Here is a 55,548-nt window from a genome sequence, read left to right on the forward strand (position 1 = left end):
TGACTCTGAAAGCCGGGGCTCTGCTCCGGCTTTCTACGTTGAAGGACAGGTCGCAGCGGAATCGTAGTCTACGGTGCCGTCCGGTTTGAAGACCTCGGGGTTCTTCGTATAGAACGGCCCAACGACCAGCGGCTTACCGGGCATGACAGACTGGTCAAGGCTCGAAATCACCTCGGTCTTCAGGCTTTGCAACGTCTCTCCGTTGGCATCGACAAGGCGAACGCTCACGGCGTAAGGCTTGTCCTTCTTGACGCAATGAAGTGCCGGGCTCTGCAGCGTGATCTTGTCCCAGAACGGGTAGATCTTTTCACTGGTCACTAGCACGTCTCCGCCCGCAGGGTTCTCGAATTCCGCGATGGCGACGGTGCCTTCCGGGATCGGCGCCTTCTTGTTGAGGGTCACGACATAGGTCGCAACCGCGATCCGGTAGTTGAAAACGAAGACGCGGCCATTGACCTCGACCAGCTTGTCGGTCTCTCGCTGGCACCCTGTCAGCATTGCGGCTGCAACGAAAACGGCCATCGATAGCGCTTTCATGGCGCCTCCTCCTCTTTCCTCCGGCGATAGTGGCGGCTCGCCTTGGCGCGATTGCCGCACACCGCCATGTCGCACCAGGCGCGACTTCTGTTCTTGCTGCGGTCGATGAAGAGCCAGCCGCAATTGCGGCAGATCTTCATCCGCTCGGGATCCTGCATCGCGATCAGCCGCAACACCGAATGTGCGGTCGCAGCGTCGAGCCCATTTGCGTCACTGGCGCCGCGCAGCGTGCGTGCAAGCGCCTCCAGAAGGGTGGCGAGCAGCTGATCGTCGTTGTCGCCTGAGACGCGAGCCCGGAAATACCTATCCGTCGCCTCGCGCAACTCCAGGAAGTTCCTTTTGTTATGTGGTGTCGGACCAACCATGTCACCGAAGATCGCCCGCTCCGCGCAGAACTCCGCTGCAGCCTGCGGAAAGGTTTCCAGTTGGGCGGGTGCTTCGAAACGGTCGATCCGTCGCGTCTCGTCATGCCGGAGGACGACGCTGTTGGCGACATCCAGTGCCAATGCGCCTCCGGAAAAGCGGTGTGGGGTCCAGGAAAAGCTCATGATGAAAATATAACTGGTAAAATACATTTTGCTAGTTATGATTTCTGCAATCGGGAGTTCTTTATGGCCTATCTGCTGCAGCAATTGGCGAACGCGGTCCCTGTGGCTGCACTCTACGCTGCGCTTGCGTTCGGCTACGCCATCGCCTTTGGGGTCACCAAGCGCGCCGATATCACCTATGGGGCGATCTTCGCCTTCTCGGGTCAGATTTTGCTGCTCTTCACCGACCTCGGCTACAACAGGCTCTGGCTGATCCTGCCGGCCGCGCTGGCAATGGGGACGCTGTTCTCGTTAATCTATTCAATGCTGGCGGCGGCCTGGATCGGCCGCTCCATCATGCTGCCACTGGTGCGCCAGTCCTCGAACACAGTGATCGTGGCGGCGCTCGGCATCACTATTGTCCTCATGGAAACGGCCAGGCTTGCATCCGACACGAAAAGCCTGTGGCTTTCGCCCTTCCTGAACAGCGTCGTTGTGTTCTGGAGTGACGGGGCGTTCAAGGTCGCGCTTACGGAGATCCAACTCATCAATACCGGATTGATGTGCGCCATGATCGCGCTTGGCGTTATCATCATGAGGGGTACGTCCTGGGGGCGGCTGTGGCGGGCCGTCACCGACGATCCTCTGGCGGCAGAACTATGCGGCACCAGCGCCGATCGCGTCTTCCTCGTTGCCTACGCGGCGGCAGGCTTGATTGCCACAGCATGTGGCATCCTCGCCACTTTCTACTACGGCACGATGGATTTCGGTGCCGGTCTGATGTTCGGCCTCAAGGTCTTGATGGTTGCTGCCGTCGGCGGATATTCGGACCCGTTGAAGTCAGCCGCAGGCGCAGCCGGTCTCGGTGTCGCGGAGACGATGTGGAGCGCCTACGGCCCCTATCTCTGGCGCGATCTTGTGGTGTTCTCGCTGCTTGTGCTTCTTCTCGTCCTCAGCAGGAGGGAGCGAGCCATACCCTGATTATTTCCACTTGTCGCGTGCGGCGTCATCCGCGTCCCTGGCCGCAACCCATTCGCCCGTAGCGCCATCCTTGCCGTGCTCCTTCTTCCAGAAGGGAGCGGCTGTCTTCAGGTAGTCCATCACGAAATTCGCACCGTCGAATGCAGCCTGTCTATGGGGCGCAGCGGCGACGACCAGCACGATATTCTCCCGCGCACCGATCTTGCCGTAGCGGTGGATTGCCGTCAGGCCGAGGAGCCCGAAGCGTTCGATCGCAAGGCTGGCGATCCGGCTCATCTCCGCCTCGGCCATGCCAGGATAATGTTCGAGTTCGAGCGCTGCGAGCCTGCCGCCTTCGTCACGGCACAAGCCTGAGAATGTCACGATCGCGCCTATGCCGCTGGCACGCGTGCTGAGCCGATCGACTTCCGCCTGAAGGTCGTAATCCTCGCGCTGGACGCGAATATCGGGCTCGACCTTGCTGCTCACGTCAGCCTCCGGTCATCGGCGGGAAAATGCCGATCTCCCTGGCATTCCCGATCGGCTCGTCGTGCTCGACATGCTCCTGGTCGATCGCGACGCGAATGACGTCGGGAAACTGAAGCGCGGTCTCATATTCTTCGCCCATCGTCTTCAAATGATTCAGAAGATCGGCAACGGTGACGACGGAAGAGGGCAGGGCTATCTCTTCTGCAGCCTTGCCGATCCGTTCGCGCACCCAGGCGAAATAGACGAGCTTTGTCATTCTTCATCATCCACGATGTGCTTCAGGCCCGCCCGGAAATAGTCGTAGCCGGTGTAGATCGTCAGAATCGCTGCGATCCAGAGAAGGCCGATGCCGGTCTTCGTCGTATAGGGGAATATTTCGTCACCAGCAGGGCCGGCCAGCAGGAATGCGATCGCGACCAGTTGCACCGTCGTCTTCCACTTGGCAATCCGGGTCACGGGCACGCTGACCTTGAGGGCCGCCAGATATTCGCGCAGTCCGGAGACAAGGATCTCGCGGCAGAGAATGGTGATCGCCGCCCAAATGGACCAGCCGGCGATCGTCTGGTCGGCAGCCACCAGCAGGAGAATGGACGCGACCAGCAGCTTGTCGGCGATCGGGTCGAGCATCCGGCCGATATTCGATGTCTGATTCCAAATGCGGGCGAGATAGCCGTCGAGAAAGTCGGTGATCGATGCGATGACGAAGATCCACAGCGCCACCCATCGCGCCGTATTGCTGATCGCAAGCTTTCCTTCGAGAAAGAAGCACAGCACGATCAACGGCACTGCCAGAATGCGGCCGTAAGTCAGCAGGTTCGGTATATTATATGCGCGCGATGCCATGAAACATGTCTCTGAAGTGATGTGCCCGTAGATGACGGCTTTGACCGCAAAGCGTCAACATTCTTTCTGTTTTTTCGCTGCCTTTGCGTGGAATTTGCGACCGTCTCCACCTATTTCGCGGCGTCGTCGTGAAAATGGTTGTAAACCTGCTTGGCGACGGTCTCAGAAATGCCCTCGACGGCCATCAGGTCGGAAAGAGCGGCGCGGGAGACCGCCTTGGCGGTTCCGAAATGCTGCAGCAGGGCGCGCTTGCGCGACGGCCCGATCCCGCCGATCTCGTCGAGCGGATTCTTAACCATCTCCTTCTTGCGCCGGGCACGATGCGAGCCGATGGCGAAGCGGTGCGCCTCGTCGCGCATGCGCTGAATGAAATAGAGGACGGGGTCGCGCGGCGGCAGGGTGAAGCTCTCGCGTCCCGGCGGGAAGAAGCGCTCGCGCCCGGCGTCTCGGTCGACTCCCTTGGCGACGCCGATGGCGATCACGCTGTCGGTAATCCCCAGCTCCTCAAGGATGGCGCGCACGGCCGTCATCTGTCCCTGTCCGCCGTCGATCAGGATGACGTCGGGCCAGGCGGGGAAGGACATGTCGGCTGCATCTGCCGGCGGTGCCTGCTGGCTACGGTCCGGAATTCCCTCTTCCTTGATTAGCCGGGAAAAGCGACGGGTCATCACTTCGCGCATCATACCGAAGTCGTCGCCGGGCGTGATGTCGGTCGATTTGATGTTGAACTTTCGGTACTGGTTCTTCACGAAGCCTTCCGGCCCCGCCACCACCATGCCACCGACCGCATTGGTGCCCATGATGTGGGAGTTGTCGTAGATTTCGACGCGCTGCGGCGTATAGGGAAGCCGGAACGTCTCCTTGAAGCCCTCGAGCAGGCGTGACTGCGAAGCCGTCTCCGCGAGCTTCCGACCGTGCGCCTCGCGTGCGTTGGCGATCACATGCTCGACCAGATCACGCTTCTCTCCGCGCTGTGGCACGAGGATGGACACCTTATGTCCGGTTTTTTCGCCGAGCGCGGCGGCAAGCAGTTCGATTTCCTCGACTGTCTCCGACAGCAGGACCTGCTTCGGCACTGGCTTGTCATCATAGAATTGCGCCAGGAAGGCGTTCAGCACCTCGGCTGCCGATAGTTGCGGATCAGCCTTTGGGAAGTAGGCGCGGTTGCCCCAGTTCTGTCCGGTGCGGAAGAAGAACACCTGGATACAGGAGACGCCGCCTTCATGATGGATGGCGAAGACATCCGCCTCTTCCACGCCGGCCGGATTGATGCCCTGGTGGCTGGAAACATGCGAGAGCGAGGCCAGACGGTCGCGGTAGACGGCGGCGCGTTCGAAGTCGAGATCCTCCGCCGCGAGGTTCATCGCCTTGGCCATATGTTCCTTGACCTTCTGGCTCTTGCCGGAAAGGAAGTCCTTGGCCTCCTGAACGAGCTCGCTGTAGCCCTCGTCGCTGATCTCACGTGTGCATGGCCCGGAACAACGCTTGATCTGATAGAGAAGACAGGGGCGGGTGCGCGTCTCGAAAACGCTGTCGGTACAGGTGCGAATGAGGAAGGCGCGCTGCAGCGAGTTGATCGTCCGACCGACGGCGCCGGCTGACGCAAAGGGGCCGAAATAGTCGCCCTTGCGGGCGCGGGCGCCGCGGTGTTTGAAGATCGCCGGGGCGCGGTGGTCGCCCGTGATCAAGATGTAGGGAAACGACTTGTCGTCGCGCAGCAGCACATTGAAGCGTGGCCGCAAGCGCTTGATCAGATTCGCTTCCAAGAGCAGCGCTTCGGTTTCGGTGCGCGTCGTTACGAACTCCATGTTCGCCGTCAGGCGCACCATTTGCGCGATACGGTTGGAGTGCACGCGGCCGAGCGCATAATTGCTAACGCGCTTCTTCAGACTGCGGGCCTTGCCGACATAGAGGACGTCGCCGGCCTCGTTGAACATGCGGTAGACACCCGGACTGTTCGGCAGCCGTTTGACAAATTCGGCAATCAGTTCGGCACCGACGAGGCCGGTTTCGTTGATCCCGCCTTCATTCCAATCGATCGCAGCCGAAATCGGCGCAGCGGAGGCCTCGCTCTCCACTTCGATATCGTCATCGCTTTCGTCCGTTTCGTCGTAAAGAACGCCGCCGTCCGGCAGCTTTCTTGAATTCATTCCATAATCTCCGCCACATCGGGCGTCTGCCAGGCAAGGTGCTGGCCGCCGTCGAGGGCAATCATTTGACCGGTGATCGAGGGCGTTTCGTAGAGGAAGCGAATCGTTTTGCCGAATTCCTCGAGCTTCGGCCCTCGCTTGAGGATAAGCGCTGAAACCTGCGCTTGGAAGTCTTCTTGCGACTGCCGTTCGCTTGGCATCGAGGGGCCGGGCCCGATGGCGTTGACGCGGATGCGCGGCGCGAGCGCCTGCGCCGTGGTCTGCGTCGCGGTCCACAAGGCTGACTTCGACAGTGTATAGGAATAGAAGCTCGGTCGCAGCGCCCAGACGCGCTGGTCGATAATGTTAATGATCAGACCATCCGCCCGTTCGGGCAGTTGCGCCGCAAAGTTCGCCGAGAGAATCGAGGGCGCGCGGACATGGACGGCGAAGTGCTCGTCCCAGGCCTTGGCGTCGATATGGCGGACGGAATCTTCGTGGAAAACAGAGGCATTGTTGACAAGCAGATCGATCGGTCCAAGCGTCTCTGAGACCTTCCTTATCAGATCGCTTGTCTCGTCAATTTTCTCGAGGTCAGCTTGCACGGCAAACGCCCGGGAGCCGCTTTGCCGCAATTCCGCCGCGAAATTCTCAGCCGCCTCAATCGAACGGCTGGCGTGGATCGCAACCGAAAATCCATTCGCGGCCAGATCCTCGACTATCGCCCTGCCTATTCTTTTGGCCGCCCCGGTCACGAGTGCCGTCCGAAGTCTTTTCTCGTTCAAAATCATGCCTTCTCGCCGCGAAACTCTGTTCGCTGCTTATATAGGCGCGGGAGAAGGTGAGATAAATAGCCGTTTTGATTGCGACGGCGCCGGAATTACTGTATGTATTATTTAAGAATATATTTCCGTAAAATAAGTATTCATGATTTAACCATTCATTATGGTTAACAAATATTCTGTTGCGACAAAGCAACATCGAATTTCAGCCATCCAGGTGCCACAATCAAATCACAATTTGGCTCTTTCAAATCCTCAATTGGGCATCAATTTCTCTCCCTAACCGCAAGGGACATTTGTAATAGCCCGCGAATGCTTCGCTGTAGGACAGTTGACGAAGGACGCGGGTCTGAAAGGAGACGAGTATGCGTACGTTTATTGCTAGCCTGTTGGTTTCGACCGTTGCCCTTGGTGGGTTTTCCGCCGCTTATGCAGCCGATGCCGTTGATCAGATCCCGGAAGCTCCGGTTGCACAGAATGAACCGGCTCCAGCGGCCAACTGGCAGGGCTTCTATCTCGGCGGTGCCGGCACCTACAACATGGGCGGCTTTGGCGACAAGTACAACGCGCGCGCTCTCGGCGGTCAGATCTACACCGGCTACAATTGGCAGGCTGGCCAGATCGTATACGGTGCCGAAGCCGACATCGGCTACTCCGGCGCTGACGGTGCTGCTGGCGGTGGCTCCGGCAAGAACGAAGTCAACGGCTCTATCCGCGGCCGTATCGGTTACGATCTGAACCCGTTCCTGCTGTACGGCACGGCCGGTCTTGCTGCTACGAAGAACAAGTTCAGCAACGCAGCCGGCTCTGACACCGACACGTCGCTCGGTTACACGGTTGGTGCGGGTGCAGAAACCTTCGTGACCAACAACATCACGGCCCGTGTCGAGTACCGTTACACCAACTACGCTGACAGCGACTTCAACGTCGGCGGCGCGAACATTTCGCGCGGCTACGACGAGCACAGCGTCAAGGTCGGTATCGGCGTCAAGTTCTAAGCCGAACATCAACTGCGGAAAAGCCGGGCTCTAGCCCGGCTTTTTTGTCTATGCGAGGAACCCTTAGACCTGCTTGGGGAAATCGGTCGAGACGGCAAGTTCACGCCATGCGGCGAGTTCCTTCGCGACATGCTCGTTCTTCGCTTCGATCACCGCGACGGTGTCGCTGCCGAACGGCATGCGCAGCGGCGGGTTTTCGGCGTGCGCCAAGGTGACCATCGCCTTAGCAAGTCGGGCAGGGTCGCCGGGCTGCTGATGATTATGGCCGGCAGCGAATTCGCGCATCGCGCCGACAGGCGTTTGCTGATAGTCGGCGATCGAACTCGGGCTGACGGCAAGTGAGCTCTCATCCAGAAAGTCGGTGCGGAAAAAGCCGGGCTCGACGACCGTCACCTTGATGCCAAGCGGAGCCACTTCGGCAGCGAGAGCCTCGGACAGGCCCTCGACGGCGAACTTCGTCGAGCAATAGATACCCCAACCGGCATGCGACTCGTAGCCGCCGATGGACGAGATGTTAAGCACATTCCCGGAGCGCTGGCGGCGCATGTGCGGCAGGACCGCGCGGGTAACCTTCAAGAGACCAAAGACGTTCGTGGCGTAGAGCTTCTCGATCTCTTCGGTGGTTGCTTCTTCCACGGCGCCCAGAAGCCCGAAGCCGGCATTGTTGAGCAGCACGTCGATCCTCCCGAAGCGCTTCACGGCTGCTTCCGCTGCCTTGTGCGCAGAGGCTTCGTCGGTCACGTCAAGCGACACGGCGAGCAGATGGGGATGATTGCCGAACTTCTCCTCAAGACCCTTCGGATTGCGCGCCGTCGCGACGACGGCGTCGCCGGCATTGAGAGCTTCCTGAGCGATAAGGGCGCCGAAACCACGCGATGCCCCTGTGATGAACCAAACACGCATGACGATCTCCTTTGTCCGTTGCGCTGCGATTTGCTTACGGAGTGAAGGTAGCGTATTGGCAGAGATGAGAGAATTTACGTTGTGTTTCATAACTTGCTGAGAAAAATTCATCAATGAAGCGTGTGCGCTCTACCGACCTGGCGATCTTCCTCGCGATCGCAAATCACCGAAGCTTCCGGAAAGCCTCGGTCGAACTGGGTGTTACGGCCTCCGCGCTGAGCCACGCATTAAGGGCAATCGAAGAGAGGCTGGCGGTTCGTTTGATCAACCGGACGACCCGCGGCGTGGCCTTGACTGAGGCCGGCGAGCGACTGTTCGATCGCATCCGGCCTGCATTCCTCGATATTGACGCAGCACTCGACGATCTCAACAATTTCCGCGGCCAACCGCATGGCAAGCTACGCATCAATGCGGCGCGGGCTTCCACCAAGCTTGTGCTCTTGCCGATCGTCTCGCGCTTCCTGAAGGCCTACCCCTCCGTCGAGGTCGAGATCGTCATCGATGACGCGCTGGTCGATATGGTGTCATCTGGCTTCGACGCCGGCGTGCGTTTCGGCGAAAGTATTGCCGCGGACATGATCGCCGTGCCGATCGGTCCGCGTCATCGCTTCGCAGTGGTTGCGGCGCCGAATTATTTCGAGGGCAGGGGTAGGCCGGTGACGCCGCACGATCTGCGCGACCACGAATGCGTGCGTTACCGTTTTGCCGGCGGCGCGTTCTATCGATGGGAGTTCGAACGCGGCGGGATCGAACTGGAGATCGAGGTCGCCGGTCCCCTGACGCTGGGGGATCAGGACATCATGCTGGATGCCGTGCTGCACGGCTGCGGCCTCGGATATCTTTTCGAGGAGCAGGTGCAGAAGGCGGTGGCCGATGGCAGGCTGATACGCGTGCTCGAAGACTGGTGTCCCTTCTATCCGGGCTTCTTCCTCTATTATCCGAGCCGTCGGCAGCTGCCGACGGCGCTGCGCGCCTTCATCGATTTCGCCAAGACCGACCAAGGCTAGCCTCAACTCTGAGGCTTCAGGTCGTCATAGGCGGCAAACTTCTTTTCGAACCGGCGAAGCCAGCCGATGAGTTCGGAATGATCGGCCTCCCACTGGCCCTTGAAGCGCAGATCGAGGTAGCCGAGCGTTGCCGCCAGTGCGAAATGGCCGCCATGCAGCCGCTTACCGATCTTCGGTAGGTGAACGGCGAGGTGATTCAAGCCACTGACGGCCTTCTTCCATTGCCGGTCGATCCAGGGCTGGTGTACCTTTTCCTCGTCGCGGAAACGCCGCTCGTAGACGATTGCGAGAAGGCAGTCGCAGATTCCGTCGCAAAGCGCCTCGAGGATTTCAGCCTCCGTCCGTTTGCTGTTCTTCGAGGGATAAAGCTTCTTGCCTTTCAGTCGGCCGAAATAGTGCATGATGGCGATGCTGTCGAAGATCGACAGTCCGTCGTCGGTGAGCAGCGTCGGGATTTTGCCAAGCGGGTTGTTGTCGACAAGGATTGCCGGGCCGGCATTGGTGTCCACACGGATTTCGATGACATCGAGTTCCAGGTAGTGCGCGGCCATCCGTACTTTGCTGGAATAGGGAGAGCTTGGAGCGCAAAGAATCTTCATGGTCGTTGTTCCATATGGTTATGTCTCGGCGCGACTATTTCGCGCCGCCAGGAGTCGGTCAATCCTCCTTTGCCGCCCTGCTTTCACCGCGTAGCCAGAATGCGCGATGCGAGGCGTAGCGATCCTGCGCCAGATGGTCCTTGAGCGCGGGCAGCAAAGCATGCAGCTCGTCCTTCAACGTGAAGGGCGGATTGACGATAATCAGGCCGGAGCCTGTCAGCCCCGTGATGCCGCGATCGCTGCGCACGCTGAGTTCGGTGCAAAGCACTTTCGGAATATCGAGGGCCTGCAATGCCTCATGGAATTCCTTGATCGGCGCGCCCTTCTTCAGCGGATACCAAAGGCAGTAGGTGCCGCCGGGGAAACGGCGGTAGGCCTTTGCCAGACCATCCACCAGCCGTTCGTATTCGCCATCCTCCTCGAACGGCGGATCGACCAGGACGATGCCGCGCTTCTCTTTCGGCGGCAGGTGCGCGCCGAGCGACAGCCAGCCGTCAAGCTCGGTGATGCGTGCATGATGATCGCCCTCGAAGAGCCGATGCAGCCGCGCGAAATCCTCCGGATGCAGCTCCATGGCGGAAAGCCTGTCTTGTGGGCGAAACAGCATTCGCGAGAGCTTTGGCGAACCGGGATAAAAGCGGATGCCGCCTTCCGGGTTCAGTTCTCGGACAGCGGAAAGATATGGCTCCAACAGCTCTGCGACCTGCGGAGCGAGGTCCGCCCCCAGGAGCTTGCCGATACCCTCGTTCCACTCGCCGGTCTTTTGTGCCTCCTCGGAGGACAAATCATAGAGTCCGATACCGGCATGGGTATCGAGCACGCGAAACGCCGCATCCTTCTTCTGCAGGTAGCGGATCAGCCGCGCCAGAACGGCGTGCTTGAGCACATCGGCAAAATTGCCCGCGTGGTAGATGTGGCGGTAGTTCATTTTTGCTGATGCCCGTTATGAATTCGCCTGATCGACGTCATTTGTGACTTTTGGCCGGTTTCCGGTTCGAATATAGAAAAGCCATGAACATTGCGACCCCCATTCACGCCAAATCCGCCAAGTCGAACATCAGGCTCGGTCACACTGCCTGTCCGCACGACTGTCCCTCGACCTGCGCGCTGGAGGTGGAGATCAGTGACGATGGCCGCATCGGCCGTGTGCGCGGCGCAAACGATCACAGCTATACCTCGGGCGTTATCTGCGCCAAAGTCGCGCGCTACGCCGAACGACTTTATCATCCGGACCGGCTGATGCATCCCCTGCGCCGAACCGGCGCCAAGGGGGCAGGGCAGTGGCAGCAGATTTCCTGGGACGAGGCGCTGGATGAAATCGCCGAAGCCTTCGTCAAGGCCGAAGCCCGGGACGGCAGTGAGGCGATCTGGCCTTACTACTATGCCGGAACCATGGGTTGGGTTCAGCGCGACTCGATCGATCGCCTGCGCCACGCCAAGCGCTATTCCGGCTTCTTCTCGTCGATCTGCACCAATCCGGCCTGGACCGGCTTCACGATGGCGACAGGGACGCTGCGGGGACCTGACCCGCGCGAGATGGGCCGCACCGATTGCGTCGTGATCTGGGGTACGAACGCGGTGTCCACACAGGTCAACGTGATGACCCACGCCATCAAGTCCCGCAAGGAACGCGGCGCCAAGATCGTCGTCGTCGATATCTACGACAATCCGACGATGAAGCAGGCCAACATGGCGCTGATCGTCAAGCCGGGTACGGACGCGGCACTTGCCTGTGCGGTCATGCATATCGCCTTCCGCGACGGCTACGCCGATCGCGACTACATGGCCAAATACGCCGACGATCCAGGCGGCCTTGAAGCGCATCTGAAAACGAAAACGCCGGAATGGGCTGCGGCCATCACTGGTCTGTCTGTGGACGAGATCGAGGCCTTTGCACGGCTCGTCGGCACGACGAAGAAGACCTATTTCCGCCTCGGCTACGGCTTCACGCGGCAGCGTAACGGCGCCGTCGCCATGCACGCCGCTGCCTCCATCGCCACCGTCCTCGGCTCCTGGCAATATGAAGGCGGCGGGGCCTTCCATTCGAACAGCGATATCTTCCGCATGAACAATGCGGAACTGACGGGCAAGTCGATGAAGGATGCGGATATCCGCATGATCGACCAGTCGCAAATCGGCCGTGCGTTGGCAGGCGATGCCGTAGCGCTGCGCCATCGCGGCCCGGTCACGGCCATGCTGATCCAAAACACCAACCCGGTGAACATCGCGCCGGAGCAGCGGCTGGTGAAGCGCGGTTTTGCCCGCGACGACCTCTTCGTCGCCGTCCACGAGCAGTTCATGACGGAGACGGCCGAAATGGCCGATATCGTCATCCCGGCAACGATGTTCGTCGAGCATGACGATATCTACCGCGCTGGTGGCCAGAACCACATCCTCCTCGGTCCCAAGTTGGTCGAGCCGCCATCGACGGTGCGAACGAACCTGTTCGTGATCGAGGAACTGGCCAAACGGCTCGGCGTCGCCGATCGCCCCGGCTTCGGCTTCACCGCGCGCGAAATGATCGATCGGGTTCTCGAGGCCAGCAACCTGCCGGGCTACGATCATTTCCTCGAACACAAATGGTTCGACCGTCAGCCGGATTTCGAGGATGCGCATTTCCTCAAGGGATTCGCGCATCCGGATGGCAAGTTCCATTTCCGGCCGGACTGGGTCAACGGTCCCGCGCCGAATAAACCGCCGGCCGCCGTCGGGGCTCTTGGCCCGCACGAGCGACTGCCGCCGTTCCCGGATCAGGTGGATGTCATTGAGGTGGCGGATGCCGAGCATCCGTTCCGGCTCGCAACATCGCCGGCGCGCAACTTCCTGAATTCGAGTTTCTCGGAGACGAAGACCTCGCGCCAGAAAGAGGGGCGACCGGAGCTGATGATGAATCCGACGGATGCTGCCGACGGCGGCATTGAGCATGGTGACCTCGTGCGGATCGGCAACAGTCGTGGTGACCTGCGCATCCACGTGCGCATCACCGATGAGGTCAAGCCGGGTGTGCTGATCGCCGAAGGTCTCTGGCCGAACAAGGCGCATGTCGATGGCGAAGGCATCAACGTGCTGACTGGCGCAGATCCGGTCGCGCCATACGGCGGCGCGGCGGTTCACGACAACAAGGTCTGGCTGCGCAGGGATGCCGCATGACGAAGTTTGACAAGGCAAAAGCCGAGATCGTCGATGTAAAGACGCTCTCGAGCGGATGGACGCGTCTCAGCGGCTTCCAGATCGACTACACGGATTCCGACGGCAAGACACACCGACTGCAGCGCGAGGTCTATCATCGCACACCCGCAGCGACGATCCTGCTCTACGATCCAAAGCGCGACACGGTTGTCCTGGTCCGGCAGTTCCGCCTGCCGGTCTACCTTCATGATGAACCGGCCTGGATCATCGAGGCGCCGGCGGGCCTGCTCGATGGCGATGAGCCGGAAGCCGCGATCCGCCGCGAAGCCATGGAAGAAACCGGATTTCGCATTCGAGACATGCGCTTCCTGTTCAAGGCCTACAGCTCGCCGGGCTCGAGCATGGAGCTGCTGCACTTCTTCGCCGCATCGATCGATACGACCGATCGGGTATCGAACGGTGGCGGACTTGCCGAGGAACACGAGGATATCGAAGTTCTGGAAGTGCCGCTCGGCAAGGCGATGACGATGATTGAGCAGGGCGAGATCGTCGACGCAAAGACGATTATCCTGCTGCAGTGGGCGACATTGAACCGCGAGACGTTACTCTAGAGCGAAATCGGCCGCAAATGCTCCACGGCGGCGGCTTGTTTCAGCTTTGCAGCAGTTGTGACCAGCGGCAGGCGTGAAGTTGGTCAACCACATGACCAACTCGTCTTTGCGTTCACACCTATGTCATGAATCAGCGCTATGCGCTCCGGCTTGTCACAATTACCCTCTCGGAGCAGATCCATGTGGCTCAGCAATTTTACTCTTGTCCTTCCAGATGAGATCGTGAGCCACGGCTCGGTGCGCGTCGAGGACGGCGCGATCGCTGAAGTTCGGCAACAGCCGGTCGCCAACGCCGCCATCGATGGCGGCGGGCGCCTGCTGATGCCGGGTTTTGTCGATCTTCACGGCGACATGGTGGAACGCGAGATCGCGCCGCGCCCGAACGCGCCGATGCCAATCGATTTCAGCATTCACGAACTGGATAAGAAGCTGGCGGCGGCTGGCGTCACGACCGCCTTTGCCGCCGTCTCCTTCGCGACAGAGAGCGTCTACGGTCATGTCCGTTCGCTTGAGACGACCTCGGCCGTCATCGAGGGTATCAACCGGCTTAAGGATGACCTGCTGATCGATCACCGCGTCCACGCGCGCTACGAGATCACCAACCTCGGTGCCGCACCCACGCTTGAGAAGCTGCTCGATGCCGGTCATGTCGATATGGTTTCGCTGACGGACCACACGCCTGGGCAGGGCCAGTACAACAACATCGAAAGCTACATCCTGAGCATTGCCGAACGCCGCGCCATTTCCGAGGAGATGGCCGCCGAGATGGTCACCAAGCGCATCGAGATGCGCGACAATCCGGACATCGAGATCAAGCTGAAGCGGGTCGTCGATCTTGCCCTGAAATACAAGCTTTCGCTCGCCTCCCACGACGACGACAGCGCCGAAAAGGTCGCGCAAATGCACGATCTCGGAGTCACGATCAGCGAATTTCCGGTGACGCTTGCCGCGGCAGAAGAGGCGCGTCGCCGGGGTCTGTGGACGCTGATGGGCGCTCCGAATGCCCTACGCGGACAATCCATGTCCGGCAATCTCAGTGCGCTCGACGCCGCGGCAGCCGGCCTGCTGACGGTTGTCGCCGCTGATTACCATCCCGCAGCCTTCGTGCCTGGCATTTTCAAGATCGCCGATCGCACGAGCCTGCCCCATGCCGTCGCCATGGCGACGCGCAATGCGGCCCGCTCGGCCGGTCTTCTGGATCGAGGCGAGATCGCCCTCGGCCAGCAGGCGGATCTCGTGGTCGTCGAGATTGGTGACGTGCACCGCATCCGCGCCACGTTCCGCAAGGGCCGTTTCGTCTACAGCGATGGTACGCTGCATCAGCCGCGGGCGCTTGCCGCCTGAGTTCAGGCGCGCTCGCCGATGATCGAAATGACTTTGCCGTTTTCCGCTGACGTGGCGAGGGCGCCTGTGCTGACGGCTTTGCCGCCTTCCATCTGCACCTTGCCTTCGGCAAACAGCCGCAGCGCCTGCGGGTAGAGCTGGTGCTCGACGGTTAGCACGCGCGCCGCTAGGCTCTCGGCACTGTCGTCGGAGCGGATCGGCACGGCCGCCTGGCCGATGACTGGCCCTTCATCCATGCCTTCGGTAACGAAGTGAACGGTGCATCCCGTCACCCGCATGCCAGCATCGATCGCCCGCTGATGGGTGTGCAGGCCGGGGAAGAGCGGAAGTAGGGACGGGTGGATGTTGATCATCCGGCCTTCGTAGCGCTGGATGAAAGTGCCGCTCAGCAGCCGCATGTATCCGGCAAGGCAGAGGATGTCGGGAGACAGTTGATCGAGCGCCGCAAAGATCGCTTCCTCGTGCGCTTCCTTGCTGTCGTAGTCCTTGCGGACGAAGGCGAATGTCCGAATGCCTTCGGCTGCCGCCTTGGCAAGTCCGCCGGCATCGGCCTTGTCGGAGATGACGCCGACGATTTCTGCCGGATAGTCGGCAGCCTTGGCCGCGGCGACTAGCGCCATCATGTTGGAACCGCCGCCGGAGATGAAGACGACGGCGCGTTTGCGCGGCGTCGTCATATGGCGAGCGTACCCTTGTAGAGCGTACCGGCTGCACCCTCGGCGCGGGCAATCATGCGGCCGAGCGCCACGACCGTCTCGCCTTCAGCTTCGAGCGCGGCGGTGACGGTCGCAACGTTCTCAGCCGAAACGACTGCGATCATGCCGATGCCGCAGTTGAAGGTGCGCAGCATTTCCTTGGCCTCAACGCCGCCCGTCTTGGAAAGCCAGGAGAACACCGTAGGAACCTTGACAGCAGCAAGATCGATCTCGGCTGCCAGATGCTTCGGCAGAACGCGCGGAATATTCTCCGGGAAGCCGCCGCCGGTGATGTGCGCCAGCGCCTTGATGGCTTTGGTTTCGCGGATCGCCTTCAGGAGCGGCTTTACATAGATGCGCGTCGGCGTCAGCAGTGCTTCGCCAAGGCTCTTGTCTTCCGCGAACGGAGCCGGGGCATCCCAGGCGAGGCCCGAAATCCCGACGATCTTGCGCACGAGCGAAAAGCCGTTGGAGTGAACACCCGAGGAAGCAAGGCCAAGAATGACGTCGCCCTCGGCAATGTCGCCCGAGGGGAGCAACTGGCCACGCTCGGCAGCGCCGACGGCAAAGCCGGCAAGGTCGTAGTCGCCGGAGGAATACATGCCCGGCATCTCGGCCGTCTCGCCGCCGATCAGTGCACAGCCTGCATCGCGGCAGCCGGCAGCAATGCCTTCGACGATCGCCGCACCCTGGTCGGGGTCAAGCTTACCCGTGGCAAAGTAATCGAGGAAGAACAGCGGCTCGGCGCCTTGGACGACCAGATCGTTGACGCACATGGCAACGAGATCGATGCCGACCGTGTCATGAAAATCGGCGTCGATCGCGATTTTCAGCTTGGTACCGACGCCGTCATTGGCGGCGACGAGAACCGGATCGGTGAAACCAGCTGCCTTCAGGTCGAACAGGCCGCCGAAGCCGCCGATTTCGCCGTCGGCGCCGGGGCGGCGCGTCGAGCGCACGGCGGGCTTGATCTTCTCCACCAGAAGGTTTCCGGCATCGATATCGACGCCTGCGTCGCTATAGGTCAGGCCGTTTTTTCCAGACTGGCTCATGCTGCTCTCCGATGGCTGTGCAGGGGCGGGAAATGTCACCGCCTCAATATGCGGGTCGCCATTGCATGACACGGGCCTACATGCAAGGGATTGCATGGAAAAAGCCCCAATTTCCCGCTCTTTTGACGTAGGCCCTCCGGATTTTCAGCGGCGGGGTTGACCATTCTCTCAGCCACATCCTATGTGCTCGAAAGGTTGCATCGTGACGATGCGGCAAAACGAGACGGTCGATCAGCGGGGAATGTGATGCCACAGCAGGTTAGCGGGGCAGGTCTGAAGCGCCAGGTCATCTTCTGGCTGATCGTACTCGCCTTCTTCATCGGCTTCCTCTTCCTCTTCAGTTCGATCCTACTCCCGTTCCTCGCAGGGATGGCGCTCGCCTATTTCCTCGATCCGGTCGCCGATCGGCTGGAACGCTTTGGGCTGAGCCGCCTGATGGCGACGATCGTCATCTTGATCGCCTTCATCGTCGTGATCGTGCTGGCCTTGATGATCCTGATACCGGTTTTGGCGAGCCAGTTCAGCGATTTTGCCGGTCGCCTGCCGGGCTATATCGATCAGTTGCAGACATTCATTACAACGTCGCAGAACTCTCTCATGCCGGATTGGGTGAGGAACCAGCTCGGGACGATCAAGAACAACTTCTCCGAAATCCTGTCGCAGGGATTTGGACTCCTGACTGGCCTCTTTGGTCAGGTCTGGAGCTCGGGTCTTGCCGTCGTCAACGTGATCTCGCTGATGATCGTTACGCCGGTTGTGGCCTTCTACATGCTGCTTGATTGGGATCGCATGATTGCAAAGGTCGATCAGTACATTCCGCGCGACTATGTAGCCAATGTCCATCAGATCATGCGCGAGATCGACCAGGCGATCGCCGGGTTCATTCGCGGGCAGGGTTCGCTCTGCCTCATCCTGGGCATCTGGTATGCGGTTGGCCTGTCGTTGGTCGGCTTGAACTTCGGCCTGCTGATCGGTCTGTTCGCGGGTATGATCAGCTTCATTCCCTATGTGGGCTCGTTGGTGGGGCTAGTCCTTGCCGTCGGCGTTGCCATCGTCCAGTTCTGGCCCGATTACATCTGGGTCGGCGCGGTGCTCGCGGTATTTTTCAGCGGTCAGTTCATGGAAGGAAACATCCTACAGCCGAAGCTGGTGGGACACAGCGTCGGGCTGCATCCGGTTTGGTTGATGTTCGCGCTCTTTGCCTTTGGCGCGCTGTTCGGCTTTGTTGGCCTCTTGGTCGCCGTGCCGGCGGCTGCCGCGGTCGGCGTGCTTGTCCGTTTTGCGCTTTCGCGCTACCTTGAGAGCGATCTCTATGCTGGCGGGTCGAAGATTGGCCAGGTCGGCAAGACAAAAGCTGATCCCAAATGACTGATGTGAAAAACGCTGCTCCAAGGCGCAATGCCGTCGAACAGCTTCCCTTGGCCTTTTCGCACGATGCGGCAACCGGGCGCGACGATCTGTTGATCTCCGAACGGCTTGCGGCGGCCGTCTCGATCGTCGATGCCTGGCCGCACTGGCCTTCGCCCGTCGTGATCCTCGCCGGTCCAGTGGGCTCCGGAAAATCGCATCTGGCGAACATCTGGAAAGATCACAGTGGTGCCGTCGATATTCATCCAAGGGCCGGTGCCAACGCGGCGATCGATGCCGCCAATGGTCCGGTGCTGTTCGAGGATGTCGATCGGCTTGGCTTCGACGACAATGAACTCTTCCATGTGATAAACAGCGTGCGGGAAAATGGTCACAGTCTTCTGATGACAAGCCGCCTGTGGCCGATGTCCTGGCCGGTAGAACTGCCGGATTTGCGCTCGCGTCTAAAGGCTGCGACGGTTGTTGAGATCGGGGAACCGGACGAGGAACTGCTGTCACAGGTCATTGTGAAGCTGTTTGCTGACCGCCAGCTTTATATTGATGACAAACTGGTCCTCTATATAGTCAACCGGATGGAGCGGTCGCTGAACGCGGCCCAGACAATTGTGGACAGGCTTGATCGACTTGCCCTCTCTCGAGGCACGAAGATTACTCGAACTCTCGCCGCTGAAGTGTTGAATGAATTGGGCAATTCGGAGCCGGCGGATTGACTGTCACAGTTCTGTCGTGAAACTGATATAATTCGCTGGGCGAATGAAACGGGACAATCAGACCATGGATAGTGCAGTCGCGGAGCATCACGAACCTACTCCGGAAACCAATGAGACTGTGCCATCGCTGGAAGAACTGCTCGCCAGTCCTGAACGTTTCATCAATCGCGAATTCTCTTGGCTGCAGTTCAATCGCCGTGTTCTCGAGGAGACGCTGAACATCGAGCATCCGCTGCTTGAACGCGTCCGCTTCCTGTCGATCTCGGCAGCAAACCTCGACGAATTCTTCATGGTCCGTGTTGCAGGCCTCGAGGGGCAGGTGCGTCAGAACATCGTTGTTCGCACGCCCGACGGCAAGACGCCTGCAGAACAACTGGATGCCATCCTTCAGGAAATCGACAATCTGCAGATGGAGCAGCAGGCATCGCTTGCCGTGCTCCAGCAGTATCTCGCCAAGGAAGACATCCTGATCGTCCGTCCGGGTGCCCTCAGTGCATCCGATCGGGCCTGGCTCGCAACGGAGTTCGAGCAGGCGATCTTCCCAGTGTTGACGCCGCTGTCGATCGACCCGGCCCACCCGTTCCCCTTCATCCCGAACCTCGGCTTCTCGATCGGGCTGCAGCTCGTCAGCAAGAACGGCCGTGAGCCCATGACGGCGCTGTTGCGCCTGCCACCGGCACTCGACCGCTTCGTGCGACTGCCCGACGACGGCAACACCATCCGTTACATCACGCTTGAGGACGTCGCCAATGTCTTCATTCACCGGCTCTATCCTGGCTACGAAGTGCAGGGCTCCGGCACATTCCGGATCATTCGCGACAGCGATATCGAAGTCGAGGAAGAAGCCGAAGACCTCGTGCGCTTTTTCGAAACGGCACTGAAGCGCCGTCGCCGTGGATCAGTGATCCGTATCGAGACCGATTCGGAGATGCCCGCGTCGCTGCGCCAGTTCGTTGTTCAGGCCCTCAGTGTTCCGGAAAATCGCGTCGCCGTTCTGCCCGGACTGCTGGCCCTGAACACGCTGTCCGAGATCACCAAGGCGCCGCGTGAAGATCTTCGATTTCCGTCCTACAACGCGCGATTTCCTGAACGCGTCCGAGAGCACGCCGGCGACTGCTTCGCTGCCATCCGCGAAAAGGACATGGTGGTTCACCATCCCTACGAATCTTTCGACGTGGTGGTCCAGTTTCTGCTCCAGGCTGCACGCGATCCTGACGTCCTGGCGATAAAGCAGACCCTCTACCGCACGTCGAACGACAGCCCGATCGTCCGTGCACTGATCGACGCGGCCGAATCCGGCAAGTCCGTTACGGCCCTGGTGGAGCTGAAAGCCCGCTTTGATGAAGAGGCCAATATCCGCTGGGCGCGCGACCTGGAGCGCGCTGGCGTACAGGTCGTCTTCGGCTTCATCGAGTTGAAAACACACGCCAAGATGTCGCTGGTCGTCCGCCGCGAAGAGGGTAAGCTTCGCAGCTACTGCCATCTCGGCACTGGCAACTATCATCCGGTCACCGCGAAGATTTATACCGACCTGTCGTTCTTCACCTGCAATCCGGTGATCGCGCACGATATGGCGAATATCTTCAACTTCATCACCGGCTATGGTGAGCCGGAAGAGAGCATGAAACTGGCGGTTTCTCCCTACACGCTGCGCTCGCGCATCGTTCGCCACATCGAGGAAGAGATCAAACACGCCAAGAACGGCGCGCCGGCGGCGATCTGGATGAAGATGAATTCGCTCGTCGACCCTGAGATCATCGACGCGCTTTACACGGCAAGCAGCGCCGGCGTTGAGATCGATCTTGTCATTCGAGGCATCTGCTGCCTGCGCCCACAAGTGCCTGGTCTGTCCGACAATATCCGGGTGAAGTCGATCGTCGGACGCTTCCTGGAGCACAGCCGCATCTTCTGCTTCGGCAATGGGCACGGGCTGCCGTCCGACAAGGCGCTGGTTTATATCGGCTCTGCGGACATGATGCCGCGCAACCTCGATCGCCGTGTCGAAACGCTCGTCCCACTGACGAATCCGACGGTCCACGAGCAGGTTCTCTCACAGATTATGCTCGGCAATATCATTGACAATCAGCAAAGCTACGAGATATTGCCCGACGGTACGTCCAGGCGCATGGAGGTGCGCAAGGGCGAGGAGCCGTTCAACGCGCAGCAGTATTTCATGACCAACCCCAGCCTGTCCGGTCGTGGCGAAGCCTTGAAATCCAGTGCGCCTAAGCTGATCGCCGGCCTGCTTTCCGGCCGAAACAACAAGTAATATTGGACCTGCATGGTTGAATCAGAAGCCCAGGGGCGCCTTCCAGGGATTGCCCCGGTCTCCGTTGTCGATATCGGGTCGAACTCGATCCGTGTGGTCATCTATGAAGGTATGTCCCGTTCGCCGACGATCCTTTTCAACGAAAAGGTGTTGTGCGGGCTCGGCAAGGGCATTGCGCTGACCGGCAAGATGGATGAGGCGAGCGTCGAGCGCGCTCTGGCCGCTCTTCACCGGTTCAAGGCATTGTCCGATCAGGCGCGCGCTGCCACCATGTTCGTGCTGGCGACCGCGGCTGCCCGCGAAGCATCAAATGGACCGGATTTTATCCATCAGGCAGAAACAATTCTGCAGCGTAAGGTCCGCGTTCTCTCCGGTGAAGAAGAGGCGAAGTTCTCCGCCCTCGGCATTGTCAGCGGCTTCTATGAGCCGGACGGTATTGCTGGTGACCTGGGCGGCGGTTCGCTCGAACTGATTGATATCAAGGGCAAGGAAATCGGCAACGGCGTAACCTTGCCGCTTGGCGGCCTTCGCCTGTCCGAATATGCCGGCGGCTCGATGGAGAAGGCCCGCACGTTTGCTCGCAAGCATGTGAGAACAAGCTCCAAACTTCTGGCGAAGGGCGCTGGGCGCACCTTCTACGCCGTGGGGGGCACCTGGCGAAACATCGCCAAGCTGCACATGGAATTGACGCAGTATCCGCTGCATATGATGCAAGGTTACGAGGTCTCGCTCGAGGCGATGATGCAGTTCCTCGATCAGGTGGAGATCGCCAGGGACTCGAGAGATCCCGCATGGTTGGCCGTCTCGAAGCATCGCCGCGCGTTGCTTCCCTTCGGCGCGGTCGCCATGAAGGAAGTCCTGAGTGCGATGAACCCCTCTGTTATCTCGTTTTCGGGGCAGGGCGTGCGCGAAGGCTACCTCTATTCATTGCTTTCCGACAGCGAGCGCCGCAGCGATCCACTATTGGCCGCGGCGGGCGAGCTTGCCATTCTCCGTGCCCGTTCGCCGGAGCATGCCAGAGAACTGGCGGAGTGGACCGGTCGGATGATGCCCTATTTCGGCATCACCGAGACGAAAGAAGAGGCGCGCTATCGTCAGGCCGCATGCCTGCTCGCCGACATCAGCTGGCGCGCACATCCCGACTATCGCGGCTTGCAGGCACTGAACATCATTGCCCATTCGTCCTTCGTCGGCATCAGCCATCCCGGCCGGGCATTCATCGCGCTCACCAACTACTACCGGTTCGAGGGGCCGCATGATGACGGCGCGACGGGGCCGTTGGCGACGATCGCTACGCCGCAATATGTCGAGCGCGCCAAACTGCTCGGCGGAATGCTGCGGGTCGTCTACCTTTTCTCGGCATCCATGCCGGGCGTGGTCCGCAACCTGAGTTTCCAGAAGTCGTCCAATCCCGATCTGGACCTGGAGTTCGTGGTTCCGGCGGAGTACAGCGACTTTGCCGGTGAGCGCCTTGATGGCCGCCTGCAACAGTTGTCCAGACTCACCAACAAGCGCTTGGCTTTCCGCTTCGAGTAGCGCTTCGCGCTTGACCAAGGCACACCGCCGCGAACAAACCGACGACTTTGTTGATCGCTTATGGCGCATTCCCACAAATTTCGTCCCTAAGTTGACGTATTGGTTCGGTATGCTTGCAACCAACATCACGAGCGAAATTTGGGCGAGAGACATGATCACGGATATTGAGGACTTTTTTACGAAAGGATGCGGACGCTGCGAGCGGTTTGCGACACCGGACTGTTCGACACGGCAATGGATTGACGGCCTAAACGAACTTCGCCGCATCTGTCGCGATGCGGGCCTCGTCGAGACGGTGAAATGGGCGCATCCCTGCTACATGCACGAAGGCCGCAATATCGTGATACTCGGTGCCTTCCGCGGCGATTTTCGCGCAAGTTTCTTTAACGCCGCACTGATGAAGGATCCCGAAGGCGTGCTTGAGAAGCAGGGATCGAACACCCAACATCCCGACATGCTCCGTTTTGTAAGCAATGCACAGGTAGCAAAGATGGAACCCGTCATCCGGTCCTACTTGAAGGAGGCGATGGGCTATGCGGAGGCAGGCATTAAGCTGCCTAAAGAGCAAAGCCAAATAGAACTGCCTGACGAGTTGGTGGAGGCCCTGGATTCCGACCCTGAACTTGCCGAGGCTTTTCACGAGCTGACGCCCGGCCGGCAGAAAAGCTACGTGATCAATCTCAACGGGGTGAAAAAGTCGGAAACGCGAACGACGCGGATTGCTAAATTCCGAGATCACATTCTCGCTGGAAAGGGCGCAACAGAGCGGTAGTCCGAATTTTCGAACGCCGAACCGATCTGGTGTCTGCCGCGTCATTCCCGAAAAAGCCCCGCTCCTTCGAGCGGGGCCCTCCTTATGAGCGTAAACTTACTTCGCGTTCAGGAGCTCGCCGACTTCGAGCAGGCTGAACTCGTTGTTGTCGGCCTTGTCGACAGCGCGGCCCGCCGAGAAGGGCAGGTTGTTGTCGTTGCCGACGACGATATGGGTGGCATCGACGCGATCGACGTTCTCGATCGTCACGAACGGCATGTCGTAGATGCCATCCTTGCCGCTAGCTTTCTTCTTATTGTCCGGGTCCTTGATGTTCAGGAGGTCGATGTAGCCAATCTTGCGAACAGACTTGCCGACGTTGGCGTCGTTGAACTCGATCTTGTAGATACGCTTGAGGTCGGCCGGTGCCTCGAAGCAATCCGGCTTCGGCTGCTTGGGATCGGCGCAAGCCTTGTCCTTCGTGCCGGCGCCGTTGTCGCGTTCGATGACGAGCGCGGTCGTGTCGTCGAGCATGTTGAAGTCGCCGATCGAAACGCCCTTGTCCTCGAAGGGGTAGAACCAGCTGCGGCCGGTCCAGCTCTTGGAGGCAGTGTCGAACTCGATGACGCGGATGGCGGTATGGCCGTCAACCGACTCCATCTTGCCGTCGTCCTGATAGATAGCGCCTTCCAGAAGGCCGTAGAGCTTGCTGCCATCCTTCGACATTGCAAGACCTTCGAAGCCACCCGAGCGCTTGAGGTTGAACACAGGCATCTTGGCGATCGGATTTGCCGGAACGGAGAGCACCGGATTGTCGGGCGACATAACCGGCTTGCCGTCGACAGTGGTCGAGATCACGTCGGTCAGGCGGCCTTCCGTGTCGAACTTGAGGATATAGGGTCCGAACTCGTCGCCGACCCAGAAACCATCGGCCACAGGCTGCACGGATTCGATGTCGAAATCTGCGCCTGTGAGATAACGCTTCTCAGCGCCTTCCAGAACGATCGGGAAAGGAGCTTTCTTGCTGGGGTCGGAGAGGAAGAGGTTCTTGACGACCTCGACCTTGCCCGTCTGCCAGTCGAACTTTGCCTGATGCAGGAAGAGCATCGCGTCGCTGGAGTTCGCCTTCGAGCCGAAGCCGTTGTCGGAGAGCGTCCAGAACGTGCCATCCGGCATGGTCTTGATGCCGGAGAAGCCCTGGATTGGTTGACCGTCGAAGGGCAGCTTCAGATCGGTGACGCGAGCGCCGTCCTTGCCGGGAACCGTACCGAGCGCTTCGGTGCGCTTGCGGTCGGCGGTCGTGAACTTGCCCGAGTGCTTGAGGAACTCAGGCGCATCGGCTGGAGCCGCGACGAGTGTGTTGGCCGGCAGAATGGCCTGGCCTGCGAGCTTAGCTGGAAATTCCTGCTGGTCGGCGGCGGCCGAACCAGCGATCAAAAGAAGAAATGAAACAGAAGCGAGAAGAGTATTTTTCATCGAAACCCCCAAGGATTGGAATGCGGGTCTCGATTAGCAATGCTTTCATGTCGGCGCGTTGACGCTTGCGTGAAGCTTTGGTGACGCCTTGCGGTTGTCTGCCTTGGCGAGCGCGATAACGCCGAGGCTCTGGCCGCGGCCCTTGACGGCGTGGCTTCCAAGATCCTCGGCCGAGACCGTCTCCGGCATCTTGATCCGCAGGGCGAGGTCGCTTGAGATGAGAACCGATCGGTTCAAACTCTTGCAGAGCGATTCAAGCCGGGATGTGGTGTTCACGGTGTCGCCGAAGTATGTGATCTTATGATGGTCGACGCCGATTTCGGCCGTAATAACCGTACCGCCATGCAAGGCGGCGCGCAGGCGAGGGACCTGACCAAATGTCTTCAGCCAGTTCTCGGCGTCCGCCTCTATCGCGCTAATGATATCGAAGATGCAGTTCACGCATCGGCCGAACTTGATCCCGCGCTCCAGCGGCCAACTGATGATCGCGGCGTCACCCACGTAGTCATCGATGGTGCCCTTGTACTTCCGGACCGGCTCGGCGAACGACGCAAACAGGGAACTCAGCATCTGTTGGGCTCGGAGATCGCCGTGCTTCTCGGCAAAGGAGGTCGAATCCACCAGATCGATGAACAGGAAGACGCGCTCCTCGCTGATCGGCTTCCGGTAACGGCTGAAAAGCATGCTGATGAAGATGTCGCGGCCCAGCAGTTCGCGGATACGTAGCACGAAGATGATAAGCGCACACACGGCGAGGGCATAAAGAAAGGCGTCGAATGGCAGGATAACGGCATCGACCCACGATGCTGGGCGAAAGGCTCCGAGCCACCACATCGAGAGGCCGGCAACCGCAAATCCAACGCTCATCAGGATCTCGTAGACGAAGATCTCAGCGAGGAAGAACGTCACCGTCGGCAATGCCTGCATGCGCCGATAAAGGCCGCGCAGGATCACCTTGCGCTCGAAGGCGATGATCGGCATGCCGATGAACAGCGCAAAGGTCGCGCCGACAAACGGATGGCCGCCATAGAAGCGCATGTCATAGAAAACGCCGCTCGCGGCTATGACAAGCGCGATCAACAGCCAGTTCTGGACCGGAGATATTTCCCTCATGTAGTCCTTTTCGCGGTACCTGTCCGTCGGGGATACCATGGCATATAGGAAACGTTGATTGTTTCCGAAAGGCGCTGCGTCAGTTTCCTTGGACCGAATCGATCTGGAGATGACTGTGATGGCACCTAGAGCGCCACCGTCTCGACCTTCTTGCCAACGAAGCGGAGGGCAACCTGGCCCTGGATGAGCTGCAGCGCGGGCTCACCGAAAAGCTCCCGCCGCCAGCCATGCAGCGCTGCGACTTCGGCCTTCTCGCCTTCCGCCGCGATGCGGTCGAGATCTTCGCTGTTGGCGATCACCTTCGGTGCGACGCCATGCTTTTCCGAGATCAGCTTCAACAGGACCTTCAGCAGCTCGGCGGCAGCGGCAGCACCTTCCGGCGGTTGCGTCTGTCGTGGAGCATGCGGCATCTCGGCCTTCGGCAAGGCGAGCGCGGCATTGACGGCTTCGACGACGGCGATGCCGGCTGCCGATCGCTCCCAGCCCTTGGGGATCGTTCGCAGGCGGCCGAGCGCTTCGGCGTCCTTCGGTTGCTGCTGGGCGACCTCGTAGATCGCGTCATCCTTGAGCACGCGCGAGCGCGGCACGTTGCGGGAGCGCGCCTCGCGCTCGCGCCAGGCGGCCACATATTTCAAAATGGCAAGTTCCTGCGGCTTGCGCAGGCGCATTTTCAACCGCTGCCAAGCATCGTCCGGATGCATGTCGTAGGTCTCGCGAGCCTCGAGGATATCCATCTCCTCCCGAAGCCAGGACGAGCGGCCTTCGCGTTCGAGCTCGGCCTTCAGGTAGAGATAGACGTCGCGCAGGTGCGTCACGTCGGCAAGCGCGTAGTCCAGCTGCTTTTCCGAAAGTGGCCGGCGGCTCCAGTCGGTGAAGCGCGAAGACTTGTCGATCTGAACGCCTTTGGTGCGATTGACGAGCTGATCGTACGAGACGGAGTCTCCGAAGCCGCAAACCATCGCAGCAACCTGCGTGTCAAAAATCGGATGCGGGATGAGGCCACCGCGGTTGTAGATGATCTCGATATCCTGGCGTGCGGCATGAAAGACTTTCAAAACGGCAGGATTGGCCATCAGTTCAAAGAATGGCTTGAGGTCTAGACCCTTCGCCAACGGATCGACCAGCACTTCCGTTGTCGGACTTGCCATCTGGATCAGGCAAAGTTCCGGCCAGAATGTTGTCTCTCGGAGAAACTCGGTGTCGATGGTAATGAATTCTGACTTGGCCAGCTCTTTGCAGGCCGCCTCCAAATCGGCGGTTGTTTCGATCATCTCAATTCATTCGCAGGATAGACATAGTTGAACCTTCCTTCTCCTTTCGGCCGGATAAGTCAACTAGAACCCGTAAAGACCCGTCAAACAACCCTGACATAACTGGTCATGCCAGTCTTCTGATGCTCGATGATATGGCAATGCAGCACCCAGTCGCCGGGATTGTCGGCCACGAAGGCGAGTTGCACCTTCTCGTCTGGTTGTACGAGATAGGTGTCGCTAACGAGTGGCATGACCTCCCGCGTCGATGACGACAGGACGGTGAAACTCATTCCGTGCAGATGGATGGGATGCGCATGCGGTGTCACGTTCTCAAGCTGCAAAATGTAGCTCTTGCCGAGCTTCAGTTCCGCCAGCGGCGCGGTCGGGTCCGCGGTGTCGCCCGGCCACGGCACCTTGTTGATGGCCCAGAAGCTGTAGCCGAGGGTGCCGCAGATACTGTCGGCAGGCGCGCTTTCGGCCGTGGCGCTGAGAATGAGCGGAATCCTCTGTGCCGAGGACAGATCGGCCTTAGCGACCGGGTTTTCGCTGAGCGTGGCGAGATCGCCGACATGGCGCTTCAAGGATGTTCCGACAGCTCTAAGCTTGGCGATCGTCTTCGGCGTCGTGCCCCTGATGTCTTCGAGTGTGGCAATGGCGCCCTCGCTGTCCGGCATCCGCACGGCGAGATCGAGGCGCTGGCCTGGGCCGATCCGCAGCAGATCGAGCGGAAAGCGCTTCGGCACAGGGTTGCCGTCGATCGCAATCACCGTCGCCTCGGCACCTTCCATCTTCAGCGAGAAGATGCGGGTGACGTCGGTCACGGCAATTCGCAGCCGGATGAGACCGCCGGCCGGCGCATCGTATTGTGGCTCCTGGTGCCAGTTGGCCGTCCTTACCGTTCCGTAAGTACCGGTCTTTGCTGCGTCGCGTGGACGGAAGGCCGCAATGAATTGGCCGTCGCCGCCGAGGCGCCAGTCGCGCAGATTGAGCACCACTTCGGCATCGAATGTCGGGTCGGCTGGATCCTCGACCACGAGAACACCGGTCATGCCGTGGCCCATCTGCGTCAGCGTGTTGCAATGGGGATGATACCAAAAGGTGCCAGCATCCGGCGGCGTGAAGGCATAATCGAAGCTGTCGCCGGTATAGACGTAAGGCTGCGTTATGAACGGCACCCCGTCCATCTTGTTGGCGATTCTCAAACCGTGCCAGTGGATCGTCGTCGGCTCGTCGAGCGCGTTCGTCAGCTGTGCCGTATAGGGCTTGCCCTTGGTCATCCGTAGCACCGGCGGCATGCCGCCGTCACCCCAGCTCATGATGTCTTTCGTGACACCGGCATCGGTGATACTGGCCGTCGTCTTCACCGCTTTCAAGACCTGCGGCTCGGGGGCTGCTTCCGCAAGCCCAAACTTCCCCGCGATCCCGACACCGACGCCATATGCACCTGCGACGGCAGAGGCTTTCAGGAGATTGCGGCGAGTGAGGAGGGGCATGTAGAGGCTCCGAGAAAATGATAGCGTTCCTCTTTAAAGTTGACCGCAAGCTTCAGCAATATGGTGCGATGTTGCCAAACTGCCGCATGGCTTTTCCCGGTGACACGGTTGCATGCTTGCCATAAAGCCTTCGCAACGCGCGTGCCCTACGCGCCAACCCTTGACAAATCAGACCGTCCATGCGCTTTTCCGCCCGATTTTCTTGTCGGTGCGGGAGAGCCATCAGAGCCCCTTGCTGCCGTCTTTAAGCCAGATACCGGGAATTGAGATGATGCATCGTTACCGCAGCCACACATGTGCAGCCCTCCGCAAGTCGGATGTCGGCGCCAATGTCCGGATTTCCGGCTGGGTCCATCGTGTTCGCGACCATGGCGGCGTTCTCTTCATCGACCTGCGCGACCACTACGGCATCACCCAAGTCGTTGCCGATCCGGATTCGCCCGCTTTCAAGCAGGCCGAACTGGTTCGCGGCGAATGGGTCATTCGCATCGACGGCCTCGTGAAGGCTCGTACGGAAGACACCGTCAACAAGAACATGGCGACCGGCGAGATCGAACTCTACGCGCAGGAGATCGAAGTTCTCTCCGCTGCCAAGGAACTGCCGCTGCCGGTCTTCGGCGAGCCGGATTATCCGGAAGACGTGCGCCTGAAGTACCGCTTCCTCGATCTGCGCCGCGAGACGCTGCACAAGAATATCGTCAAGCGCACGCAGGTCATTTCGGCCATGCGCCGCGAGATGGGCAATATCGGCTTCACCGAATACACGACGCCCATCCTGACGGCCTCTTCGCCGGAAGGCGCACGCGACTTCCTCGTGCCATCACGCATTCATCCTGGCACGTTCTACGCGCTGCCGCAGGCGCCGCAGCAGTACAAGCAGCTGCTGATGGTCGCCGGCTTCGACCGTTACTTCCAGATTGCCCCGTGCTTCCGTGACGAAGACCCGCGCGCCGACCGCCTGCCGGGCGAATTCTACCAGCTCGATCTCGAAATGAGCTTCGTCGAACAGGAAGACGTCTGGAACACGATGGAGCCGGTCATTCGTGACATCTTCGTCGAGTTCGCCGATGGCAAACCAGTGACTGAGAAGTTCCCGCGTATTCCTTATGAGACGGCGATCCGCAAGTACGGTTCCGATAAGCCGGACCTGCGCAACCCGATCGAGATGCAGGCCGTGACCGAGCATTTTGATGGCTCCGGCTTCAAGGTCTTCGCCAATATGATCGCCTCCAACCCGAAGGTCGAGGTTTGGGCTATTCCAGCCAAGACCGGCGGCTCCCGCGCCTTCTGCGACCGTATGAACGCCTGGGCGCAGAGCCAGGGCCAGCCGGGCCTCGGCTACATCTTCTGGCGCAAGGAAGGCGAGAAACTCGAAGGCGCCGGCCCGCTTGCCAAGAACATAGGCGAGGAGCGCACCGACGCGATCCGTAGCCAGCTCGGTCTCGATGACGGTGACGCCTGCTTCTTCGTCGCTGGCGACCCCACGAAGTTCTACAAGTTCGCCGGGGAAGCCCGCACCCGGGCCGGCGAGGAACTGAACCTCGTCGATCGCGATCGCTTCGAATGCTGCTGGATCGTCGATTTCCCATTCTACGAATGGTTGGAAGAAGAAAAGAAGATCGACTTCGCCCACAATCCGTTCTCGATGCCGCAGGGCGGCATGGAAGCGCTCAACGGCGCCGATCCGTTGTCAATCAAGGCCTTCCAGTACGACATGGTCTGCAACGGCTTCGAGATCGCCTCGGGCTCGATCCGCAACCAGCTGCCGGAAGTCATGGTCAAGGCCTTTGAGTTGACCGGCAAGTCGCACGCCGAGGTCGAGGAGCAATTTGGTGGCCTGTACCGCGCCTTCCAGTACGGCGCACCGCCGCATGGCGGCATGGCCTTCGGTATCGACCGCATTGTCATGCTGCTTGTCGGCGCGAAGAACCTGCGCGAAATCTCGCTGTTCCCGATGAACCAGCAGGCCCAGGATCTGCTGATGGGTGCACCGACGCCGGCAACGCCAACGCAGCTGCGTGAACTGGCGATCCGCCCGATCCCGCCGGTCAAGAAGGACTAAGCAGGCTTACTGAATGATAAAAGCCGGCGATCGATTTCGCCGGCTTTCTTTATTTCTGCGAGGCTCCAGATCGCGTCCAGGAACGTGACGGTCAGCGGTCACCTCGCTACTAAGTAGAAAACCCAGCGGGCAACGGCGCGCCGGGTTTCCAAGTAGTCAAGCTTGGCCGATCAATCGTTGGCCGAAACCTTCACGCCGAGAACCTGCGGCAGCGTGTTCGGTGCGCCCATCGCAGCACCCATGATCATCGGGAACGGCACAGGCTTTGCCGGAGCAGCGGCAAGCGTCAGGCTCTTCGGGTCGTCGAGGAAGGTGTTGACGGCCGCCGATATGGCGTTCTGCAGCTCCGGAATGTTGAGCTGCGCCAGCATGATCGGCGTCATCGCCTTCAGCGAATCCGCCATCTGCTGGCCGGAGATGTTCTGCTGGCTGCCGGCGTAGTCGAGCGCGCGCTTGGTGATGGAAGCATCATCGAAGCGGATCTGGGCACTTTCAAACGACAGCTGCTGCATCAGTCCGAGCATCGAGAGGCCGAGAGCCTGCTGCGCTTCTTCCTTGTTCTGGTTCGCTTCGGCCTGCTTGGCGGCTTCTTGCAGCGACTTCAAGAAAGGCATCGTGTAGCCGGAGATTTTGAAGGCGAGGTTCAGCTTGCCGATGTTGTTGAAGTCGAAGGCGAATTCGGAAACGTCGATCGTGCCTGGCGTCAGCTCCCAGGCACCCTTCATCGTGATGTCGCCTTGGATGTGCTGAAGTGCGAGCTTGTCGATCGCATCCTTGCTCTGCGCGTCGCTTGCCTTGCTGAGATCTGCCTTCAGGCCCTTGAAAGCGCCATCGAAGTCGAAGCCGGACTCGTCTTCGCGCAGCGTCAGGTTGACGTCGCTTTCGGCGATCGAGAATAGTTCCGCGCCGTTCTGGACAACCTTCACAGGACCGCTGTGAGCGTTCTCATAAAGTAGCATGGAGTCGAGCCCTTCGCCCTTCGGATCGGCGGGGATCGAAATGCCGCTAAGCGTCAGATCGGTGGCCGTGAAGGTCGCGCCCTCATTGGTGGCGCTGACATTCGGGAAGGACGCTTCCTCGACGTAGTAGCCGCCGTCGTCGTCGGCTTCGACACCCGTCATCGTGATATCGCCGATCGACACCGCTTCACCGCTGTTTGCCTTGAAGCTCGCCTTCTTCAGTGTCACGGTCGTACCGTCGACGTTGACGCTATCGGCAACGATCGTGCCGCCCTGTTGGCTATAGGCGGCATTGATCTTCTTCAGCAGATCCTGGCCGTCGAGCGCGAAAGCCGAGCCGGCGAGAGAGAGAAAGGCAACGCCCGAAAGCATTAGCCGTGTCGTCCGGTAAAAAGTCATCTGGGGTCCCCTGGTGGCGGTGCGTAGCCACGGCTCAATTCGTTGCCGGTCTACTGTGGTTCAATCGCGGGTTATATTTGCGGATTTCTAAATTTGTGTTGAAGGGAAAACGAAACAACGACCAAATTCAGGCAAAGTGTCTCAAGCCATTCTTTTCCTGTGCCCCCAAGACTTCGTCCACAGCCGGAATGCCCGGAATCCTTGCTCAAGAGGGTCTTCTCGGCTAGTCAGGACATATGGGACAAGAGATTTTGCCGCCCTCTGGCGGAGACGACGACAGTATCTTTCCGGTCGATCTGAAGGCAGCGCTCGAAGAGCGATACCTTGCCTACGCGCTGTCGACCATCATGCACCGCGCTCTTCCGGATGTGCGCGACGGCCTGAAGCCGGTCCACCGCCGTATCATTCACGCCATGAGTGAAATGGGCATCCGGCCCAATTCCGCCTTCAAGAAATGCGCGCGCATCGTCGGCGATGTCATAGGTAAGTTCCATCCGCATGGCGACCAGTCGGTTTACGATGCGCTGGTGCGTTTGGCGCAGGATTTCTCGCAGCGCTATCCCGTCGTGGACGGGCAGGGCAACTTCGGCAACATCGACGGCGACAGTGCCGCGGCCTACCGATATACCGAAGCGCGTATGACCGAGGTCGCGGGTCTGCTGCTTGACGGCATCGAGCAGGATGCCGTCGATTTCCGGCCGACCTACAACGAAGAAGACGAAGAGCCGGTCGTCCTGCCGGGCGCCTTCCCGAACCTGCTTGCAAACGGTTCGTCCGGTATTGCGGTCGGCATGGCGACGTCCATTCCGTCGCACAATGTCCACGAGCTATGCGACGCAGCACTTCACCTTATCAAGCATCCTGATGCTTCGGTCGAAAAGCTGGTTGAGTTCATCCCCGGTCCGGACTTCCCTACCGGCGGCATTATTATTGATGGCCGTGAAAGCATCATCGAAGCCTACAAGACCGGCCGTGGCGGCTTCCGCACACGCGCCAAGTGGGAGACTGAGGATCTCGGCCGCGGCGGCTACCAGATCATCGTCACCGAAATTCCGTTCCAGGTGCAGAAGTCCCGCCTGATCGAAAAGATCGCCGAACTGCTGCTGGCGCGCAAACTGCCGCTGCTCGAGGACATCCGCGACGAGTCCGCCGAGGACGTCCGCGTCGTGCTGGTGCCGAAGAACCGGACGGTCGATCCGACGATCCTTATGGAATCCATGTTCAAGCTGACGGAGCTGGAAAGCCGCTTCCCGCTGAACATGAACGTTCTGTCCATGGGCCGCATCCCGCGCGTCATGGCTCTGAACGAGGTGCTCAAGGAGTGGCTCGACCATCGCCGCGAAGTGCTGCAGCGCCGCTCGCGCTTCCGCCTCGCTGCCATCGATCGGCGCCTCGAAATCCTCGGCGGCCTGCTGATCGCCTACCTCAACATCGATGAGGTGATCCGTATCATCCGCGAGGAGGACGAGCCGAAGCCGGTGATGATCGCGCGCTGGTCGCTGACTGACAACCAGGTTGAAGCGATCCTCAACATGCGTCTGCGGTCGCTGCGCAAGCTCGAGGAGTTCGAAATCCGCACTGAGTTCGACGAACTCACTAAGGAAAAGGGCGAGATCGAAGCCCTGCTGGCGTCGGAAGAAAAGCAGTGGCAGACCGTCGCGTGGGAAATCGGCGAGGTAAAGAAGAAGTTCGCGAAGGCGACCGAGCTCGGCCGCCGCCGCACCCAGTTCGCCGATGCACCCGAGGCCGACGAGCAGGCCATCCAGCAGGCGATGATCGAGAAGGAACCGATTACGGTCGTCGTCTCCGAAAAGGGTTGGATCCGCGCGCTGAAGGGGCACATCTCCGATACCGCGACCCTGACTTTCAAGGAGGGCGATGGGCTGAAGGTTGCCTTCCCGGCGCAGACGACCGACAAGATCCTTATCATCACGACGGGCGGCAAGGCGTTCACTCTTGGCGGCGACAAGTTGCCTGGCGGTCGTGGCCACGGTGAGCCGCTGCGCATCATGATCGACATGGAGAACGATCAGGACGTTCTGACCGCCTTCGTGCATGATTCTGCGCGTAAGCAGATGATCGTCTCGACGGCGGGCAACGGCTTCGTCGTTGCCGAGACCGACATGGTGGCCAATACCCGCAAGGGTAAGCAGATCATGAACGTCTCCATGCCAGATGAGACGAAGCTGATCGTTCCCGTCAGCGGTGATCATGTCGCCGTCGTCGGCGAAAACCGCAAGCTGCTCGTCTTCCCGCTGGCGCAGGTGCCGGAAATGGGTCGCGGCAAGGGCGTTCGCGTGCAGCGCTACAAGGATGGCGGCATCTCTGACGTGCGCTGCTTCGCGATCGCTGACGGCCTCGTCTGGGAAGACAGCGCCGGCCGCACCTTCACCAAGAACAAGGATGAGCTTGCCGAATGGCTCGCTGATCGCGCGACAGCCGGCCGCACCGTTCCGAAGGGCTTCCCGCGCAGCGGCAAGTTTGCCGGCTAAGGCGAAAATAAATCCGCGCCTCGCTCTTGGCGGGCGAGGCAACTCCTCTACCTCTGTCGTGTAATCACAACATGGACAGACATCATTCCGCAGGCGGACGGAATGATCGAATGTGGCGCCTCAGGGAGAGCGTCATGTCCGATCACGGAGGAATGTTGATGAGTGCTTGCAATACCATCACCTTGAACGTTGTGCATACTTTCAATGCCTTGCCCTGCGCCGTCTATGACGCATGGCTGAATCCTCAGATCGCAAAACGCTTCCTCTTCGCGAGCGACGAAGGCCGCGTTATCCGCGCCGATATCGATCCGAAGGTCGGCGGCCATTTTCTCGTTATCGACCGGCGTCCGACAGGTGATGCGGTGCATTACGGCGTGTTTCTGGAATTGCGCCGGCCGCGGCGAATGGTCTTCTGCTTCTCGGCAGCGGAGCACGACCACAACGCAGATCGAATCCAGATCGACATCGAACCACTGGCCGAAGGCACGCGGCTGACACTCTCACACGAAATGTGCGCCGAATGGGGCCAGTTCGAAGAGCAGACGCGACAGGGCTGGGTTCACGTGATGCAGGGGCTCGAGCGCGAACTCGAGGCGATGCAGATGGTCAATGTGCCAGAGATTGCCGCACAGGCTTCCTCCGAACCATCCAAAGCGAGTGCGCCATAATCGCGCAGACGAGGATCGTGCCGCCGATGAGCGTCATCGTCGGGGGCGTTTCCGCGAAGATCAGCCAGATCCAGATCGGAGCCAGGATGGTTTCGAGCAGATAGAACATGCCGACTTCGGGCGCTGACAAATAGCGTGGTCCCGTCGCTAAGCACCAAAAGGCAACCGGCATCAGAAGGGCACCATTGAGGATGATCCAGGCCGGATGTTCTATGGCGAGCCCGCTCGGCAATGCATTCGCAAAGCCGAGTATGGCGGGCAGGGCGGCGGCAAGCAGGGGCACAAAGCCCATGTCCCGGCGTGATGCCCGGCCAACCGTTATCGCCGAGGCGAGGATAAGGGCGCTCAGTAGCGCCATGGCATCACCAAAGACATGGCCGCCGGCCAATCCATCATGCACGATCAAGCCGACACCGAACACCATCACCGCCATGGTGACGAGCGTGGATATCGAAGGGCGTTCCTTAAGGAACACCCATGATAGAAGCGCGCCGAACATCGGATTGAACGCGACGATGAAGACCACGTTGGCCGTTGCCGTATTGAAGACGGCAAGCAGGAAGGTCAGCGTCGAGCAGCCGTACAGCAGTCCCGTCGCAAGGCCGTGCCTGCCGGGCATAAGCAAAGGCCATGTTCCCTTGAGGTATCTGATGAGGCAGACCACGACGAGCGTCACGGCGACGGTCGTGATGCTGCGCGCGCCGAGGATCGACCACATATCCCCGTGAGCAAGGCGTACGAGTGGAATGTCCATGGAAAGAGCCAGGCCGCCGATCGCTGTCAGCAGCAGACCCTTCCGATGATCGGAAAGGGAGGGGAAGAGCATTTAGTAGCGTGTGCTTTCGGGCATTGCGGAGGGATCGAAACGTTCCCAGCCGCGCGATGTCAGGTGCTCCTGTGGCTGGAAGCGAGTCTTGTAGTCCATTTTCCGCGACCCTTGAACCCAGTAGCCCAAGTAGACGTGCGGAAGACCCAAAGCTCTTGTGCGCTTGATGTGGTCAAGAATCATGAACGTGCCAAGGGAACGTCGATCCATGTCAGGATTAAAGTAGGAATAGACCATGGACAGGCCATCGCTCATCGTATCCGTGAGAGCGGCAGCCAGGAGTTCACCCGTCGGGCGCTCTTCGAGACCAGCCCCTTCCTTTCGAAGCCGATACTCGATGATTTTGGTGTTCACATGTGTATCTTCGACCATGATGGCATAATCGAGCACCGTCATGTCGGACATTCCGCCCTGTTGGTGGCGAAAGTCGAGATAGCGTCGGAATAGCGAATATTGCTCGCTGGACGGCTGGGCGGGGAATTCGGTCGAGATGATATCGGCATTTGCCGCAAGCACCCGCTTCATTGATTTCGTCGGCAGGAACTCCTGCGCGAGGATACGGACGGAAATGCAGGCGCGGCAGGCCTCGCAGGCTGGCCGATAGGCAATGTTCTGCGACCGGCGAAAGCCGCCTTGTGTCAGGATATCGTTCATCTCCGCTGCGCGGGGGCCGACGAGATGTGTAAAGACCTTACGTTCCATCTCGTGGGCCAGATAAGGGCACGCAGCCGGAGCAGTTAGGTAAAACTGCGGTGATGGCGTGGTCTGCGTATTCATCTGTTGCGGAGATTTCCTTCGGTTTGCTGCGTATCTGACAGGATGACTTAAGAATGTAAAACGTCAACAGCGGGGCTGTTTTCGAACCCGCTGTCGCGCGTCATACTTTGGGATATGGTGCCACGACCTTCCCGGCAAAGATCAGAAGCTGTGTTTATTTTAGCCCACCACGGCCAATTAGGCAGTGCGGACCGTGACGGTGCCCACGAGAAAATCGTGGATCAACCGGCTGCGCTCGGTGAACAGGCCAACCAGCAGAATCAGCGGCGTCAGAACGGAGTTCAGGATCCAGAAAAGCGCCAGGTGAACGATGGCCGTCAGAAAGTCCATCCGCTGCCCGTCGACCCGCATGATTGCAATTCCCATTGCACGCATGCCGAGCGAGGCTTGATTGGAGCCACCGACGGTGAAGCCGAAATAGAGGCCAGCGACGATTACGAATAGTGCCGGATAAAGAAAGAATCCCAGGCCGAGCGTGACGATCGACAGGAAGAAAAGCACGACGGCTGCCGGGATGCAGAGCAGCAGAACGATCACGTAGTCGAGGATGAAGGCGAACACACGACGGCTCAGCGTGCCGCTATAGGCGCGCCAGTCGTCCGGTGCGGCATAGAGCGGGTTGGGAGTGAGCGTCATTGTTGCGGTCTCCTTGCGGGAAGCGATGCCGCTGATATGGTATCGCTTCCCGCAAATGCAATATTCGTGCAGGGGTCAGCGCTTGGCGAGAATCCTGGCCACCTCGACCGCAAAATAGGTGAGGACACCGTCGCAGCCCGCGCGCTTGAACGAGAGTAGGGTTTCTAGCATGGCCCGTTCACCGTCGATCCAGCCGTTCATCGCGGCGGCCCTGATCTGCGTGTATTCGCCTGAAACCTGGTAGGCGAAGGTCGGTAGACCGAACGCCTCCTTCATGCGCCAGCAGATGTCGAGATAGGGCAGCCCCGGCTTGACCATCAGCATGTCTGCGCCTTCTTCCACATCTAGCGCGGCGTCGCGGATTGCCTCAGTGCCGTTTGCCGGGTCGATGTAATAGGTTTTCTTGTCGCCCTTGAGCAGTCCGCCGGTCGAGATCGCCTCGCGGTAAGGGCCGTAGAAAGCCGAAGCGAACTTGGTGGCATAGCTCATGATGCCGACGTTCTGATGCCCTGCGGCATCGAGGGCGCGGCGGATAGCGCCTATTCTGCCGTCCATCATCTCGGAGGGGGAAATGATGTCGGATCCGGCATCGGCCTGCATGACTGCTGCACGCGCGACCTGATCGACGGTCTCGTCGTTGACGATCTCGCCCTGTCGCAGGATCCCGTCATGGCCGTGGCTGGTGAAGGGGTCGAGCGCGACATCGGTGATGACACCGATATTAGGCACTGCCTTCTTGATCGCGATCGTTGCCTGATTGATCAGGTTGTTGGCCTCGAGGCTGTTCGAGCCGGTTTCGTCACGCAGTTCCATCTCAATATTGGGAAAGGTCGCAATCGCCGGGATGCCAAGGTCAGCGGCTTCCTTGGCGGCCTCGACGAGCTTATCCACGCTCATGCGGTTGACGCCGGGCATCGCCGGTATTGGTTCGACAATGCCTGTGCCGGGAACGACGAAAACCGGCCAGATGAGATCGTCGGCCGTCAGACGGTTCTCCTGCACGAGGCGCCGCGTCCAATCGGCCTTGCGATTGCGGCGCATGCGCCGATGGCCGGTGATTTCGTCGACGAGATGGGTCTTGTCCTGCATGGTCGTTCCAGCTTTCTGCCATTCCATATTATCGAAGCGCTCATTATCATGGCGCCGCCGAAATCCAAACCGGACGATTGGCCGCAATGGAAGAGGCGCTGGCGAAGTCGCAATCGCAACCCTATTGTTTAAGACATGGACGCTGATTCCCCGACGATACCGAAACGGACGCTGACCAGCGTTCTCTTCATCCTGTTCTTGCGGCTTGTCGCCATTTCCTGCTTCTGGTTCGGATTGCAGTATTGGGCGATGCTGGTCGGCTATTCGCTGGTGGGGGCAGGCCGCTTTGATCTGCTCAGCCTTCCATGGAAGGTCGCAAGCACCTGCCTTGCCGTCTTGTTCCCTGTCGCGTCTCTCGGCCTGTGGCTTGCCGTCTCCTGGGGGCCTGTTATCTGGGTGCTCGCGGCAGGCGGACAGACCATCATGTACGGATTCATGCCGGAGGTGTTTGGAGCCAACCGGCTGATCGTTCTGCTCCATATAGCGGTAGCCCTGGTCTACCTGGGATTCCGCGCCGCGCTCTGGTACGAGAAGCGCAAGCGCCGTCAGCAGGTAAGCGTTGATTTACCCTGATACAACGCGGAGATTCGGTAAGGCACTGTTAAGCCTGCGGTTTAAGTAGAATTTTATTTGTATTCGATAGGGTCTGTCTCAAGGCGGGAAGAAAACCAACACCGCCAAACAAACAGTGAGGCAGTCATCATGAACACGAAAATCAAGCCGCAGGCGGTATCGAACTTCCGTGACCAGCAGGAACAGGGCATCCGTGATCTTTACATGGAATCCCTTCATCTTGTTGAACGTCTTCACCGCCGTCTCCTCGACGTCATCAAGGACGAGTTCGACCGTCAGGGTCGCAGCGACGTCAACGCCGTTCAGGCACTTCTTCTCTTCAACATCGGCAATTCCGAGCTGACCGCCGGCGAACTTCGCTCCCGTGGCTACTATCTCGGCTCCAACGTTTCCTACAACGTCAAGAAGCTGGTTGATCTCGGCTTCATCAACCACCAGCGTTCGCGCATCGACCGTCGCTCGGTCCGCATTAGCCTGACGGAAACGGGCCAGGACATCGCCGAAACCGTTGCCAAGCTCTATGAGCGCCACATCGGCTCGATCGACAAGGTCGGCGGCATCGGCACCGACGAATTCACGCAGATGAACAAGCTGCTGACCCGTCTGGACCGCTTCTGGAACGACCAGATCCTCTACCGCCTGTAATCTCTTAGGCCAACTTCCCTGCTGGCTTATTGGACCTCCAAGGCACGAAAGGGCGCAACGGTATGCCGTAGCGCCCTTTCCGCCGTTTGCTGCGCTTCCTGACGGGGCTACATATTCGGTCGCCAAGTTGATAATGACTTCCGCACGGACCTTCGGTCTTCGCGTGAATCAGGAGTTGCGGTTATGACGTCAGCTGTACTGGCTGCAAGCGGTGGGGTGAAGCAGGTCATCTGCATTAGCTGGGGAACGAAGTACGGGGCTCCCTTCATCAACCGCCTGTACGCCATGGTGAGGCGCAACATCACGCCGCCCTTCACGTTCACTTGCTTCACCGACAACCGCGCCGACCTGAATCCGGAAATTCTCTGCGAGGACCTGCCGCCGCTGGATGTCGAAAACATGCCGGTCAGGACGAAGGGCATCTGGCCCAAGGCGCGGCTTTGGGGTCCGAAGCTTGGAAAGTTGAGCGGCCCGGTTCTGTTTCTGGACCTCGATCTGGTGATTGTCGGCTCTCTCGATTCATTCTTCGAGGTTGGCGAACCGGATGACGTCATCCTGTCGCGCAACCAGACGACGCCGTTTGAACGCCTCGGGCAGACCTCTCTTTTCCGATTCCCGGTCGGCAAGCTCGTTTCGTTGCAGGAGAAGTTCCGAGCCGATCCGCAGGGCGTGGCCGACAAGTACGAATTCGAACAGCGCTTCGTGACGCGAAATGCGCCCGGTGGCGCGAAGTTCTTTCCCCGCCGCTGGGTCCTGCATTTCAGGCAGGATTGCCGCTGGCCTTTCCCGCTGAATTATTTCCTGACGCCGCGCCTACCCGCGAATGCCCGGGTGATCCTATTCCCACGCGATTTCCATCCGCAGTTCGCGGTCGAAGGGCGGTTCGGGTTGAAGGGGCGTGCGGCGCCACCGCTCGATCACATCCTGCATATGTTCGATCCGGAGCGGAGGAGGAACAAGTCGCCGTTCCGCTACCTGCGCCACTACATCCGCCCGACGCCATGGGTGGCCGACCACTGGCGCGAGTAATTCGGACCCCGTCAGCGGTCTCGTGACATCTTTGCAACGCATGGCAGGCAAGCATAATCGCCTGTATTCAAGCCGTTTTTTAGCCGCTATTAACCGCCACATTCTGTGGATCGGTATGGTTACTTGCGCATCGCCCGCCACCGACGGTTGAGCGTGGTTTAGGGCGACACGAATTGGCCATATTAGCATGTCAGCGGAAATACACAGCAAATGGCGCTTCCCCAATTGAGGTCCGATAACCTCGCGCTCCCTGCTCGCAATCATGTGATCGCCGGCAGAAAGATTGTGCGATGCGCCGTGGCGACGGGTTGATAGGGATTTGCGTTCTCGCAGGGATAGCGAAGGCCGCCGGTCTCTCAGGCAGCGGCAATTTAGTGGTTGGGATGAATGTCGAAGAAAATCAGAACTGAAGCTTTTTCTCGTCGGGCGTTTCTGACGTCTGCGGCAATGGTCGGCGCGGGCGCTTTGGCTGCCCCCGCATTCGCGCAGTCGGCGATTGATTCGCTCATCAATGCTCCGCAGCGCGGCGATTGGGACGACCAGTTCGATGCGAAAGCCGCGTCCCGCACGGCGACGGCCGTCGTTTCGAACACGCCGATTCTCGGACCGCAGTCGGTGCCGAGCATCCAACAGGCGATCGCCCAATATCAGCAGATCGCTTCCGCAGGCGGCTGGCCGGAGGTGAGCCCAAGCCAGCAGCGTCTGCAGATCGGCGTGACTGATCCGGCCGTCCAGAGCCTTCGTCAGCGCCTGATCATCACCGGCGACCTGCCGCAGGAAGCGGGCATTTCCAGTGCTTTCGACTCCTATGTCGACGGCGCCGTCAAGCGCTTCCAGGCGCGCCACGGTCTCCCGGCTGACGGTGTCATCGGCGAGTTCACCTTGAAGGCCATGAACATTCCGGCTGACGTTCGTCTGCAGCAACTGAACACCAATCTCATCCGCATTCAAACGTTCCCGGAAGAACTGGGACGCCGCCATCTGATGGTCAATATTCCGGCGGCTTACGTCGAGGCGGTCGAAGACGGCAGCGTTGCCACGCGCCATGCGGCCGTCGTCGGACGCATCAGCCGTCCCACGCATCTCGTCAACTCGAAGGTCTACGAGGTCATCCTCAACCCATATTGGACCGCACCGCGCTCGATCGTCGAAAAGGACATCGTGCCGCTGATGCGCAAGGATCCGACCTACCTCGAGAAGAATGCCATTCGCCTGATTGACGGCAAGGGCAATGAGGTGGCGCCGGAAACGGTCGACTGGAATGCTGAGAAGGCGCCGAACCTGATGTTCCGTCAGGACCCGGGCAAGATCAACGCCATGGCCTCCACGAAGATCAATTTCTACAATAAGAACGGCGAGTATATGCACGACACGCCGCAGCAGGGCCTCTTCAACAAGCTCATGCGCTTTGAATCCTCCGGCTGTGTCCGCGTTCAGAATGTGCGCGACCTGACGACGTGGCTGCTTCGCGAGACCCCGCCATGGTCGCGTCAGCAGATGGAGCAGGTCATCACGACCCGCGTCAACACGCCGATCAAACTCGCTGAAGAAGTGCCGGTTTACTTCGTTTACATCTCCGCCTGGGGCATGCCGGATGGCGTTGTGCAGTTCCGCGACGATATCTACCAGCTCGACGGCAATGCCGAGCTGGCGCTGGATACGACCGCTGGCACGGAGCAGCCAGTTCAGTGAGGCTCGAGCCTCTCGTTCGCTTTCAAGACCGCGTCTTTCGAGGCGCGGTTTTTTGTTGCGCGTAGATTGCCTAGCAAATGTCGTTCTCCGTATTGCCCTTGACAGGGCGGGGCGCTAATACCTTCGCGCATTCCAGTTGAGGAGCCCGCCCATGACAAATGCTTCCACCCAGACCTTCTTCAATCGCTCGCTCGCCGACACCGATCCGGAAATCTTCGGCGCGATCGAAAAGGAGCTCGGCCGCCAGCGGCATGAGATCGAGCTGATTGCTTCGGAAAACATCGTTTCCCGTGCGGTGCTGGAAGCCCAGGGCTCCATCATGACGAACAAGTACGCCGAAGGCTATCCGGGCAAGCGCTACTACGGCGGCTGCCAGTTCGTCGATATTGCTGAAGAGCTCGCGATCGAACGCGCCAAGAAGCTCTTCGGCGTCAACTTCGCCAACGTTCAGCCGAACTCCGGTTCGCAGATGAACCAGGCCGTGTTCCTCGCGTTACTGCAGCCGGGCGACACCTTCATGGGCCTCGACCTCAACTCGGGCGGTCACCTGACGCACGGCTCGCCGGTCAATATGTCCGGCAAGTGGTTCAATGTCGTTTCCTACGGCGTACGCGAAGGCGACAACCTGCTCGACATGGACGAAGTCGCCCGCAAGGCCGAAGAGCACAAGCCGAAGCTCATCATCGCTGGCGGTACTGCTTATTCCCGCATCTGGGACTGGAAGCGCTTCCGCGAGATTGCTGACTCCGTTGGCGCGTACCTCATGGTTGATATGGCTCACATCGCCGGTCTCGTTGCCGGTGGCCAGCATCCGTCGCCGTTCCCGCATTGCCACGTTGCCACGACCACGACCCACAAGTCGCTGCGCGGTCCGCGCGGTGGCGTGATCCTGACCAACGACGAGGATTTGGCGAAGAAGTTCAACTCAGCCGTCTTCCCGGGTCTCCAGGGCGGCCCGCTGATGCATATCATCGCCGCCAAGGCCGTTGCCTTCGGCGAAGCGCTGCAGCCTGAGTTCAAGGACTACGCGGCCCAGGTCGTCAAGAACGCCAGGGCACTTGCCGAAACCCTGATCGCTGGCGGGCTCGATGTCGTCTCGGGCGGCACTGACAACCACCTGATGCTCGTCGACCTTCGCAAGAAGAACGCGACTGGCAAGCGCGCCGAAGCAGCTCTCGGCCGGGCCTACATCACCTGCAACAAAAATGGCATCCCATTCGACCCCGAAAAGCCTTTCGTCACATCGGGCGTTCGTCTCGGCGCCCCTGCCGGCACGACGCGCGGCTTCAAGGAAGCGGAATTTAAGGACATCGGTAACCTAATCGTCGAGGTTCTCGATGGCCTGAAGGTCGCCAATTCCGACGAAGGCAATGCAGCCGTCGAAGCTGCCGTGCGGGATAAGGTTGTCAACCTGACCAACCGCTTCCCAATGTACGACTACATCGGCTAAGAGTAGCGCATGCGCTGCCCATTTTGCGGATCGGAAGACACACAGGTCAAGGATTCACGCCCGGCGGAGGACAACACGTCCATCCGCCGGAGGCGTATCTGTCCCGACTGCGGCGGTCGCTTCACAACCTTCGAGCGCGTGCAACTGCGCGAACTGATGGTCGTCAAGAAGACCGGCCGCAAGGTGCCTTTCGACCGCGACAAGCTGGTGCGTTCTTTCGAGATCGCGTTGCGCAAACGCCCCGTCGACCGCGACCGCATCGAGCGCGCGGTCTCCGGTATCGTTCGACGGCTTGAAAGCTCCGGCGAGGTTGAGATCAGCTCCGAGCAGATCGGTCTGCAGGTGCTGGAAGCATTGAAGAGTCTGGATGATGTTGGCTTTGTTCGCTACGCTTCGGTCTATCGGGACTTCTCTCATGCCGAGGATTTCGAGAAAGTGATTTCCGAGATCAACGCCAAGATCGCTCGCGATCCCTTGGACAACTAGCTGATGAGCGCTTCGGAAAACGACGCGCGTTTCATGCAAGAGGCGATCCGGCTGGGTCTCCTGCACCTCGGCCAGACATCCACCAATCCTTCGGTCGGCTGCGTCATCGTTCGTGACGGGCAGATCGTCGGCCGTGGCGTAACGGCAGTCGGCGGGCGCCCGCATGCGGAGCCGCAAGCTCTGGCCGGGGCCGGCGATCTGGCACGCGGCGCCACCGCCTATGTGACGCTCGAACCTTGCTCGCACCATGGCAAGACGCCGCCCTGCGTGGAGGCGCTGATTGCCTATGGCGTCGGTCGCGTCGTCATCAGCGTGACCGATCCGGATCCGCGCGTCTCGGGCAGGGGCATTGCCATGCTGCGCGATGCCGGGATCGAGGTCGAGTCCGGAATTCTTGAAGATGAAGGTAAGCGTTCGCTTGCCGCCTACCTCACGCGGCAGACAAAGAACCGGCCGTACGTGACTCTCAAGCTTGCGGTTTCTGCCGACGGTATGATCGGGAAAAAGGGCGAGGGGCAGATTGCAATTACCGGGCCTGCCGCACGCGCCGAGGTGCAGAAGCTGCGCGCTGAAACCGATGCGATTCTGGTTGGGATAGGTACTGCGATTGCTGATGATCCCTTGCTGACAGTTCGCACCCCAGGCCTTGAGACCCGCTCGCCGATCCGGGTCGTGCTCGACGAAGATCTCTCTTTGCCGCTCGATAGCAAGCTGGTTGCGACCGCCAAGCAGGTGCCGTTGATCGTCGTTGCAACCGAGCCGCCCCGCTTCGACGAAAGCGAGGACGCGGCCTTTCTTGCGCGCCGTGCCGCGCTCGATCGGGCTGGCGTCGAAGTCGTCCAGTGCAATCCCTACCGCCTGGACGAGCTGCTGCCTGCGCTCGCCTCGCGCGGCATTTCCTCGCTTGTTGTCGAAGGTGGTGCGCGGACGGCAAGGCTCTTCCTTGACGCCGGATACGTCGACCGGATTCTGCTCTATCAAGGCCCTGCGGTGATCGGGCAGGGCGGTATTGAATCGCCGGTGACGAACACCGATATGCCATCGGGTTTCCTGCGCAAGGGCACCTTCATGTTTGGCGACGACCGCCTGGACGAATACGAAAGAGAGCTTTGATGTTTACCGGAATTGTCACCGACATCGGCACGATAGAGTCCGTTTCCCCGTTGAAGGAAGGCATCAAGCTGCGTGTCGCCACTGCCTATGATCCGGCGACCATCGACATGGGCGCCTCGATCTCGCACGGCGGCATCTGCCTGACGGTGACCGGCCTGCCGAGCGACGGCAGCAACGGCCGCTGGTTCGAGGTCGAAGCCTGGGAAGAGGCTCTGCGTCTGACGACAATCGGAACGTGGAAGGAAGGTAGCCGCATCAATCTCGAGCGTTCGCTGAAGATCGGTGACGAACTCGGCGGTCACATCGTTTCCGGTCACGTCGACGGCAAGGCAGAGATTCTCTCTGTGACCGAAGAGGGTGACGCTACACGCTTTCGCCTGCGCGCGCCTGAACATCTCGCCAAGTTTGTTGCACCCAAGGGCTCTATCGCCCTGGACGGCACGTCGCTCACGGTCAATGCGGTCGACGGCACGGATTTCGACGTCCTGCTGATCCGTCACACGCTTGAGGTCACGACCTGGGGCGAGCGCAAGGCAGGCGACTTCGTCAATTTCGAAGTCGATACCATGGCGCGCTATGCCGCTAGGCTGGCGGAGTTCCCGACCGCGCAAGCAGAATGACGTCTCCATTGTAGTTGCATCGCTGGACTTCGCGGAAGCCGAGCTTGCGCGCTAGGCGTAGCGAGCGGTCGTTCTCGGGGTGGATGATGCAGGTCGTCGGTTTGGAGGGGAAGCGTTCTTCCGCCCAGGCAATCAGCGCCGTCAGCGCTTCGCTGGCGTAGCCGCGTCCTTGCGCGAAGGGCATCAGACCCCAACCGGTTTCCAGGGTGCCTTCCGTGGAGAGCGGATGCATGTCCCGCTTCATGTCGAGAAAGCCAGCTTCCCCGATGAAGCGCCCTGACTGCTTTTCCTCGATCGCCAGAAACCCGAAGCCCATGTAATACCACATGCCCGCAACGCGCAGCATGCGTGCCCAGGTTTGCTCACGGGTAGAGGGCACACCACTGATGAAGCGCACCACCGCTTCATCGCTCCACATCGTCGCATAGTCCGAAAAATCATCAACGGTGTGCGGTCGCAGCAATAGCCGCGCGGTCTCGATGGTCGGAATACTTGTCATTTCGAAGTGCTCTCTCGGATGGAAGTCATGCGCCGGGCTCACCATCCCAGTAGTCCAACTTACCGCTCTCGCTGCCGATAACGCGAAAGCGGTTCGCTTGTCCCCCGTCGCGATTGGTCTTGGCAAGAAATTTGCCGGAATCCGGATATTCGACGATTTCGGTCTTCGCCATTGTCGAGATGCCGAGGTAGATAAGAGGCGTCGAACCGGTGTTGATTATCTGGTGGGCTGTCTCTTGTCCTCCGGCAGGCGCACCGAGTGTGTCACCCTTCCGGATAGGGTAGCGGTCAGGGCCGAAGCGATACTCGCCGGTGCCCTCAATAATGAAAAACAGCTCATCCTCCACGTGATGGTTGTGGAACGGACAGCTGGATTTGCCGGGCGGAACTTCGTTGTAGCTTATGCCGAGACCTGCGAGACCGAGAAGCGAGCCAAACGAGGCATCCGCGCTTTCATACAGATCTCCCTGCTTCCAGTGTTCAAGCTCCACATCGGCGATGTTGATCACGGGCTTCGATACGGTGGACATTGTCTCCCTCCTGTTTCCGGAGAAGAGGCACCATCCCGCGAGAAAATACAACCGCAAAGCATCGTAAGGGCGACAGGCTTCCGCTGTCGCCCTTGCTTTCATCGATAGTAGACGGTGATACCGCCATCCGCGGCCTGGTCGGCATTGACGATGTTACCCAACAGGACGCCTCTGGCGTTGAGTTGATGCACAAGAGGCTTGTTGACGGCAATAGCGGCACGGATCATCTGGATGTCGTTTACGCTGCGCGCGGCGAAGGACTTGGGGTCCCCGATATTTCCCGAGCCGCCGTGATCGTACACCTGCCGAACATCGAGATTGCGGCCGCTGAAGCTGCGCAGCGTTCGTTCGATGCCCGAAGGGGTGTTCATATCCAGACTTTCCGCACGGCTGGCGTCTGCGAAGGCAAGAGTGGCGACTGCGGAGGCGATGGCGGCAACGCGATTCATGGGAGTATCCTTTCATCTGCTCTGACGATCGGCCGTCGGCAGTGGATCGTCAGCGTTACACAGATGAAATTGGTGTCCAGATCATCCGCCTTCAACCAATAAGTATCTGGAATTTAGTTACAAATTGTTCATGCGGATCGCCCTTCATTTGCCATCTTCGAGGCGCCGGGGCTGCCTTCGGCGCAAGGCCATGCAAGGATTGTCAACCATGCCCCTGCCGTGATTCCGGATTTCGCATCCAAACCGAGTTCGGAATTTGCTTGCCATTCGGGTCGCGGCGTGTTTTGACCGCGGCCTGCCGATTGGCGAAGTCCTCTAGCTACCGAAGGTGAAGCATGGCGCGAGAAACCGCTCCCCACATTCTGATCGTTGAAGCACGCTTCTACGACGACATGGCCGATGCCTTGCTTGAAGGCGCGACCTTCGCTTTGAAAGAGGCCGGCGCGACCTATGAGGTCGTCACCGTTCCCGGCGCTCTCGAGATTCCAGCGGCGATTGCCATGGCGCTCGACGGAGCGGATAATGATGGTACGCAGTATGACGGGTATGTCGCCCTTGGCATGGTCATCCGCGGCGAGACCTACCATTTCGATATCGTGTCGAATGAATCCTCGCGCGCGCTGATGGATCTGGCCGTGAGCGAATCCCTTGCCATTGGCAATGGCATTCTGACTGTTGAGAATGACGATCAGGCTTGGGCTCGCGCCCGCCGTTCAGACAAGGACAAGGGCGGATTTGCCGCCCGCGCAGCTCTCACGATGATCGAGCTGAAGAAAAAGTTGGGTGCATAACGAATGAACAACGAGAACTCGGAGCGTCCCGTCAAGACCGCAAACCAGCGAGGTGCTGCGCGCCTGGCTGCCGTTCAGGCGCTCTACCAGATGGATATTGGCGGTACCGGCGTCCTGGAAATCGTCGCCGAGTATGAGGCGCATCGCCTCGGTCAGGAACTCGACGGCGAGACCTATCTGAAGGCCGACCCCTCCTGGTTCCGCTCCATCGTCTCCGGCGTCGTACGAGAACAGCGTCGACTTGATCCGCTGATCGCCTCCGCTTTGCAGGACGACTGGGCGCTGTCGCGTCTCGATAGCACGGTCCGCGCGATCCTGCGTGCCGGCGTGTTCGAGATCCTCGATCGTAAGGATGTTCCCGTCGCGGTCATCGTGACGGAATATGTCGAGATTGCCCAGGCCTTCTTTAGCGAAGATGAACCGAAGCTCGTCAATGCGGTGCTTGACCGCATCGCGAAGCAGGTTCGCGGCGAAGCCAAGAAGTAGCGTTTTGCCGGGGCCGTGGCCCCGACCTCCAGAAACTCCCGGTTCCCATTGTGCTGCAAGGGCTTTTGGCGTTTGCGGGCTTGACGCGCCGTTTTCCTCCACGCAATCTCCGCGCGGCGTTGCAGCATTTCTGTGGGAGGAAATCGAGTCGGCGTATTCGCAGCCGGAGAGGGAGTGAGCTCCGGCTCTTTTGGAGGAAAGAGCGAAATGAGCATTCTTTTATGGGTAATAGCATGCGGTCTGCTCTCGGTGGTCTATGCCATCTGGGCAACCCGGTCGGTGCTTGCCGCCGATCAGGGCAACAAGCGTATGCAGGAAATTGCAGGCTATATTCGTGAAGGTGCGCAGGCGTATCTGACGCGCCAGTACAAGACTATCGCAATCGTCGGCATCGTCGTTTTCATTGCAGCCTGGCTGCTGCTCTCCGGCACGGCTGCAATCGGGTTCCTCATCGGCGCGGTTCTCTCCGGCGCCGCCGGCTTCATCGGCATGCACGTCTCGGTGCGCGCCAACGTCCGCACGGCGCAGGCAGCATCTCAAAGCCTGGCGGCCGGCCTTGAAATCGCATTCAAGTCGGGTGCCATCACCGGGCTTCTGGTGGCCGGTCTCGCGCTTCTTGGCGTGTCGATCTACTACTACGTTCTGACTGTCGTGCTTGGGCACGAAGGCAGCTCTCGCGAGGTAGTCGATTCACTCGTCGCGCTTGGCTTTGGTGCGTCGCTGATTTCGATCTTCGCCCGTCTGGGCGGCGGCATCTTCACCAAAGGCGCCGACGTCGGCGGTGACCTCGTCGGTAAGGTCGAAGCGGGCATCCCGGAAGATGATCCGCGCAACCCCGCCACGATCGCCGATAACGTCGGCGACAATGTTGGCGATTGCGCCGGTATGGCCGCAGACCTTTTCGAAACCTATGTCGTGTCCGTCGTCGCAACGATGGTTCTCGCCGCGATCTTCTTCGCCGGGGCGCCCATTCTTCAATCGGCGATGCTCTATCCGCTTGCGATCTGCGGCGCGTGCATCATCACCTCGATCATTGGCACATTCTTCGTCAAGCTCGGCAGCAACGGTTCGATCATGGGCGCGCTCTACAAGGGCCTGATCGTCACGGGTCTGCTCTCGATCATTGGTCTTGGTGCCGCCACGTCGCTTACGATCGGCTGGGGCTCAGTCGGCACCGTCGGCGGCGCAGAGGTGACCGGAACCAATCTGTTCGCCTGTGGATTGATCGGCCTCATCGTTACGGCACTGATCGTCGTCATTACCGAATACTACACCGGCACCAACAAGCGACCGGTCAATTCGATCGCCCAGGCGTCAGTGACCGGCCACGGCACGAACGTCATCCAGGGACTTGCCGTCTCGCTGGAATCGACGGCGCTACCCGCCATCGTCATCGTCGGCGGCATCCTGGCGACCTACCAGTTCGGCGGCCTGTTCGGCATAGGCATCGCGGTCACCACCATGCTCGGCCTTGCGGGCATAATCGTCGCGCTCGATGCCTTCGGTCCGGTCACCGACAATGCCGGCGGCATCGCCGAAATGGCGCATCTGCCGCCGGAGGTGCGCAAGTCGACCGATGCGCTCGACGCGGTCGGCAACACGACGAAGGCCGTGACGAAGGGTTACGCGATCGGTTCCGCTGGTCTCGGTGCGCTGGTCCTCTTCGCCGCCTATGCCAACGACCTGCAATATTTCGCCGCCAATCCCAGCCAGTATCCGTACTTCAACGGCGTCGGCGAAATTTCCTTCAGCCTGTCTAACCCCTATGTCGTTGCCGGCCTAATCTTCGGCGGCCTCATCCCATACCTGTTCGGTGGCATCGCGATGACCGCAGTGGGTCGTGCCGCCGGCTCGATCGTCGAGGAAGTGCGCAGGCAATTCCGCGAAAAACCGGGCATCATGGAAGGCACTGAACGGCCAGACTACGGCCGGGCCGTGGACCTGCTCACCAAGGCAGCGATCCGCGAGATGGTCATCCCATCGCTGCTGCCGGTGCTGGCGCCGATCGTCGTCTATTTCGGCATCCTGCTCATTTCCGGCGGCGACAAGGCATCGGCTTTCGCGGCACTGGGCGCATCGCTGCTTGGCGTGATCGTCAACGGCCTGTTCGTCGCGATCTCGATGACCTCGGGCGGTGGCGCCTGGGACAACGCCAAAAAGAGCTTCGAGGACGGTTTCGTCGACAAGGACGGCGTTCGCCACATGAAGGGATCGGATGCCCACAAGGCTTCGGTGACCGGTGACACGGTCGGCGATCCCTACAAGGACACGGCGGGTCCGGCCGTCAATCCGGCGATCAAGATCACCAACATCGTCGCGCTTCTGCTTCTTGCCGTTCTGGCCCGAGGTTAACCGCGAACGAACACAAAAAAACCCGCCGGAGCGATCCGGCGGGTTTTTCTTTGGGAGTTCGATCCCCGTTAGCGCAAGCTGGCCGGATTCTGCGGGGAGGCCGGCTGCGAGGTGCCGCCACCGAAGAGGCCCTTGGCAGCGTTCGCGGCGCTGCCGCCGGACAGGAGTTGCTGCAGGAAGGTGAAGTCCTTGCCGCCTGTCGGGGTGACGCGGGTAATCGTATCGAAAACCTTGCCGTCCTTGAGGGTGTAGTTCGCGCGACGCGTAACGATGCCGTCCTTGTCGAAATAGATCGCCAAAACGCTCTGGTCGACGACTTTCATCTTCTGGAAGGCCATGGAGCGCTCGCGGCGCTGTGAGATGTAATAGAAGACTTCGCCATCGAACGTCGCCGTCGTTGACGGCGTGCCCAGGGATAGGAGAACCTGCTCGCGGCTCGATCCTTCCGGGACGAGATTCAGAGACTGCTCGTCGGCGACATACCCGCCATTAAGGACGGTTCCTGTCTGGCAGCCCGAAAGTCCGGCGGAGGCGATCATGATGGCAATGGCGGCATTGCTGAGGAATTTCTTGTCAGACTTGAAATACCGTTTCGTCAACGACATCTACTCCCTAAATTATGAATGGCAGCCACCGGCCTCAGATCGCTGATGCAAAACCATTGTGGCCATTCCGGGGTCAGACGTCCCGTTGGCTCGTGCGGACAGATGGGGGTGCTGTCCCGAAAGTGGCCACCTTCGGCATTGCAATTCGCGCCTGCTTCGGTAAACCAGCTTTCGAAATCATGCAACAAGGCCGGACGCCGCTTGGCGTCAAGAATGAGGCCTTTCCGGAAAAAACGATGATCTTCGGGCTCTTTGGCAAGAAAAACAACAATCAGGCAATCGTTGATCGGCAATATCAGGCATTAACGTCGGCCGCGCGGATGCCGGAACTCTATGAGCGCCTGAATGTGCCGGATACGGTCATGGGGCGCTTCGAAATGCTCTCCGCGGTGATGATCCTCTTCTTCCGGCGCACACGAACCTCTGAGACGAGCGGCCAGGAAATCGCACAGGAAATCGTCGATGCCTTTTTCCAGGACATCGACTACTCCATTCGTGAACTGGGGATCGGCGACAACAGCGTGCCGAAACGCATGAAGAAGCTGGCGGGCATGTTCTATGGCCGCCTCGAGGCTTACTCCAAGGCGATGGACACCAGGGATGCCGAAGGGCTTGCCGCTGCGCTTGTCCGAAACATCCATCCCAAGACGACCGAGCCGGTCGATATGCGCGGTCTCGCGGGCTGGATGTTCGAGGCCGAGGACCATCTTTTGTCTCAGTCGGAAGACGTCATCGCGACAGGCTCGGCGACGCTCCCGAAGGTTGCCTGAGGAGAAGACGATGAAGAACAAGAGAGATGACGTGCCATTCTCTTACCTCGTAAATGTCGGTCATATATCGGCCAATCCTGTCGAGGTGCATCTGGAGGCCGACAAGCGGGAACTGGCGGCGCTCGCCGAGCGTTGGAATGTCCTTTCTGTGGACAGCCTCAAAGCCGAACTTCAGATTGCTCGGTGGAAGCGCGACGGCATCCGCATGAAGGGCAGGGTCCAGGCAAATATTGTCCAATCCTGCGTCGTTACCCTCGATCCGGTTCCATCCGCCATCGATGAGACCTTCGAGCAGATCTTCGTGCCTGAAAATTCGAAGCTTGCGCGTCGGCCAGCCAATGATGCCGGTGAGATGGTGCTCGATCCTGACGGTCCGGACCTTCCCGAGAGCTTTACCGGCGATACAATCGATGCCGGTGAGGTCGTGACGGAATTCGCGGCTCTTGCGATAGATCCTTATCCCCGCAAGGCAGGTGTCGAGTTCGGCGGTCACGTAGAAGACACTGGAGAGAATGATAAAAAGCCGTCCGCCTTCGCCGTGTTGAAGGATTGGAAAAAGGACTGAACGCCGTTGGGGATTTGACACAATTCAGTTGTAAGCGACGGGAAAACCGGTATTTTGGCCGAAATTTCGCCCGCCGGAGGCGAAAAATAAGGATCAGGGACGCGTGATCAGAATTTCTATCGACCTCATGGGTGGCGACCATGGTCCCCAGGTTGTCATCCCCGGCGCCGCCAAGGCACTGGAAAGACATCCCGATATTTCCTTCGTGATGTATGGTTTGAAGGAACAGTGCGAGCCGGTTCTCGACAGGTTTCCAAAGCTTAAGGAAAAGACTGTCTTCCACGATTGCGAACTGGCCGTCCGTATGGACGAGAAGCCGAGTCAGGCGCTTCGCCGCGGTCGTTATGTCTCCACCATGTGGCGGACGATCGAGGCGGTGAAGACGAAGGAGGCCGACGTTGCCGTGTCGGCCGGCAATACCGGCGCCCTCATGGCGATGGCCAAGTTCTGTCTGCGCACGATGGCCAATATCGAGCGGCCGGCGATCGCCGCCATCTGGCCGACGCTGAAGGGCGAAAGCATCGTTCTCGACGTCGGCGCGACGATCGGCGCGGATTCGCAGCAGTTGATGGATTTCGCCCTCATGGGTGGGGCAATGGCCCGCGCGCTGTTTGAGATCGAACGTCCGACGATCGGCTTGCTGAACGTCGGTGTCGAAGAGATCAAGGGGCAGGAAGAGGTGAAGGAGGCGGGGCGGCTGCTCCGCGAGGCGAACATCGACTCGCTCGAGTACTATGGCTTCGTCGAAGGAAACGATCTCGGCAAGGGGACCGTCGACGTCGTCGTGACCGAAGGCTTCTCCGGCAACATCGCGCTGAAGGCGGCCGAAGGCACTGCGCGCCAGATCAGCGAGTATCTGCGCGCCGCAATGTCGCGCACGCTGCTTGCCAAGATCGGCTACTTCTTCGCCAAAGGCGCGTTCGACATGCTGCGCGAAAAGATGGATCCGAGCCGGGTTAACGGCGGCGTCTTCCTTGGCCTCAACGGCGTCGTCATCAAGAGCCACGGCGGCGCCAGCGCCGAGGGCATCGCTGCAGCCATCGAGGTCGGCTACGACATGGCCAAGAATGGCCTCAATCAGAAAATAGAAAACGATCTTCAAAAGTATCATGCCAAGCGGCTGCCCCCGATCGGGCCGGAAGCCGCATGAGCGACGAGGTTTAAGCAATATGATCCGTTCAGTTGTTCGCGGGTTCGGAGCCGCACTTCCGAAACGCGTTATGACCAATCGCGACATGGAAGATGTCGTGGACACATCAGACGAATGGATTGTCCAGCGCACTGGCATCCGCCAGCGCTACATTGCCGGCGAGGGCGAGACGACTTCGTCGCTCGGCGAAGCGGCAGCGCGCGCAGCGCTCGACCGGGCTGGTCTGACCCCGGCCGACATCGATGTCATCATCTGTGCCACCTCAACGCCCGATAACACCTTTCCGGCGACTGCCGTCAATATCCAGAACCGACTGGGCATGCACCATGGCTTTGCCTTCGACGTGCAGGCCGTGTGCACGGGCTTCGTCTACGCAGTGACGACCGCCGACGCCTATATCAGGGGCGGTCTCGCCAAGCGTGTGCTGGTGATCGGCGCCGAGACCTTCTCGCGCATTCTCGACTGGAACGATCGCACGACCTGCGTCCTCTTCGGCGACGGCGCCGGCGCAATCGTGCTGGAAGCTGCGGAAGGCGAGGGCACGACCGTCGATCGCGGCGTGCTGACGGCGCATCTGCGTTCCGACGGCTCCCACAAGGAAAAGCTTTACGTGGATGGTGGCCCCTCGACGACTGGCACAGTTGGCAAGCTTCGCATGGAAGGCCGCGAAGTCTTCAAATATGCGGTCGGCATGATCACCGACGTCATTCAGGCTGCCTTCGACGCGACAGGGACGACTGCTGACGATCTCGACTGGCTCGTGCCGCACCAGGCCAATCGTCGCATCATCGATGGTTCCGCCAAGAAGTTGCATATTGCTCCAGAGAAAGTAGTCGTTACGGTTGATCTTCACGGCAACACCTCTGCCGCCTCGATTCCGCTCGCGCTGGCGACGGCTGCCGGCGATGGCCGCATCAAGGAAGGCGATCTGGTGATGCTGGAAGCGATGGGCGGCGGCTTTACCTGGGGCGCCGCACTCCTGCGCTGGTAACCCGAAAATCCAAAAAACTACCGACGAACAAGAGCTTGACCGTGAGGCGCAAGACAAATACTCTTTATTCGCTTTCATAATATAATTGGCAAATGGGCGGGGAAACCATGACCGGAAAGACAGTGACGCGAGCAGACCTGGCGGAATCGGTTTTTCGCAAGGTCGGTCTTTCGAGAACCGAATCTGCTGAGCTCGTGGAAACTGTCATCGACGAGATTTGTAACGCGATTGTTCGCGGCGAAACTGTCAAGCTTTCGTCTTTTGCGACCTT

At 59.8% G+C, this 55,548-nt stretch carries 55 protein-coding genes (1 of these 55 cut by a window edge); 30 read left to right on the forward strand and 25 right to left on the reverse strand.

Features of this window, described 5'->3' with window-relative positions; all coding sequences use genetic code 11:
• Nucleotides 1-33: 33 nt before the first annotated feature.
• Together PMI09_RS24975 and PMI09_RS24980 are read right to left on the reverse strand one after the other, a co-directional pair.
• Entirely contained in the window at nucleotides 34-537 is a 504-nt protein-coding gene (locus PMI09_RS24975; protein ID WP_007800977.1) for a hypothetical protein, read from the reverse strand.
• The gene (locus tag PMI09_RS24980) at nucleotides 534-1,085 is read right to left on the reverse strand and encodes a CGNR zinc finger domain-containing protein (RefSeq protein ID WP_037084032.1); all 552 of its coding nucleotides are present in this window, start codon (nucleotides 1,083-1,085) and stop codon (nucleotides 534-536) included. Before PMI09_RS24980 ends, PMI09_RS24975 begins: the two co-directional genes overlap by 4 nt.
• A gap of 63 nt (nucleotides 1,086-1,148) precedes the next feature.
• Between PMI09_RS24980 and PMI09_RS24985 the strand changes: the two genes are divergently transcribed.
• A complete protein-coding gene (locus PMI09_RS24985) occupies nucleotides 1,149-2,045 on the forward strand; it encodes a branched-chain amino acid ABC transporter permease (protein WP_007800981.1) in 897 nt (298 codons plus the stop codon).
• Here the strand turns inward: PMI09_RS24985 and PMI09_RS24990 are convergent, their stop codons facing one another.
• From PMI09_RS24990 to PMI09_RS25010, 5 genes are all read right to left on the reverse strand, one after another.
• The gene (locus PMI09_RS24990) at nucleotides 2,046-2,513 is read right to left on the reverse strand and encodes a molybdenum cofactor biosynthesis protein MoaE (protein ID WP_007800983.1); all 468 of its coding nucleotides are present in this window, start codon (nucleotides 2,511-2,513) and stop codon (nucleotides 2,046-2,048) included.
• A gap of 1 nt (nucleotide 2,514) precedes the next feature.
• Nucleotides 2,515-2,769 (reverse strand): molybdopterin converting factor subunit 1, encoded by a 255-nt coding sequence (moaD, locus tag PMI09_RS24995; RefSeq protein ID WP_007800985.1) that lies wholly within the window; start codon nucleotides 2,767-2,769, stop codon nucleotides 2,515-2,517.
• Nucleotides 2,766-3,356, reverse strand: coding sequence for a CDP-diacylglycerol--glycerol-3-phosphate 3-phosphatidyltransferase (gene pgsA / locus PMI09_RS25000; RefSeq protein WP_007800987.1), 591 nt, complete (start codon nucleotides 3,354-3,356; stop codon nucleotides 2,766-2,768). Before pgsA ends, moaD begins: the two co-directional genes overlap by 4 nt.
• Nucleotides 3,357-3,466: 110 nt before the next feature.
• A complete protein-coding gene (uvrC, locus tag PMI09_RS25005; protein ID WP_007800990.1) occupies nucleotides 3,467-5,506 on the reverse strand; it encodes an excinuclease ABC subunit UvrC in 2,040 nt (679 codons plus the stop codon).
• A complete protein-coding gene (locus PMI09_RS25010) occupies nucleotides 5,503-6,270 on the reverse strand; it encodes an SDR family oxidoreductase (protein ID WP_037084034.1) in 768 nt (255 codons plus the stop codon). Before PMI09_RS25010 ends, uvrC begins: the two co-directional genes overlap by 4 nt.
• A gap of 362 nt (nucleotides 6,271-6,632) precedes the next feature.
• Between PMI09_RS25010 and PMI09_RS25015 the strand changes: the two genes are divergently transcribed.
• Nucleotides 6,633-7,265 (forward strand): outer membrane protein, encoded by a 633-nt coding sequence (locus tag PMI09_RS25015; RefSeq protein ID WP_007800994.1) that lies wholly within the window; start codon nucleotides 6,633-6,635, stop codon nucleotides 7,263-7,265.
• 63 nt (nucleotides 7,266-7,328) lie between these two features.
• Here the strand turns inward: PMI09_RS25015 and PMI09_RS25020 are convergent, their stop codons facing one another.
• Nucleotides 7,329-8,168, reverse strand: coding sequence for an oxidoreductase (locus PMI09_RS25020; RefSeq protein WP_007800996.1), 840 nt, complete (start codon nucleotides 8,166-8,168; stop codon nucleotides 7,329-7,331).
• Between the two features lie 113 nt (nucleotides 8,169-8,281).
• Between PMI09_RS25020 and PMI09_RS25025 the strand changes: the two genes are divergently transcribed.
• Nucleotides 8,282-9,175, forward strand: coding sequence for a LysR family transcriptional regulator (locus PMI09_RS25025; RefSeq protein WP_007800998.1), 894 nt, complete (start codon nucleotides 8,282-8,284; stop codon nucleotides 9,173-9,175).
• A 2-nt stretch (nucleotides 9,176-9,177) separates the two neighbouring features.
• On the opposite strand, the gene PMI09_RS25030 is transcribed toward PMI09_RS25025, so the two are convergent.
• Together PMI09_RS25030 and PMI09_RS25035 are read right to left on the reverse strand one after the other, a co-directional pair.
• A complete protein-coding gene (locus PMI09_RS25030; protein WP_007801000.1) occupies nucleotides 9,178-9,774 on the reverse strand; it encodes a glutathione S-transferase family protein in 597 nt (198 codons plus the stop codon).
• Nucleotides 9,775-9,832: 58 nt separating this feature from the next.
• Nucleotides 9,833-10,702 (reverse strand): 23S rRNA (adenine(2030)-N(6))-methyltransferase RlmJ, encoded by an 870-nt coding sequence (locus PMI09_RS25035; RefSeq protein WP_007801002.1) that lies wholly within the window; start codon nucleotides 10,700-10,702, stop codon nucleotides 9,833-9,835.
• An 83-nt stretch (nucleotides 10,703-10,785) separates the two neighbouring features.
• Here PMI09_RS25035 and PMI09_RS25040 point away from each other — a divergent pair, with 83 nt between their 5' ends.
• The 3 genes from PMI09_RS25040 (at nucleotide 10,786) to PMI09_RS25050 (ending at nucleotide 14,858) form a co-directional block, all read left to right on the forward strand.
• On the forward strand, nucleotides 10,786-12,924 hold the full coding sequence (locus tag PMI09_RS25040; protein WP_007801004.1) for a molybdopterin-containing oxidoreductase family protein: 2,139 nt from the start codon (nucleotides 10,786-10,788) through the stop codon (nucleotides 12,922-12,924).
• The gene (locus PMI09_RS25045; protein WP_007801006.1) at nucleotides 12,921-13,514 is read left to right on the forward strand and encodes an NUDIX domain-containing protein; all 594 of its coding nucleotides are present in this window, start codon (nucleotides 12,921-12,923) and stop codon (nucleotides 13,512-13,514) included. The genes PMI09_RS25040 and PMI09_RS25045 overlap by 4 nt, the downstream gene beginning before the upstream one ends.
• Nucleotides 13,515-13,694: 180 nt before the next feature.
• The gene (locus tag PMI09_RS25050) at nucleotides 13,695-14,858 is read left to right on the forward strand and encodes an alpha-D-ribose 1-methylphosphonate 5-triphosphate diphosphatase (protein WP_007801008.1); all 1,164 of its coding nucleotides are present in this window, start codon (nucleotides 13,695-13,697) and stop codon (nucleotides 14,856-14,858) included.
• Between the two features lie 2 nt (nucleotides 14,859-14,860).
• Here the strand turns inward: PMI09_RS25050 and purN are convergent, their stop codons facing one another.
• On the reverse strand, nucleotides 14,861-15,535 hold the full coding sequence (purN, locus tag PMI09_RS25055; protein WP_007801010.1) for a phosphoribosylglycinamide formyltransferase: 675 nt from the start codon (nucleotides 15,533-15,535) through the stop codon (nucleotides 14,861-14,863).
• Complete coding sequence (gene purM, locus PMI09_RS25060; RefSeq protein WP_007801013.1) at nucleotides 15,532-16,605, reverse strand: phosphoribosylformylglycinamidine cyclo-ligase; 1,074 nt, start codon at nucleotides 16,603-16,605, stop codon at nucleotides 15,532-15,534. Before purM ends, purN begins: the two co-directional genes overlap by 4 nt.
• Nucleotides 16,606-16,851: 246 nt before the next feature.
• Between purM and PMI09_RS25065 the strand changes: the two genes are divergently transcribed.
• The 5 genes from PMI09_RS25065 (at nucleotide 16,852) to PMI09_RS25085 (ending at nucleotide 23,260) form a co-directional block, all read left to right on the forward strand.
• Nucleotides 16,852-17,973 (forward strand): AI-2E family transporter, encoded by a 1,122-nt coding sequence (locus PMI09_RS25065; RefSeq protein WP_007801015.1) that lies wholly within the window; start codon nucleotides 16,852-16,854, stop codon nucleotides 17,971-17,973.
• The gene (gene hdaA / locus PMI09_RS25070) at nucleotides 17,970-18,683 is read left to right on the forward strand and encodes a DnaA regulatory inactivator HdaA (RefSeq protein ID WP_007801017.1); all 714 of its coding nucleotides are present in this window, start codon (nucleotides 17,970-17,972) and stop codon (nucleotides 18,681-18,683) included. The genes PMI09_RS25065 and hdaA overlap by 4 nt, the downstream gene beginning before the upstream one ends.
• A gap of 64 nt (nucleotides 18,684-18,747) precedes the next feature.
• Nucleotides 18,748-20,952, forward strand: a complete 2,205-nt coding sequence (locus tag PMI09_RS25075; protein WP_007801020.1) for an RNA degradosome polyphosphate kinase — start codon at nucleotides 18,748-18,750, stop codon at nucleotides 20,950-20,952.
• Nucleotides 20,953-20,964: 12 nt separating this feature from the next.
• Entirely contained in the window at nucleotides 20,965-22,488 is a 1,524-nt protein-coding gene (gene ppx / locus PMI09_RS25080) for an exopolyphosphatase (protein ID WP_007801022.1), read from the forward strand.
• 151 nt (nucleotides 22,489-22,639) lie between these two features.
• On the forward strand, nucleotides 22,640-23,260 hold the full coding sequence (locus tag PMI09_RS25085; RefSeq protein WP_037084037.1) for a YdeI/OmpD-associated family protein: 621 nt from the start codon (nucleotides 22,640-22,642) through the stop codon (nucleotides 23,258-23,260).
• Between the two features lie 96 nt (nucleotides 23,261-23,356).
• Here PMI09_RS25085 and PMI09_RS25090 read toward each other — a convergent pair whose 3' ends face one another.
• From PMI09_RS25090 to PMI09_RS25105, 4 genes are all read right to left on the reverse strand, one after another.
• On the reverse strand, nucleotides 23,357-24,715 hold the full coding sequence (locus PMI09_RS25090; RefSeq protein ID WP_007801025.1) for an esterase-like activity of phytase family protein: 1,359 nt from the start codon (nucleotides 24,713-24,715) through the stop codon (nucleotides 23,357-23,359).
• Between the two features lie 45 nt (nucleotides 24,716-24,760).
• Complete coding sequence (locus tag PMI09_RS25095) at nucleotides 24,761-25,828, reverse strand: adenylate/guanylate cyclase domain-containing protein (RefSeq protein WP_037084040.1); 1,068 nt, start codon at nucleotides 25,826-25,828, stop codon at nucleotides 24,761-24,763.
• A gap of 125 nt (nucleotides 25,829-25,953) precedes the next feature.
• Nucleotides 25,954-27,099: a ribonuclease D gene (gene rnd, locus PMI09_RS25100; RefSeq protein ID WP_007801029.1), complete on the reverse strand. Its 1,146-nt coding sequence runs from the start codon at nucleotides 27,097-27,099 to the stop codon at nucleotides 25,954-25,956.
• A gap of 83 nt (nucleotides 27,100-27,182) precedes the next feature.
• On the reverse strand, nucleotides 27,183-28,574 hold the full coding sequence (locus tag PMI09_RS25105) for a multicopper oxidase family protein (protein ID WP_007801031.1): 1,392 nt from the start codon (nucleotides 28,572-28,574) through the stop codon (nucleotides 27,183-27,185).
• 271 nt (nucleotides 28,575-28,845) lie between these two features.
• On the opposite strand from PMI09_RS25105, the gene aspS reads away from it, so the two are divergent.
• Nucleotides 28,846-30,636: an aspartate--tRNA ligase gene (aspS, locus tag PMI09_RS25110; RefSeq protein ID WP_037084041.1), complete on the forward strand. Its 1,791-nt coding sequence runs from the start codon at nucleotides 28,846-28,848 to the stop codon at nucleotides 30,634-30,636.
• A gap of 170 nt (nucleotides 30,637-30,806) precedes the next feature.
• On the opposite strand, the gene PMI09_RS25115 is transcribed toward aspS, so the two are convergent.
• On the reverse strand, nucleotides 30,807-31,994 hold the full coding sequence (locus PMI09_RS25115; protein ID WP_007801034.1) for a hypothetical protein: 1,188 nt from the start codon (nucleotides 31,992-31,994) through the stop codon (nucleotides 30,807-30,809).
• A gap of 236 nt (nucleotides 31,995-32,230) precedes the next feature.
• Between PMI09_RS25115 and parC the strand changes: the two genes are divergently transcribed.
• Together parC and PMI09_RS25125 are read left to right on the forward strand one after the other, a co-directional pair.
• Entirely contained in the window at nucleotides 32,231-34,486 is a 2,256-nt protein-coding gene (gene parC / locus PMI09_RS25120; RefSeq protein WP_007801035.1) for a DNA topoisomerase IV subunit A, read from the forward strand.
• A gap of 158 nt (nucleotides 34,487-34,644) precedes the next feature.
• Nucleotides 34,645-35,154, forward strand: coding sequence for an SRPBCC family protein (locus PMI09_RS25125; protein WP_007801037.1), 510 nt, complete (start codon nucleotides 34,645-34,647; stop codon nucleotides 35,152-35,154).
• On the opposite strand, the gene PMI09_RS25130 is transcribed toward PMI09_RS25125, so the two are convergent.
• From PMI09_RS25130 to hemB, 4 genes are all read right to left on the reverse strand, one after another.
• Nucleotides 35,093-35,980 (reverse strand): DMT family transporter, encoded by an 888-nt coding sequence (locus PMI09_RS25130; RefSeq protein ID WP_007801039.1) that lies wholly within the window; start codon nucleotides 35,978-35,980, stop codon nucleotides 35,093-35,095. The genes PMI09_RS25125 and PMI09_RS25130 overlap by 62 nt on opposite strands.
• Entirely contained in the window at nucleotides 35,981-36,757 is a 777-nt protein-coding gene (locus PMI09_RS25135) for an arginyltransferase (RefSeq protein WP_007801042.1), read from the reverse strand. It lies immediately after the preceding gene.
• Between the two features lie 177 nt (nucleotides 36,758-36,934).
• Entirely contained in the window at nucleotides 36,935-37,393 is a 459-nt protein-coding gene (locus PMI09_RS25140) for an RDD family protein (protein WP_007801043.1), read from the reverse strand.
• Nucleotides 37,394-37,468: 75 nt separating this feature from the next.
• Nucleotides 37,469-38,482: a porphobilinogen synthase gene (gene hemB, locus PMI09_RS25145; protein WP_007801045.1), complete on the reverse strand. Its 1,014-nt coding sequence runs from the start codon at nucleotides 38,480-38,482 to the stop codon at nucleotides 37,469-37,471.
• A 135-nt stretch (nucleotides 38,483-38,617) separates the two neighbouring features.
• Here hemB and PMI09_RS25150 point away from each other — a divergent pair, with 135 nt between their 5' ends.
• The 8 genes from PMI09_RS25150 (at nucleotide 38,618) to PMI09_RS25185 (ending at nucleotide 46,090) form a co-directional block, all read left to right on the forward strand.
• Nucleotides 38,618-39,055, forward strand: a complete 438-nt coding sequence (locus tag PMI09_RS25150; protein ID WP_007801047.1) for a DUF6163 family protein — start codon at nucleotides 38,618-38,620, stop codon at nucleotides 39,053-39,055.
• A 129-nt stretch (nucleotides 39,056-39,184) separates the two neighbouring features.
• On the forward strand, nucleotides 39,185-39,700 hold the full coding sequence (ldtR, locus tag PMI09_RS25155; RefSeq protein ID WP_007801049.1) for a transcriptional regulator LdtR: 516 nt from the start codon (nucleotides 39,185-39,187) through the stop codon (nucleotides 39,698-39,700).
• A 183-nt stretch (nucleotides 39,701-39,883) separates the two neighbouring features.
• Entirely contained in the window at nucleotides 39,884-40,729 is an 846-nt protein-coding gene (locus PMI09_RS25160; protein WP_007801051.1) for a hypothetical protein, read from the forward strand.
• Between the two features lie 387 nt (nucleotides 40,730-41,116).
• A complete protein-coding gene (locus tag PMI09_RS25165) occupies nucleotides 41,117-42,421 on the forward strand; it encodes a L,D-transpeptidase family protein (protein ID WP_037084017.1) in 1,305 nt (434 codons plus the stop codon).
• Between the two features lie 151 nt (nucleotides 42,422-42,572).
• Nucleotides 42,573-43,871 (forward strand): serine hydroxymethyltransferase, encoded by a 1,299-nt coding sequence (glyA, locus tag PMI09_RS25170; protein WP_007801054.1) that lies wholly within the window; start codon nucleotides 42,573-42,575, stop codon nucleotides 43,869-43,871.
• Between the two features lie 9 nt (nucleotides 43,872-43,880).
• Nucleotides 43,881-44,357, forward strand: coding sequence for a transcriptional regulator NrdR (gene nrdR, locus PMI09_RS25175; protein WP_007801056.1), 477 nt, complete (start codon nucleotides 43,881-43,883; stop codon nucleotides 44,355-44,357).
• Nucleotides 44,358-44,360: 3 nt separating this feature from the next.
• The gene (ribD, locus tag PMI09_RS25180; protein WP_007801058.1) at nucleotides 44,361-45,470 is read left to right on the forward strand and encodes a bifunctional diaminohydroxyphosphoribosylaminopyrimidine deaminase/5-amino-6-(5-phosphoribosylamino)uracil reductase RibD; all 1,110 of its coding nucleotides are present in this window, start codon (nucleotides 44,361-44,363) and stop codon (nucleotides 45,468-45,470) included.
• Nucleotides 45,470-46,090 carry a riboflavin synthase gene (locus tag PMI09_RS25185; RefSeq protein WP_007801061.1) on the forward strand — a complete coding sequence of 207 codons (621 nt, stop codon included), beginning with the start codon at nucleotides 45,470-45,472 and terminating at the stop codon, nucleotides 46,088-46,090. Before ribD ends, PMI09_RS25185 begins: the two co-directional genes overlap by 1 nt.
• Here PMI09_RS25185 and PMI09_RS25190 read toward each other — a convergent pair.
• The 3 genes from PMI09_RS25190 to PMI09_RS25200 all read right to left on the reverse strand — a co-directional run bounded on the left by PMI09_RS25190 (nucleotide 46,053) and on the right by PMI09_RS25200 (nucleotide 47,567).
• Nucleotides 46,053-46,589 (reverse strand): GNAT family N-acetyltransferase, encoded by a 537-nt coding sequence (locus tag PMI09_RS25190; RefSeq protein WP_037084043.1) that lies wholly within the window; start codon nucleotides 46,587-46,589, stop codon nucleotides 46,053-46,055. The genes PMI09_RS25185 and PMI09_RS25190 overlap by 38 nt on opposite strands.
• Before the next feature lie 25 nt (nucleotides 46,590-46,614).
• On the reverse strand, nucleotides 46,615-47,118 hold the full coding sequence (locus PMI09_RS25195) for a cupin domain-containing protein (RefSeq protein ID WP_007801065.1): 504 nt from the start codon (nucleotides 47,116-47,118) through the stop codon (nucleotides 46,615-46,617).
• A gap of 98 nt (nucleotides 47,119-47,216) precedes the next feature.
• Nucleotides 47,217-47,567 (reverse strand): hypothetical protein, encoded by a 351-nt coding sequence (locus PMI09_RS25200; protein WP_007801067.1) that lies wholly within the window; start codon nucleotides 47,565-47,567, stop codon nucleotides 47,217-47,219.
• Nucleotides 47,568-47,902: 335 nt separating this feature from the next.
• On the opposite strand from PMI09_RS25200, the gene PMI09_RS25205 reads away from it, so the two are divergent.
• From PMI09_RS25205 to PMI09_RS25215, 3 genes are all read left to right on the forward strand, one after another.
• The gene (locus PMI09_RS25205) at nucleotides 47,903-48,358 is read left to right on the forward strand and encodes a 6,7-dimethyl-8-ribityllumazine synthase (protein WP_007801069.1); all 456 of its coding nucleotides are present in this window, start codon (nucleotides 47,903-47,905) and stop codon (nucleotides 48,356-48,358) included.
• A gap of 3 nt (nucleotides 48,359-48,361) precedes the next feature.
• The gene (gene nusB, locus PMI09_RS25210; protein ID WP_007801071.1) at nucleotides 48,362-48,844 is read left to right on the forward strand and encodes a transcription antitermination factor NusB; all 483 of its coding nucleotides are present in this window, start codon (nucleotides 48,362-48,364) and stop codon (nucleotides 48,842-48,844) included.
• A gap of 207 nt (nucleotides 48,845-49,051) precedes the next feature.
• Entirely contained in the window at nucleotides 49,052-51,196 is a 2,145-nt protein-coding gene (locus PMI09_RS25215) for a sodium-translocating pyrophosphatase (RefSeq protein ID WP_007801073.1), read from the forward strand.
• 68 nt (nucleotides 51,197-51,264) lie between these two features.
• On the opposite strand, the gene PMI09_RS25220 is transcribed toward PMI09_RS25215, so the two are convergent.
• Nucleotides 51,265-51,801, reverse strand: a complete 537-nt coding sequence (locus PMI09_RS25220; RefSeq protein WP_007801076.1) for an outer membrane protein assembly factor BamE — start codon at nucleotides 51,799-51,801, stop codon at nucleotides 51,265-51,267.
• Nucleotides 51,802-51,980: 179 nt separating this feature from the next.
• Here PMI09_RS25220 and PMI09_RS25225 point away from each other — a divergent pair, with 179 nt between their 5' ends.
• The 5 genes from PMI09_RS25225 to PMI09_RS25245 all read left to right on the forward strand — a co-directional run.
• Nucleotides 51,981-52,571 (forward strand): ubiquinol-cytochrome C chaperone family protein, encoded by a 591-nt coding sequence (locus PMI09_RS25225; RefSeq protein ID WP_193385421.1) that lies wholly within the window; start codon nucleotides 51,981-51,983, stop codon nucleotides 52,569-52,571.
• Between the two features lie 10 nt (nucleotides 52,572-52,581).
• The gene (locus PMI09_RS25230) at nucleotides 52,582-53,136 is read left to right on the forward strand and encodes a YceD family protein (protein ID WP_007801079.1); all 555 of its coding nucleotides are present in this window, start codon (nucleotides 52,582-52,584) and stop codon (nucleotides 53,134-53,136) included.
• Nucleotides 53,137-53,239: 103 nt separating this feature from the next.
• On the forward strand, nucleotides 53,240-54,286 hold the full coding sequence (gene plsX, locus PMI09_RS25235; protein WP_007801081.1) for a phosphate acyltransferase PlsX: 1,047 nt from the start codon (nucleotides 53,240-53,242) through the stop codon (nucleotides 54,284-54,286).
• Nucleotides 54,287-54,305: 19 nt separating this feature from the next.
• Nucleotides 54,306-55,277 (forward strand): beta-ketoacyl-ACP synthase III, encoded by a 972-nt coding sequence (locus PMI09_RS25240; protein ID WP_007801084.1) that lies wholly within the window; start codon nucleotides 54,306-54,308, stop codon nucleotides 55,275-55,277.
• Between the two features lie 107 nt (nucleotides 55,278-55,384).
• Nucleotides 55,385-55,548, forward strand: the beginning of a protein-coding gene (locus tag PMI09_RS25245; RefSeq protein WP_007801086.1) for an integration host factor subunit alpha. 175 nt of this gene lie beyond the right edge of the window; the window shows 164 of its 339 coding nt (coding positions 1-164); the start codon lies at nucleotides 55,385-55,387; its stop codon lies beyond the right edge, outside the window.

Source organism: Rhizobium sp. CF122 (assembly GCF_000282035.1).
GTDB lineage: Bacteria > Pseudomonadota > Alphaproteobacteria > Rhizobiales > Rhizobiaceae > Rhizobium.

Bases quoted from the DNA above. Each gene is read 5' to 3' on its own strand.
- PMI09_RS24975 (WP_007800977.1), bottom strand. From the start codon at position 537: ATGAAAGCGCTATCGATGGCCGTTTTCGTTGCAGCCGCAATGCTGACA.
- PMI09_RS24980 (WP_037084032.1), bottom strand. From the start codon at position 1,085: ATGAGCTTTTCCTGGACCCCACACCGCTTTTCCGGAGGCGCATTGGCA.
- PMI09_RS24985 (WP_007800981.1), top strand. From the start codon at position 1,149: ATGGCCTATCTGCTGCAGCAATTGGCGAACGCGGTCCCTGTGGCTGCA.
- moaD (WP_007800985.1), bottom strand. From the start codon at position 2,769: ATGACAAAGCTCGTCTATTTCGCCTGGGTGCGCGAACGGATCGGCAAG.
- pgsA (WP_007800987.1), bottom strand. From the start codon at position 3,356: ATGGCATCGCGCGCATATAATATACCGAACCTGCTGACTTACGGCCGC.
- uvrC (WP_007800990.1), bottom strand. From the start codon at position 5,506: ATGAATTCAAGAAAGCTGCCGGACGGCGGCGTTCTTTACGACGAAACG.
- PMI09_RS25015 (WP_007800994.1), top strand. From the start codon at position 6,633: ATGCGTACGTTTATTGCTAGCCTGTTGGTTTCGACCGTTGCCCTTGGT.
- PMI09_RS25020 (WP_007800996.1), bottom strand. From the start codon at position 8,168: ATGCGTGTTTGGTTCATCACAGGGGCATCGCGTGGTTTCGGCGCCCTT.
- PMI09_RS25025 (WP_007800998.1), top strand. From the start codon at position 8,282: ATGAAGCGTGTGCGCTCTACCGACCTGGCGATCTTCCTCGCGATCGCA.
- PMI09_RS25030 (WP_007801000.1), bottom strand. From the start codon at position 9,774: ATGAAGATTCTTTGCGCTCCAAGCTCTCCCTATTCCAGCAAAGTACGG.
- PMI09_RS25035 (WP_007801002.1), bottom strand. From the start codon at position 10,702: ATGAACTACCGCCACATCTACCACGCGGGCAATTTTGCCGATGTGCTC.
- PMI09_RS25040 (WP_007801004.1), top strand. From the start codon at position 10,786: ATGAACATTGCGACCCCCATTCACGCCAAATCCGCCAAGTCGAACATC.
- PMI09_RS25045 (WP_007801006.1), top strand. From the start codon at position 12,921: ATGACGAAGTTTGACAAGGCAAAAGCCGAGATCGTCGATGTAAAGACG.
- PMI09_RS25050 (WP_007801008.1), top strand. From the start codon at position 13,695: ATGTGGCTCAGCAATTTTACTCTTGTCCTTCCAGATGAGATCGTGAGC.
- purN (WP_007801010.1), bottom strand. From the start codon at position 15,535: ATGACGACGCCGCGCAAACGCGCCGTCGTCTTCATCTCCGGCGGCGGT.
- purM (WP_007801013.1), bottom strand. From the start codon at position 16,605: ATGAGCCAGTCTGGAAAAAACGGCCTGACCTATAGCGACGCAGGCGTC.
- PMI09_RS25065 (WP_007801015.1), top strand. From the start codon at position 16,852: ATGCCACAGCAGGTTAGCGGGGCAGGTCTGAAGCGCCAGGTCATCTTC.
- hdaA (WP_007801017.1), top strand. From the start codon at position 17,970: ATGACTGATGTGAAAAACGCTGCTCCAAGGCGCAATGCCGTCGAACAG.
- PMI09_RS25075 (WP_007801020.1), top strand. From the start codon at position 18,748: ATGGATAGTGCAGTCGCGGAGCATCACGAACCTACTCCGGAAACCAAT.
- ppx (WP_007801022.1), top strand. From the start codon at position 20,965: ATGGTTGAATCAGAAGCCCAGGGGCGCCTTCCAGGGATTGCCCCGGTC.
- PMI09_RS25085 (WP_037084037.1), top strand. From the start codon at position 22,640: ATGATCACGGATATTGAGGACTTTTTTACGAAAGGATGCGGACGCTGC.
- PMI09_RS25090 (WP_007801025.1), bottom strand. From the start codon at position 24,715: ATGAAAAATACTCTTCTCGCTTCTGTTTCATTTCTTCTTTTGATCGCT.
- PMI09_RS25095 (WP_037084040.1), bottom strand. From the start codon at position 25,828: ATGAGGGAAATATCTCCGGTCCAGAACTGGCTGTTGATCGCGCTTGTC.
- rnd (WP_007801029.1), bottom strand. From the start codon at position 27,099: ATGATCGAAACAACCGCCGATTTGGAGGCGGCCTGCAAAGAGCTGGCC.
- PMI09_RS25105 (WP_007801031.1), bottom strand. From the start codon at position 28,574: ATGCCCCTCCTCACTCGCCGCAATCTCCTGAAAGCCTCTGCCGTCGCA.
- aspS (WP_037084041.1), top strand. From the start codon at position 28,846: ATGCATCGTTACCGCAGCCACACATGTGCAGCCCTCCGCAAGTCGGAT.
- PMI09_RS25115 (WP_007801034.1), bottom strand. From the start codon at position 31,994: ATGACTTTTTACCGGACGACACGGCTAATGCTTTCGGGCGTTGCCTTT.
- parC (WP_007801035.1), top strand. From the start codon at position 32,231: ATGGGACAAGAGATTTTGCCGCCCTCTGGCGGAGACGACGACAGTATC.
- PMI09_RS25125 (WP_007801037.1), top strand. From the start codon at position 34,645: ATGAGTGCTTGCAATACCATCACCTTGAACGTTGTGCATACTTTCAAT.
- PMI09_RS25130 (WP_007801039.1), bottom strand. From the start codon at position 35,980: ATGCTCTTCCCCTCCCTTTCCGATCATCGGAAGGGTCTGCTGCTGACA.
- PMI09_RS25135 (WP_007801042.1), bottom strand. From the start codon at position 36,757: ATGAATACGCAGACCACGCCATCACCGCAGTTTTACCTAACTGCTCCG.
- PMI09_RS25140 (WP_007801043.1), bottom strand. From the start codon at position 37,393: ATGACGCTCACTCCCAACCCGCTCTATGCCGCACCGGACGACTGGCGC.
- hemB (WP_007801045.1), bottom strand. From the start codon at position 38,482: ATGCAGGACAAGACCCATCTCGTCGACGAAATCACCGGCCATCGGCGC.
- PMI09_RS25150 (WP_007801047.1), top strand. From the start codon at position 38,618: ATGGACGCTGATTCCCCGACGATACCGAAACGGACGCTGACCAGCGTT.
- ldtR (WP_007801049.1), top strand. From the start codon at position 39,185: ATGAACACGAAAATCAAGCCGCAGGCGGTATCGAACTTCCGTGACCAG.
- PMI09_RS25160 (WP_007801051.1), top strand. From the start codon at position 39,884: ATGACGTCAGCTGTACTGGCTGCAAGCGGTGGGGTGAAGCAGGTCATC.
- PMI09_RS25165 (WP_037084017.1), top strand. From the start codon at position 41,117: ATGTCGAAGAAAATCAGAACTGAAGCTTTTTCTCGTCGGGCGTTTCTG.
- glyA (WP_007801054.1), top strand. From the start codon at position 42,573: ATGACAAATGCTTCCACCCAGACCTTCTTCAATCGCTCGCTCGCCGAC.
- nrdR (WP_007801056.1), top strand. From the start codon at position 43,881: ATGCGCTGCCCATTTTGCGGATCGGAAGACACACAGGTCAAGGATTCA.
- ribD (WP_007801058.1), top strand. From the start codon at position 44,361: ATGAGCGCTTCGGAAAACGACGCGCGTTTCATGCAAGAGGCGATCCGG.
- PMI09_RS25185 (WP_007801061.1), top strand. From the start codon at position 45,470: ATGTTTACCGGAATTGTCACCGACATCGGCACGATAGAGTCCGTTTCC.
- PMI09_RS25190 (WP_037084043.1), bottom strand. From the start codon at position 46,589: ATGACAAGTATTCCGACCATCGAGACCGCGCGGCTATTGCTGCGACCG.
- PMI09_RS25195 (WP_007801065.1), bottom strand. From the start codon at position 47,118: ATGTCCACCGTATCGAAGCCCGTGATCAACATCGCCGATGTGGAGCTT.
- PMI09_RS25200 (WP_007801067.1), bottom strand. From the start codon at position 47,567: ATGAATCGCGTTGCCGCCATCGCCTCCGCAGTCGCCACTCTTGCCTTC.
- PMI09_RS25205 (WP_007801069.1), top strand. From the start codon at position 47,903: ATGGCGCGAGAAACCGCTCCCCACATTCTGATCGTTGAAGCACGCTTC.
- nusB (WP_007801071.1), top strand. From the start codon at position 48,362: ATGAACAACGAGAACTCGGAGCGTCCCGTCAAGACCGCAAACCAGCGA.
- PMI09_RS25215 (WP_007801073.1), top strand. From the start codon at position 49,052: ATGAGCATTCTTTTATGGGTAATAGCATGCGGTCTGCTCTCGGTGGTC.
- PMI09_RS25220 (WP_007801076.1), bottom strand. From the start codon at position 51,801: ATGTCGTTGACGAAACGGTATTTCAAGTCTGACAAGAAATTCCTCAGC.
- PMI09_RS25225 (WP_193385421.1), top strand. From the start codon at position 51,981: ATGCAACAAGGCCGGACGCCGCTTGGCGTCAAGAATGAGGCCTTTCCG.
- PMI09_RS25230 (WP_007801079.1), top strand. From the start codon at position 52,582: ATGAAGAACAAGAGAGATGACGTGCCATTCTCTTACCTCGTAAATGTC.
- PMI09_RS25240 (WP_007801084.1), top strand. From the start codon at position 54,306: ATGATCCGTTCAGTTGTTCGCGGGTTCGGAGCCGCACTTCCGAAACGC.